The sequence below is a fragment of the Hasllibacter halocynthiae genome, assembly GCF_003003095.1.
In the GTDB taxonomy this organism is placed as follows: Bacteria; Pseudomonadota; Alphaproteobacteria; order Rhodobacterales; family Rhodobacteraceae; genus Hasllibacter; species Hasllibacter halocynthiae.
In genome coordinates, this window is the sequence record NZ_PVTT01000001.1 from 1,263,847 (window position 1) to 1,318,701 (window position 54,855).

The window sequence follows — 54,855 nt, forward strand, 5'->3', positions numbered from 1 at the left end:
GCCGAACGCCTGCAGCTCCTCGTCGCCGGGGGCGGGGTCCAGCATCAGGCCCCAGCGCCGCGGCGGGGCGGACGCCAGGTGCGCGAGCAGCACCTCGCGGCTGGTGACCACCTCGCCCGGGTCGAAGTCGAAGCCGAGCCGGGCGTAGCGGTCCATCATCCGGCGCTTGGGGTAGCCGGCCGAGTTCGAGACCACCATCGACGGCTTGCCGCGCGCGCGCAGGTCCGCGACGCGGCCCGCCGCGCCCGGGATCGGCGTCTCGCCCACGTTGAGCACGCCGTAGGCGTCGAGGAGGATCAGGTCGAACCCTTCCGCGATGTCGCGAAGGTCGCCCGCGGCCTGCCAGGCCGCCGGGAAGGTCGCGTCGGGCAGGCGCGCGCGCACCCCGAGATAGGCGTCGAGGGCGCCGGCCGGGTCCGTCGCCCCGGCGGCGTTCACAGGATGCGGCGCCGCAGGAAGGCCGAGATCACCTCGCCCAGGATCACGAGCGCGAGGATGGCAAGGAGGACAGTCGCCGCCTCGGGCCAGTCGAACGTGTCGATGGCGCCCTGCAGCACGATCCCGATGCCGCCCGCGCCGACGAGGCCCAGCACGGTGGACTCGCGCAGGTTGATGTCCCAGCGCAGGATGGCGATCGCCCAGAAGGTCGGCATGACCTGCGGCACGATGGCGTAGGCGATGACCTTGGCGCGCGACGCGCCGGTCGCCTCCAGCGCCTCGACCGGGCGCTTGTCGATCTCCTCGATGGCCTCGCCGAGGAGCTTTCCGATGAAGCCGATGGAGCGGAACATGATCGCGACGATGCCCGCCACGACGCCCGGGCCGAAGATGGCCACGAAGAGAAGCGCCCAGATGATGGTGTTGACCGACCGCGAGGTGACGAGGATCAGCCGCCCGAGCCAGAGCGTCGCCCGGTTGGGGGTGGTGTTCTGCGCCGCGAGATAGGCGACGGGCAGCGACATCAGGACGGCGAAGGCGGTCGCGAAGGTGGCGATGTTCACCGTCTCCCAGAGCACCAGCAGGATGGTCGCGAGGTTGGTGGCGTCGGGCGGGTACATCCGCCCGAACAGGTCGCCCATCTGGCCGGGCGCGTCCCAGACCCAGGGCCAGACGACCTCGATGGAGGTGATCGACCAGGCGACGGCCAGCGCGCAGAGCGCGAAGATGCCGTAGCGCTGCCAGCGCTGCTTGGGGGAGAAGCGGCTCCAGTCCTCGCGGCCGAGCTGCTCGGAGATGGTCGTCATGCGAGCCGCTTCCTGATCTGGCCGCTGACGCCTTCGGACACGAGGATGGCGCCGACGATCACGATGGTGATCGCGAGGGCGAAGTCGTAGTCGTATCGCCCGAACGCGTTGGCGAGGGTGGCGCCGATCCCGCCGGCGCCGACGATGCCCACGACCGCCGAGGCGCGCAGGTTGCTGTCGAGCTGGTAGATCGCCAGCCCGATCTGGCGCGGCATGATCTGCGGCACGATCGCGTAGAACATGGTCGGCAGGAACGGGGCGCCGGCCGCGCGCATCGCCTCGACCTGGCCGAAGTCGATCTCCTCGATGCGCTCGGCCAGCATCTTGGCCACGAAGCCGATGGAGTAGACGACGAGGGTCAGGACGCCCGCGAAGGGCCCGAAGCCGACCGCCTTGACGAAGACGATCGCCACGATGACCGGGTGGAAGCTGCGCGCGAGGACGATGATCGCACGGCCGAGGTAGAAGATCGGCAGGGGGGCCACGTTGCGCGCGGCCATGAAGGCGATCGGGATCGAGAGGGCGACGCCCCCCGCGGTCGCCAGCACGGCGATCTTCAGGCTCTCCAGGAAGCCGTCGATCAGAAGTTCGCTACGCTCGAAGCTGGGGGGGAAGGCACCCCCGAAGATGCGACCGGCGCGCCCCAGGCCGTCGGCCACCCGGTCCCAGTCGACGGGCATGGTCAGACCCACCCAGAGGAAGTAGGCGGCGGCGCCCAGACCGGCCGCCCAACGGACCGCCGGGTTGGCGATGAAGGGCGGCTTGCGCCAGGTGTCGGGCACCTCCCTCACGACGCCGCCCTCAGGCCTTCGCTGCGGTCGGCATGGGGGCTGCCGGAGTAGATCCGGTCCATCGCGTCGCGGTCGAGGCGTGCGGGCGCGTCGTCGAAGATGATCCGGCCATAGCGCATCCCGACGATCCGGTCGGTGTATTCCTTGGCCTCGGTCACGTTGTGGATGTTGATCAGCACGGGAAGCTTCAGCTCGCCCGCCAGGTCGCGCAGGAGGCCCATGATCTGCTCGGAGGTCTTGGGGTCGAGCGAGGCCGTGGGCTCGTCGGCGAGCAGGATCTCGGGGTCCTGCATCAGCGCGCGGACCACGCCGACGCGCTGCCGCTCGCCCCCCGAGAGCTGGTCGGCGCGGGTGTCGGCGTATTGCGCGATGCCCACGCGCTCCATCAGCTCGAAGGCGCGGCGGACGTCCGCCTTGGGATAGCGCCGCATGATGGCCGCCCAGGTCGAGATGTAGCCCAGCCGCCCGGACTGGACGTTCTCCATGACCGTGAGCCGGTCCACGAGGTTGAAGCCCTGGAACACCATGCCGATCTTGCGCCGCGCCGCGCGCAGCTGGCGGCCGCGCAGGCGCGTCAGTTCGGTGCCGTTCAGCTCGATCGAGCCCGAGGTCGGCTCCACCAGGCGGTTGATGCAGCGCAGGAGCGTCGACTTGCCCGCGCCGGACGAGCCGATGATCGACACCACGCTCTCGCCCGCGATGGTCAGGTCGAGGTTCTTCAGGACGGGGTCGCCGTCGCCGTAGCGTTTGACGAGGTCGGTGATCTTCAGCATGGGCCGGCTCCGCTGCCGGACCGGCGCGCCGCGGCGCCGGTCCCGGACGTCAGGTCTACTCCGCCGCGAGGTCCTCGGGCGTGTACTCGACCCCGTTCGCCGCCTGGATCTGGCGGATGACGGCCCACTGATCCTCGTAGGTGATCGGGATGAACTTCGACACGCCGGCGAACTCCTCGCCGAGGGCGGTGCCCTCGAAGTCGAAGGTGAAGAACGCCTCCTCGATGCTGTCCTTCAGCTCGGGCGCGAGGTCGTGCGCGTAGGCGTAGGAGGTGGTCGGGAAGGGCTCGCTCTCCCAGACGATGCGGACCTCCTCGGGGTCGTAGAGGCCGCGCTCTGCCATCCGCTCGACCACCTCGGAGGCCACCGGCGCCGCGTCGTAGTCGCCCGCGACGACGCCGAGCATCGACTGGTCGTGGCTGCCCGAATAGCTGACCTCGTAGTCCTCGTCCGGCACGACGCCCAGATCGGGGAAGAGCGCGCGCGGCGCCTGGTTGCCCGAGTTCGACGTGGGCGAGGTGTGCGCGACGCGCTTGCCCGCGAGGTCGGGCATCCCCTCGATGTCGCTGTCCGCCTGGGTGTAGACCTGCAGCGTGTAGCCGAAGCGGCCGTCGTCGGCGCCCATGATCGCGAAGGGCACGGCGCCCGCCAGGTTCACCGCGAACGGCGTCGGGCCGGTCGAGAAGCCGGCGAGGTGCAGCCGGCCCGAGCGCATCGCCTCGACCTGGGCCGAGTTCGACTGGACGGCGAAGAACTGCACGTTCTTGCCGGTCGTCTCCTCCAGATGCTCGATGAACGGCGTCCAGATGTCCTCGTAGATCGCGGGATCCTCGACGGGCGTGTAGGCGAAGACGAGGGTGCCGGGATCGCGAAGCTCGCCCTCGTCCCCGGGGGCGTCGGCCACGAGGTCGCCGTCGGCGTCGCAGTACTGCGCGTCGAGCTGGCCGCGGCTCGCGCAGTCTTCCTGGGCGAGTGCGGCGGTGGCCGAGAAGGCCAGCACGGCGGCGAGCGCCGTCGTTCCGGTGAGCGTGTCCTTGGGCATGTCGGGTCTCCTCCCTCTACGGCGCTTGCGCCAGATGACAGCACCGAAACCTGGGACATGCAACGACCCGCATTCCGAGATGCCCGGTTTCGCGATGGTCCGGCCGAGCCGGACCGACGTGGAGCGGAGGCCCATGGTCGAAGGCACGGGAGCCGGGGCTGCTGAAGAAGAAGGCGGATCGGCGGCGTCAGATCCTGCTGGAGCTGCGGCTCGACCCCCGCGGCCGGGCGAGTGGCCGGCCGACCGGATCGGCGTGACGGTGACGCCGTCCGCCGCGACATGGAGGGCCTGAGCAGGCAAGGGCCGCCGAGGCGCGCCCATGGCGGCGCCTCGGCCGCCGCCCCCTGCATGATGCGCCGCGCCATGGACGGGCGCCGGCTGCGACGCGTCGTGCGGCGGCGGAGGCTGGATCGCGGCGGGTCGGATCGTCGCGACGGGTCGATGGAGGTCCCGCCCCGCCGCGCGCCCTTCAGGCTTCGGTGAGCTTCACGACGCGCTTGCCGAACGCCTCGCCCCGCAGGAGGCCGCGGAACGCCTCGGACGCGCGCTCGAGGCCGTCGATCACCTCCTCGCGGTAGCGCACGCGCCCCTCGCGCACCCAAGCGCCCATCTGGGCGGCGAACTCGGGGTAGAGATGGCCGAAATCGTCGAAGACGATGAAGCCGCGCATGGTCATCCGCTTCCGCAGGATCGTGCCCAGCAGGAGGTTCAGCCGGTCCGGCCCCTCGGGCAGGGAGGTCGCGTTGTACTGCGAGATCAGGCCGCAGACGGGGACCCGCGCGCGAGGGTTCAGCAAGGGCATCACCGCGTCGAACACGGCGCCTCCGACGTTCTCCCAGTAGATGTCGACGCCGTCCGGGCAGGCGTCCTTCAGGGCCTGCGGGAACCCGTCCGCCTTGTAGTCGACGCAGGCGTCGAAGCCGAGCGTCCCAGTCACGTGGGCGTTCTTCTCGGGGCCGCCGGCGATGCCGACCACGCGGCAGCCGAGGATCTTGCCGATCTGCCCCACGGTCCCGCCCACCGGCCCGCTCGCGGCCGAGACGACGAGCGTCTCGCCCTCCTGCGGCTCGCCGATCTGCGTCAGGCCCGCCCAGGCCGTCAGCCCCGGCATCCCCAGCACGCCCAGCGCCCAGGACGGGTTCTCCGGCGACTTGCCCATGTTGATCGCGCCCGTCCCGTCCGACAGCGCGTAGTCCTGCCAGCCGCCGAAGGCCGAGACCCAGTCGCCCTCCTCGAACCCGTCGAGATTCGAGGCGACCACGCGCGAGACCGTGCCGCCGATCATCGTCTCGCCGATCTCGACCGGCGCGGCGTAGGAGGGCGCGTCGCTCATCCGGCCGCGCATGTAGGGGTCGAGCGAGAGATAGACGTTGCGCAGGAGCATCTGGCCCTCGCCGGGCTCGGGCACGGCCTCCTCCTCGAGGCGAAGCGTATCGTCGTCGGGCTCGCCCACGGGCCGCTCGGCCAGGACGAACCGGCGGTTTCGGGTCTGGGATGGGTTCATGGGGTGCCTCGTCTCGCTGGGGATGCTGACCCGCGCGCCGCCCGGGTCGGCCGGCGGAGGCGCGCCTTCGATCCGCACAACGCGGCCGCGGCGCATGGGTTCGACCTCCCCGCGCGTCATCGGCCCGGTGAGGGGCCGGGTGCCGGGCCGGGGCGCCGCGACGGGGGCACGGCGACGGAGGTACGGCGACGGAGGTACGGCGACGGGGGCACGGCGACGGGGCGAAGCGCGATCCGGGCCTACCCATCGCCTGCGCGATCCGGCATGAGGACGGCATGTCGATCCGTCTCAAGGCCCTCTGCGTCCACCTGCTGACCGGAACCGGGGCGGTGTTCGCCATGCTGGCGATGCTCGCCGCCGTTCAGCACGAATGGGACGTCATGTACCTCTGGCTGGTCGTGGCCTTCTTCGTCGACGGCATAGACGGGCCCCTGGCGCGCAAGTACCGCGTGGACCGCAACGCGCCCGAGTTCGACGGCGTGCTCCTCGACCTGATCATCGACTACCTCACCTACGTGTTCATCCCGGCCTTCGCCCTCTACGCGTCGGGCCTGATGGACGGCTGGTCGGGCTGGGTGGCGATCATCGTCATCACCTTCGCGAGCGCGCTCTACTTCGCGGACACCCGGATGAAGACGCTGGACAAGTCGTTCTCGGGCTTTCCGGGGGCGTGGAACATGGTGATCCTGGTCTTCTTCGCGGTCCAGCCGCCCTGGTGGGCCTGCCTCGCCATCGTTACGGTCCTGGCGGTGCTGCTCTTCGTGCCGGTGAAGTTCGTCCACCCGGTGCGCACGAAGCGGTGGCGCGCGGTGACGCTGCCGGCCGCCGCGCTGTGGGTCGCCTTCGCGCTGTGGGCGGCCTGGGGGAACTTCGACGTGCCGGTGGTCGCCGAGGCCGGGCTGATCGTGCTGTCGCTCTACCTCGTGCTGGCGGGGGCGGCGCAGCAGGCGATCTACCGCGAGCGGCTGCGCTAGGCGAACGGGTCGCGCGGGTAGCGCACCGCCGCGAGGACGAGGCCCCCGGGCGGGGCGACGGGGCCGCAGCGGGCGCGGTCCGCCGCCAGGAGGGCGTCGCGCAGCTCGCCCGGGGTCCAGGCGCCGGCGCCGACGCGTTCCAAGCTGCCGACCATGGAGCGGACCTGGGAATGGAGGAACGAGCGCGCGCGCACGCGGAAGACGATGCGCTCGCCCGTTCGGGTCACGGTCGCCTCGTCCACGGTGCGCAGCGGCCCGTCGGCCTGGCACTGGGCGGCGCGGAAGGTCGTCCAGTCGTGCCGGCCGCGGAAGTGCGCGGCGGCGCGGGCCATGGCGTCCGCGTCGAGGGCGTGGCGCACGTGCCAAGTGGCGTTCCGGGTCAGGGTGTCGGGCGCGCGGCGGTTGAGGATCGTGTAGAGGTATTCGCGCGCGACGGCGTCGAAGCGCGGGTGCCAGCCCTCCGCCGCGGGGGCGGCGGCGGTCACCGCGACGGGCAGGGGCCGCAGGTGGTGGTTCAGCGCCTCGGAGAGGCGGAAGGGGTCCCAGGGGCGCGCGAGGGTCGCGGCGGCGACCTGGCCCGCGGCGTGGACGCCCGCGTCCGTGCGGCCCGCCGCGGCGACGGCGTGCGGGCCGGGATCGATCTGGGCGAGCGCGTCCTCCAGCGCGCCCTGGACCGACGGCGCGTGGTCCTGACGCTGCCAGCCGGAGAAGGGGGCGCCGTCGTATTCGACGCGGAGGGCGAAGCGATGCATCCGGCCGCCTTAGCCCGCCGCGGGCGCGGACGGGAAGAGCCGGGTCGGGCGGCCGGCCCCGGAAACCGGTTCCGCCCCGCGCGCCGCCGCCCTAACTAGGTCCTAGACCCACCGGAGGCCCCTGCCCTGTCCATCCTCGACGACATCGCCCGCAGGGCCCTCTCGCTGCCCGGCGACGCTGCGGAGGCCGTGGGCCTCGCCGAGCCGACCGTGCGCCTCGGGGTCACGGGGCTCGCGCGCGCGGGCAAGACCGTGTTCATCACCTCGCTGGTCGCCAACCTGCTGGAGCGGGGCCGGATGCCGCAGCTCCTGGCCGCGGCGGAGGGGCGCATCGAGGCGGCCTACCTGCGCCCGCAGCCCGACGACACGGTGCCCCGCTTCCCCTTCGAGGAGGCCCTGGCCGCCCTGACCGGCCCCGAGCCGCGCTGGCCCGAGCCGACGGAGAGCGTCTCGGCCATCCGCGTCGCCCTGCGGGTGCGGCCCGCGGGGCCGCTGGCGGGGATGCGGGGCGCGCGGACCCTGAACCTCGACCTCGTGGACTACCCCGGCGAGTGGATCCTCGATCTCTCGCTGCTGGGCAAGGCTTTCGACGAATGGTCGGCAAGCGCCCTGATCCGGGTCGCGGAGCGGCCGGGGGGCGAGGCTTTCGCGGCCGCCCTGGGCGAGGTCGACGCGGCTGCGAGGCATGACGAGGGGACGGCGAAGCGGCTGGCGGGGGCCTATGCCGAAGCTTTGCAGGCGGCGCGGGCGGCGGGGTTCAGCGACTGCACGCCGGGGCGGTTCCTGATGCCGGGCGAGATGGCTGGCAGCCCCGCGCTGACCTTCGCGCCCCTGCCCCCGGGCCCCGGCGGGCGCGGCACCCTCCGGCGGGAGTTCGAGCGCCGGTTCGGGGCCTACAAGTCGCGCGTGGTGCGGCCCTTCTTCCGGGACCATTTCGCACGGTTGGACCGGCAGGTGGTCCTGGTCGACGCTTTGGAGGCGATCCATCACGGACCGGAGGCCGTCGCGGACATGCGGGGCGCGATGGCGGACCTTCTCTCCGCGTTCCGGCCCGGCGGGAGCGGCTTCCTCGAGCGGCTCTGGCGGGGGCGGCGGATCGACCGGATCCTCTTCGCGGCGACGAAGGCGGACCATCTGCACCACTCGCAGCACGCGCGGCTGACGGCGGCGATGGAGGCCCTGGTCGCGGACGCCCGCCGGCGGGCGGACTTCGCGGGCGCGCGGACGAACGCGATGGCGATCGCCGCCCTGCGCGCCACCGTCGAGGGCGAGGTCGAGCACGGGGGCGAGGCCCTGCCCGTCGTGAAGGGGATCGACGCGGCGACGGGGCGCGAGGTCGCCTTCCACCCCGGCGACCTGCCCGAGGAGCCTGCCGCCCTCCTGTCGGGCGGCGGCGGGGGCTGGCTGGCGGAGGACTACGAGAACATGCGCTTCCGCCCCGCGCCCCTGACGTTGAGAGCGGGGGAAGGGCCGCCGCACATCCGGCTGGACCGGGCGGCGGAGTTCCTGTTCGGTGACCGGCTGTGAGGGGGGCGATGGCGCCGAAGGACCCGCGAGGCGGCCCGCCCCCTGGCGGCGGCGCGCGCGAGGGGCCGGCGATCCGCGCCGCGCGGGCCCGTGACGCGGGGGCGATGGCGGGCGTTCTCCATGCGTGGATCGCGCGAACGCCGTGGATGCCGAAGCTTCATATGCTTGGGGAGACGGAAGGGTTCTGCCGTTCGCTCGTCCCCGGCGCGCTGGTGGCCGAGCGGGACGGGGTGGCCGGGTTCCTCGCGCTGGAGGGTGAGGAGATCGTCGCGCTCTACTGCCGGGACAGGGGCACGGGCGTGGGCCGGGCGCTGCTGGAGAGGGCAAAGGTGGGACGCGAGCGGCTGGCGCTGCGCGCGTTCGAGGCCAACGGGCGCGCCCGGCGCTTCTATGCGCGAGAAGGCTTCGCGGAGGTCGGCGGCACGGATGGCGAGAACGAAGAGGGGCTGCCCGACGTCCTGATGGAGTGGCGGCGATGAGCGAGGGCAAGCGCCGCGGCCCCGTTCGGCTGGACCTGGGACGGGGTGCGCCGAAAGAACATGGGGAGGCCGCCGCGCCGCCGGGGCGCGAGGGTGCCGCCGCGCCGCCGGGGCGCGAGGACCCTTCGGCGGGAGACCCCATCGCCGCGCCCCCTGCGGACACCGCGTCCCGTGCAGGCGCCGCGCCGCCGGTCGGGGGGACGGCGAAGGACGGGCCGGCGGCGCGCCGGCGCGGACCGCTCGCCACGTCGGTGGAGAGCTCGCTTCCCTCGCCCGCGGACGCGCCGGCGATCGAGGACGCGCCCGCCCCCGCGCCCGAGGGGGCGGCGATGCGGACCCTCGCGGCGATGGCGGCGCGGCGCGGGGGGCGCCCCGGTCTGGGCGTCTGGGCGCTGCGGCTGGGGCTGGGGCTCGTCCTTCTCTGGGCGGGGGTGGCCTTCTGGGACTTCGCGGACCGGCTGGTGGCCCGCAACGAGGTCCTGGGGTGGACGGCGCTGGGGCTGCTGGTCGCGTTCCTCGCCGTGCTCGGCGCGATGGCCTGGCGGGAGTGGCGCGGCTTTCGGCGCCTGGCTCGGCTGGACCGCCTGCAGCACGCCGCTCTGCGGGCCGCCGCGGATGGCGAGGCGGGCGAGGCGCGGGCGGTCTCCGAAGGGGTCCTCGCGCTCTACCGGGGGCGGCCGGAGCTGGCCGAGGGCCTGCGGCGGGCGGAGGCGCGGCTGAGCGAGGTGCTGGACGCGGACGCGGCCCTCGCGATCGCGGGGCGGGTGCTGGAGCCCCTGGACGAGGCCGCCAAGCGCGAGGTCGAGGCCGCCGCGCGGCAGGTGGCCACGGTGACGGCGGTGGTGCCGCTGGCGCTGGCGGACGTGGCGGCGGCCCTCTTCGGAAACCTGCGGATGATCCGGCGCGTGGCGGAGATCTACGGCGGACGCTCGGGCGGGCTGTCGGCCTGGCGGCTGACGCGGACGGTGCTGGGGCACCTCGTCGCGACGGGCGCGGTGGCGGTGGGGGACGACCTGATCCATTCGGTCGCGGGCGGCGGGCTTCTCTCCCGCGTGTCGCGGCGGTTCGGCGAGGGGGTCGTGAACGGCGCGCTGACCGCGCGGGTGGGCGTCGCGGCGATGGAGGTCTGCCGCCCCCTGCCCTTCGCGCGCCGGCCTTCCGTGACGGGCCTCGTCCAGCGGGCGCTGCGGGGCCTCTTCGCAGGGCGGGGCAGCGATCGCACGGGGGGCGAGGCGCCCTAGTTCGCGGCGCGGGAGGGGCGGAGGCCCGCCCGCGGGCGGGCCGGCGCTTCGCCCGGTGGCCCTGGCGGGCTAGGGTCCGCCACGGAACCCCCGGGAGGGCCTTCGATGGAATCGCTTGCCGCCGATCTGACGACCATGGTCCGCACGCCGCTGGAGAAGGGCCATGTCGCCGCCATGCGCCGCATCGGCCGCGAGGAGGACGCCCCCGCCGGCACGATGGTCCAGAAGGTCGGCGAGCCCATGGACCGGTTCGTCTACCTCCTCGACGGCGAGATGGAGGCCCTCGATCCGGTCACGAACGCGCGCTACGGCGACGCGACGCTGGGCCCGGGGCAGTTCTTCGGCGAGGTCGCCTTCCTCCAGGGCGGCCGGGCGCAGATGGGCGGTCGGACGGTGGCGGACTCGCGCCTTCTCGTGGTGCCGCGGGCGGCGATGCTGCGGCTGATGTCGCAGATCCCCGAGATGTCGGACGTGATCATCACCGTCTTCGCCGCGCGCCGCCGCAGGCAGATCGAGACCGGGGTCGGCAGCCTCACGCTGATCGGCGCGGAGGAGGACCGGAACATCCGGCGCATCGCCGCCTTCGCCGGGCGCAACCGCATCCCCGTGCGCAGCCTCACCCTGGGCGAGCGCGAGGCCGAGGCCGTCGCCCACGAATGCGAGATCGGCGAGGCGCGTCCGGCGGTGATCTTCGGCAAGCACGACGTGATCGACGATCCGACCCCGCGCGCGGTCGCCCGGCGGCTGGGCATCGACCAGGACCTCGGCACGGGCGAGGTGCACGACGTCCTGATCGTGGGCGGCGGGCCGGCGGGCGTCTCGGCGGCGGTCTACGCGGGCGCGGAGGGGCTGTCGGCCCTGGTGATCGAGGATGCCGCCATCGGCGGCCAGGCGGGCACGTCGAGCCGGATCGAGAACTACATGGGCTTTCCCACGGGCATCTCGGGGGCGGACCTCTGCTGGCGCGGCGAGGTGCAGGCGATGAAGTTCGGCGCCCGCTTCGCCTTCCCGCGCCGGGCCGCGGCCATCGAGCGGCAGGAGGGCGGCCTGTTCGAGGTGACGCTGGAGGATGGCGACGCGACCTGCGCGCGCGCCGTCGTCGTGGCCACGGGGGTCGAGTACCGCAAGCTGCCCGTCGATCGGCTGGAGGAGTTCGAGGGCGCGGGCATCTACTACGCCGCGACGGAGGTCGAGGCGCGCTTCTGCGGCGGCGAGGAGGTCGCGGTGATCGGGGGCGGCAACAGCGCGGGTCAGGCCGCGATGTTCCTGTCGCGCACGGCCCGGCACGTGCACGTGCTGGTGCGGGGGGCGGGACTGGCCGATTCGATGTCCGACTACCTTCTCTCGCGGCTGGAGAAGGACCCGGGGATCACCATCCACTACCGCACGGAGATGACCGCCCTGCACGGCGAGGACGCGCTGAAGGGGATCACCATCCGCGACCGCGCGGCCGGAGAGGACTGGCGCCTGCCGGCGCGGGCGGTCTTCGTGATGGTGGGCGCGGCACCCAACACGGACTGGCTGGGCGGATGCGTCGACCTGGATGCGAAGGGCTTCGTGCTGACCGGCGAGGCGGCGGGCGCGCGGCGGTCCTTCGAGACGTCGACGCCGGGCGTCTTCGCGGTGGGCGACCTGCGCGCGGGATCGGTGAAGCGGGTCGCCTCCTCGGTGGGGGAGGGGTCGGTCGTGATCTCGCAGGTCTGGGAGTGGCTCGGGGAAGACGAGGCGGCGGCCGCCCCGGCGGAGGCGGCCGAGTAGCGCGGCCGTGGACCCGGAGCGGCGGGGCGGGCGTTCCGCCCCCGCACACTAGCAAGGGAGAGACATCATGTTCCGCAACACCCTGGCCGCCTCGGCCGCGCTTCTCGCACTTGCCGGAGCGGCGCTGGCCGACGACGACATGGAGCAGAAGTACATGGACATCCTGTCCGAGTGGGACGGCGGCGGCGTCGACACCGCCTCCTGGTCGGAGAGCCCCCTGCCCGCCGACCTCTTCGCGTCGTTCGACGCGGACGGCGACGGCATGATCTCGCAGGAGGAGTTCTCCGAAGGGCTGTTCCGGGGCTACGACGTCGACATGTCCGGCGTGATCGACGCCGCCGAGCTGGACGCGATCGACGCCGACTTCCGCACGGACGGCCGCTACGGCGCCTCCGGCGACATGGATGACATGGACGGCGGGGACGACATGGACGACGCGTCCGGCGACATGGACGACGGCGGGGACGGCGACGACGGGGACGACTCCTCCGACTGACCGGAGTAAAGGGGGCGGCCCGGCCGCCCCCCGCGCGAGGGCCTTCGCCCGAGGGCATGGACGAGCCGCCCGTCCGGGGCGTAGGCCGGCCGGATGACGACCGCACCCGACACCGCCGCGCCGCCCGACCGGTCCTTCATGGGCCACGCGCGGGCCGTGCTGTGGCTGGGCGTGCCGCTTGCCGGCAGCCAGATGGCGCAGTTCGGGCTGCAGCTGACGGACACGCTGATGCTGGGCCGCTACGGCGTGCCCGAACTGGCGGCCGCTACCGTCGCCGGGTCGGTGTTCTTCTCGGTCTACATCCTGGCGTCGGGCTTCGGGATCGCGGTCACGCCCCTCGTCAGCGCGGCGCGGGCGCGGGGCGACGTCGTGGCGATCCGGCGCGCGACGCGGATGGGTCTCTGGGTCTCGGCGGTGGCGGGCCTGGTCGTCGGGCCGCTCTTCCTCTTCGGCGAGGCGATCCTGCTGGCGATCGGGCAGACGCCGGAGGTGGCAGCGCTGGGCGGGCGCTACCTTCTGCTCGCAGGGGCGCCGAACCTCGTCTTCGCCCTGGTGTTCATGGCGCTGCGCGGCCATCTGACGGGGATGGAGCAGGCGCGCGCGATCCTCGTGGTGGTCTGCGCGCTGCTGCCGCTGAACGCCGCGATCAACTGGGTGCTGATCTGGGGCCGGTTCGGGCTGCCCGAGCTGGGGATCATGGGCGCGGCCACCGCGACCCTCTCGGTGAACGTGTGCGCGGCGCTGGCGCTTCTTGTGATCGCCGCCCGGACGATGCCGGGGGACGAGGGGCTTCTGGTCCGCTTCTGGCGGGTCGACGGCGAGGCGCTGCGCCGGATCGTGGTCCTGGGCGCGCCGATCGGGATCACGATCTTCGCCGAGTCGGGCCTTTTCGCCGGGTCCGCGATCATGATGGGCTGGCTGGGGACGGTGCCGCTGGCGGCGCACGGGGCGGCGATCCAGATGGCCGGGATGACATTCATGATCCATCTGGGTCTGAGCCAGGCCGCGACGGTGCGCGCGGGCGCGGCGCTGGGGCGGGACGATCCCGAGGGGCTGGCCCGGGGCGCGACGGCGGCGCTGGCCGTGTCGATGGTCTTCGTGGCGCTGGCGGCGGCGGCGTTCCTCCTCGTGCCGGAGGCGCTGATCGGCCTCTTCGTCTCGGAGGTCGAGCCGGCGCGGGACGCGGTCCTGGCGCTGGGGGCGATGCTGCTGGGGCTGGCGGCGGTGTTCCAGCTGGTCGACGCGGGCCAGGTCATGCTGCTGGGGGTGCTGCGCGGCCTGCAGGACACCCGGATCCCCGCGGTCATGGCCGCGGTGGGCTATTGGGGGATCGGCATCCCGGCGGGCTGGGCGCTGGCCTTCCCGCTGGGCTGGGGTCCGGCGGGGATCTGGTGGGGCCTCGTGATCGGGCTGACGGCGGTGGCGGTCATGCTGGCCTGGCGCCTCTGGGGAAACGCCTTGCCCGCCTTCCGCCGCACCGCCGCCTCAGCCCCCTAGCCGCTCGGCCTTCTTGCGGACGAGGACGGTGCGAAGGTCGTGCATCGCAAGGAGGAGGCGGTCGGTCACGGCCTCGAGCTGCTCGGGCGTGGCGCGCCGCTGCGCCCATTCGGCCACGAGGTTCAGGTGATCCGCCGCCCGCGCGATGTCGTCCAGGTCCCGCGCGGCCAGCTCCTCCCGACGGGCGGCGAGCCAGCCGTCGATGGCGGCCCGGTCGGCCTCCGAGAGGGTGCGGTCGCCCTGGGGCCTGACCTCGCCGTTGCGGACGTTGGCGACGGCGATCGGGTCCATCTCGATCCGGCGGTTCCGGTTCTCCGCGTCCACGCGGAACACGAGCGCGCCGTTCTCGCGCACGCGGAAGAAGTAGGGAGGCAGGTCCATGGGCCTTCCTTCGCGCATTGGGCCGGGCCGGGAAAGCCCTCGCGGCGGCGCCCTACCGCAGGGCGCCGCAGAAGCGCGTCATGCGGGCGAGCGCCTCGCCCAGCGCTTCGTCGGCGAGGGCGTAGGAGATGCGGAACGCCGGCGAGAGTCCGAAGGCCGCGCCGTGGACGACCGCTACCCCTTCCTCGTCCAGAAGGGCGGTCGCGAATGCCTCGTCGTCCGTGATCGCGGCGCCGGCGGGCGAGGTGCGCCCGATCAGGCCGTGGATCGTCGGATAGACGTAGAACGCCCCGTCGGGCACCGGGCAGGCGACGCCGGGGATCGCGTTCAGCGCCCGGACGGCCATGTCCCGGCGGCGCACGAAGGCGCGGTTGTGCTCGGCCAGGAAGTCCTGCGGCCCCTCCAGCGCGGCGAGCGCGGCCCATTGCGAGACGCTGCAGGGGTTCGAGGTGGACTGCGACTGCAGCTTGCGCATGGCGGCGACCAGCGTCTCGGGACCGCCGGCGTAGCCGATCCGCCAACCGGTCATGCAATAGGCCTTGGACACCCCGTTCACCGTCAGCGTCCGGTCCCTCAGCGCGGGCGCGACCGCGGCGGGGGTGCGGAAGGCGAAGCCGTCGTAGACGAGATGCTCGTACATGTCGTCGGAGAGGGTCCAGACATGCGGGTGCCGCTCGACCACCGCCGTGAGGGCGCGCAGGGACGCCTCGTCGTAGCCCGCCCCCGTGGGGTTCGAGGGAGAGTTGAAGATCCACCATTTCGTCCGGGGCGTGATCGCGGCCTCGAGCGCCTCGGGGGTGATGCGCCAGCCGTCCTCCGCACGGGCCGGGACGATGACGGGCGTGCCGCCCGCGAGGCGCACCATGTCGGGGTAGGATACCCAGTAGGGCGCGGGGATCACCACCTCGTCGCCGGGGTTCAACGTGGCCACGAGTGCGTTGTAGAGGACCTGCTTGCCGCCCGTGCCGACCGTGACCTCCGAGGGGGCGTACCGGAGGCCGTTCTCGCGCGCGAACTTCCGCGCGATCGCCTCCTTCAGCTCTGGGATGCCGTCCACGGGGGTGTAGCGCGTGCGCCCGGCGTCGATGGCGTCCTTCGCGGCCTCGCGCACATGGAGGGGCGTGTCGAAGTCGGGCTCGCCCGCGGCGAGGCCGATGACGTCGCGCCCCTCGGCGCGCAGCCGCTGGGCGAGGCCGGTGATCGCCACCGTGGCGGACGGGGCGACACGGTCGAGGCTCGCCGATAGGAAGGGCATGGTCGTCCCCCGGGGTGGAATGTCGGGTGTGGGCCGTCCTATCACGGTGCCGACCCCCCGCAAGAAGAGCCGTACGCATGACCGAAACCCCAGCCCCGGAAGCCGACCCGACCGACTGGTACGCCGAGGATCGCGCCACCTTCGGCGACCGCCTCGCCCTCGCGCGGGAGGCGGCGGGCCTCTCCCAGCGCGAGCTGGCGACGCGGCTGGGCGTCAGGCCCTCGGCGCTGGCGAAATGGGAGGACGACCTCGACGAGCCGCGGGCGAACCGGCTGACGTTCCTGTCGGGGATGCTGGGCGTATCGATCCGCTGGCTGCTGACCGGCACGGGCGAGGGCCCGGCGGCGGACGACGCGATCCCCGCGAACATGGCGGGCGCACTGGGCGAGCTGCGCGCGCTGAGGGCGCAGTGCCTCGCGCAGGCCGAGCGGATCGCGCGGGTCGAGAAGCGGCTGCGCGCGGGGCTGGCCGATGACTGAGGCGGCCCGGCTGAAGCGCCTGCGGATGCGGTCCTGGCGGCGTGGCACGAAAGAGATGGACCTGATCCTGGGGCCCTGGGCCGATGTTCATCTGGAACGCCTCGCGCCCGAGGCGCTGGACGCCTACGAGGCGCTGCTGGAGGAGAACGACCAGGACCTCTACCGCTGGGCCTCGGGCGCCGCGCCCGCGCCCGCCCCGCATGCCGCCCTCGTGGCCGAGATCGCCCGCGCCGCCCGGGCGCGGCACCGGAAGGACGGAACTTAACGGTTTTTCAAGCTATGGGCGTCATCAGGGGACGGACCCGCAACGCCACCGGACCCCTGACATGAGCCACCATTCCATGATCCCACGGCCTGCCAAGGCTGACTACGTCTCCGGCTACAAGGAGGTGCTGGCCCTGCTGGAGCGGCTGCACCGCCTCCTCCTCGACGTGCTGAAGGACGAGTTCGAGCGGACCGGCACGCTGGAGGTGAACCCCGTCCAGGCGCTGCTGCTGTTCAACGTCGGCGACCACGAGGTCACCGCGGGCGAGCTGAAGAGCCGCGGCTACTACCAAGGCTCGAACGTGTCCTACAACCTCAAGAAGCTGGTGGATTGCGGCTACATGCACCACCAGCGCTGCGAGATCGACCGTCGCGCGGTGCGCGTGCGCCTGACCGCCAAGGGCCAGGAGGTGCGCTGCAGGGTCGAGGACCTCCTCGTCGCGCAGGCCGGCACGCTCGAGGGGCGCGGCATCATCGACCGCAGCGCGCTGGAGGACGTGAACGTCCTCTTCCGCCGGCTGGAGCGGTTCTGGTCCGAGCAGATCCGCTACATCTACTAGCGCAGCCGCCCCCGTCGCAGGCGCTGGCCGCGCCCGTGGAACGTTGCTAGTCTTCCGCGCGGGAAGGGGCGCAGCGCGGGAGAAGCGGATGAGCCTCGTCAGGACGCTCGCCAAGGTCGCCATCGGGGTGGCCGTGGCCAAGGGAATCAATTCGATGCGCGGGAAGGCCCCGCGCGGCGCCGGGACCCTGCCCGGGGGACGCTCTCTCGGCTCGCTTCTCGGCAGCGGGGGCCTCGGCTCGCTGGCGTCGTCGCTGATGGGCGGGGGCACGGCGGGCGCCGGCATGGGCGCGCCGGCCGCCGGGACCGGGACGCCCATGCGTGGCGGGCCTGGGACGGGCACCCGGATCGGCGCCGCCGCGCAGCAGCCGGCGGCCGGGCTGGACCTCGCGGGCCTCGGCGGCCGGCTCGGCGGGATGCTGGGCGGGCAGGCGTCCCCCGGCAGCGCCCGGGGCGGGTCCCAGGGCGGCTTGGGCGGTCTGCTCGCCGGACTCGGCGGCGGCGCTGCGGCAGGCGGACTGGGAAGCCTGCTGAACCAAGCGCTCGCCGGGCAGCCGCCCGAGCGCGAGCCCACCGTGGAGGAGGAGGACGCCGCCCGCGCCATGATGGTCGCGATGGTCCATGCCATGAAGGCGGACGGCCGTATCGACAGCGCCGAGCGGGCGCGCCTGCTCGACCATCTCGGCGAGCTCGCTCCGGAGGAGCGCGCAGCCATCGAGGCCGAGCTGGAGGGGCCGGCCGACGCGTCGGCAGTGGCCCGGAAGACCCCCCGCGGGACCGAGGCGCAGGTCTATGCCGCGGCCCTCATGGCGATCGATATCGACGAGGAGAGCGAGCGCCGCTGGCTCGCCGAGCTGGCGGCCGCGCTTGGCCTGTCGCAGAACCGCCAGGACGACGTGCGCGGCGCCATGGACGCGCTGGACTGAGCGCGCGCCGCGCAGCCTCGGCGCGTGCGCGCCGGGCCGTGTCCCGCCCGCCGCGGCGATCGCCGGTCATCGGGCCGGGGAAGGCGAAGCCTAGCGGAGCGCGGACGGTCCGGGCCGGGGGGCAGGACCCGCGGCGCCGGGATCGGCGCGACCCGCGCACCGTCCGCAAGGACGCCCGTGGCGAGCGTGCGAGCATTCGGGCTGGTCGGGACACATCGGAGCCGAAGGGCCGCAGCCGTCGTCCGCGGTGAGGCCACGCGCGATTTCTGCGCAGGCTGCGGGAAACTAGTAAAGGCGACGCGGGTCCGGGGAAGGCCCACCCGATGTCTGCCCCAGCCCGCCCCCGCCCTTCGCCGCGCCGCAACGGCCGTGCTTCCGGTGGGCGCCCGCCGTTGTGCCCACACCCGGCCGCTGCCATATTCGACCGATACATAACGAGAACATGCGGGGGCAGGCATGGACGATCTCCTGACGGGCGGGGCGCAGTACGACGCCTCATCGATCGAGGTGCTCGAGGGGCTCGAGCCCGTTCGAAAGCGCCCCGGCATGTATATCGGCGGCACGGACGAGCGGGCGCTTCACCATCTCGTCGCCGAGGTGCTGGACAACGCGATGGACGAGGCCGTTGCGGGCCACGCCTCCCGCATCGAGGTGACGCTGCACGCGGACGGGTCCTGCACCGTGGCCGACAACGGCCGCGGCATCCCCGTCGACCCGCACCCGAAGTTCCCCGAGAAGTCCGCGCTGGAGGTGATCCTCTGCACGCTCCATGCGGGGGGCAAGTTCTCGGGCAAGGCCTACGAGACGTCGGGCGGGCTGCACGGCGTCGGGGTCTCGGTCGTCAACGCCCTGTCGGACCGCCTGCGGGTCGAGGTGGCGCGCGACCGCGAGCTCTGGGCGCAGGAGTTCTCGCGCGGTGTGCCGCAGGGCCCCGTCGCCAAAGTGGGCGCAGCGCCGAACCGGAGGGGGACGACGGTGACGTTCCACCCCGACGCGGAGATCTTCGGCGCGCTGGCCCTGAAGCCCGCGCGCCTCTTCAAGGCGGCGCGATCCAAGGCCTACCTCTTCTCGGGTGTGGAGATCCGCTGGCGTTCCGAGCAGGACGACGGCGAGACCCCCGTCGAGGCGCGGTTCCACTTTCCCGGCGGCCTCGCCGACTATCTCGGCGAGACGCTGGGCAAGGCGGCGACCTATGCCGACGCCCCCTTCGCCGGGCGCGTCGACTTCCGCGAGAAGTTCGGCGCGCCGGGCAGCGTCGAATGGGCCGTGAACTGGACCCCCGCGCGCGACGGCTTCGTGCAGAGCTACTGCAACACGGTCCCCACGCCCGAGGGCGGCACCCACGAGCAGGGGTTCTGGGCCGCCATCCTGAAGGGCATCCGCGCCTATGGCGAGCTGGCGAACCAGAAGAAGGCGGCCCAGATCACGCGCGAGGACCTGACGGCCGGCGGCTGCGCCTTGGTGTCCTGCTTCATCCGCGAGCCGGAGTTCGTCGGCCAGACCAAGGACCGGCTGGCCACGACGGAAGCGGCGAAGATGGTCGAGGGGGCCGTGCGCGACCGCTTCGACACCTGGCTGGCAAGCGACACGAAGGCGGCGGGCGCGATCCTGGACTTCCTGATCCTGCGCGCTGAGGAGCGGCTGCGCCGCCGGCAGGAGAAGGAGACCGCGCGCAAGTCCGCGACCAAGCGGCTGCGCCTGCCGGGCAAGCTGGTCGACTGCTCGGACGGCGCGCGGGAGGGGACGGAGCTGTTCCTCGTGGAGGGCGACAGCGCGGGCGGATCGGCCAAGATGGCGCGGGACCGGCGCACCCAGGCGCTGCTGCCGCTTCGGGGGAAGATCCTGAACGTGCTGGGGGCGGCGTCCTCGAAGCTGGGCTCGAACCAGGAGATCGCGGATCTGACCCAGGCGCTGGGGACCGGGATGGGGACGCGCTTCCGCCTCGACGACCTGCGCTACGACAAGGTCGTCATCATGACGGACGCGGACGTGGACGGCGCGCATATCGCGGCGCTGCTGATGACGTTCTTCTTCACCCAGATGCGCCCGCTGATCGACGCGGGGCACCTGTATCTGGCCTGCCCGCCCCTCTACCGGCTGACGCAGGGGGCGAAGCGCCTCTACGTCGCCACCGACCTCGAGAAGGAGCGGGCGCTGGCGAAGGGCCTCGGCGGCAAGGGCAAGGTGGACGTGCAGCGCTTCAAGGGCCTGGGCGAGATGGACGCCAAGGACCTGAAGGAGACGACGATGGACCCTGCGACCCGCACCCTGATCCGCGTGACCGCCCAGGAGGACGAGCCCGGAGAGACCAGCGGCCTGGTCGAGCGCCTGATGGGCAAGAAGCCGGAGGCGAGGTTCGAGTACATCCAGCAGAACGCGCGGTTCGTGGGGGAGATCGATATATGATGTGGAACAGTTTTGGCTTTTACGCTGATCTTTATGACACTAATCCGATTACAGGCAACGACCAGGGGGAGCGACTATTGGTCGGTCGCGCGGCAGAACTTCGAAAGGTGAAGACGAGGATCTCGAACCGCAGTAGCGTTACCTCAATTGAAGGAAATAACGGAGTCGGAAAAACTTCCGTGGTCCTAGTCGCGGCTCATCAACTGGACAGAGAGACATCGCAAAGCGGCAAAGATTCCCTTCTATGCTTACCCAAGCTCTTCCAGATTGCTTCTGATGAAGATGCAACGGAGTTCAAGAGAAAGGTGTATGCGTCGGTAGCGACGCTCTTCATAGATCGTGAGAAGGAATTGCTGCGGCGCATGGACTTACAGTTCGCGCTCGGGCCTCTGCGGGCATGGTTAGAGAATCCAGTTTTTCGACAGGGCGGTGCTTCCATGGCCAGTTTCGGTGGAAATCTGGGCTCTCAACCAAACAGTGCTAGCGGCTTCGACCTACAGGGGTTCTTCAATATAATTGATCGTTTACTCGACGCGGCATTCTCTGACAAAGGCGCAGTAATCTGTGTTTTGGATAATCTAGAAATCTTGAATACTTCAGCAACTGCGAGAGACAAACTAGAGGCTCTTCGCGACGACGTTTTCGCGGCGAAAGGTATAAGATGGGTGGTTTGTGGAGCTCGAGGCATAGTTCGCAGCGTCGCGACAAGCCCTCGTCTGCAAGGCAGGATTATTGAACCGCTTGAGATTGAACCCCTTGATGATGATTGCATCGCGGACCTTATTTCCGCGAGGGTCGAAGAATATCGGGCCGGTCCACAAAGCATTCCACCCGTCGGGGTTCGCAGTTTTGAGTATATATATAGTATACTCAATAGCAATCTCCGTGACGCACTAAAATATGCCGGAGACTTTTCATTGTGGCTCGAGGACGAAGGCAACTACGTTCCTAATGGTGACGAACTGCACGGCCTCTTCGAGGCGTGGGTCGCAGACCTAAGCGATCGCTATGAAAGCGCATTAAATGTACCGCCGCGAGCATGGCAACTCTTTGATGACTTCTGCGGTCGAGGTGGTTCCATAAGTCCATCAGCGTTTGAGGAGTTTGGCTTCAATTCCTCTCAGAGTATGAGAGGCGCGGTCAGCAGGCTGGAGAATGGAGACCTTGTGGTTTCTGAGATTGATGAGACCGATAATCGAAGGAAAACAATTAATGTGACAGCGAAGGGCTGGCTAATCCACCATCGGCGAGCAGGTTACGTCGACCGCGGAGGCTAGCTACCTGCCGTCCGTCAACACCCCCTCCTCCAGCCGCACCACCCGGTCCATCCGCGCCGCCAGCTCCGGGTTGTGGGTGGCCACCAGGGCCGCCATGCCGGTCTCGCGGACCACGGCCATCATCGCCGCGAACACACGGTCCGCCGTGGCGGGGTCTAGGTTGCCCGTGGGCTCGTCGGCCAGGAGGACGGCGGGGGCGTTGGCCAGGGCGCGGCAGAAGGCGGCGCGTTGCTGCTCGCCGCCGGAGAGGGCGGCGGGGCGGTGGTTCGCGCGCTCCGAGAGGCCGACGGACGCGAGGAGATCGGCGGCGCGGGCGCGGGCCTCCCCCCTGCCCTTCCCGTCGGCGAGCTGGGGCAGGACGACGTTCTCCAGGGCCGTGAACTCGGGCAGGAGGTGGTGGAACTGGTAGACGAAGCCCAGGGCCTGGCGGCGCAGGCGGGTGCGGGCGCGGTCGGCGCGGCGCGCCTCCTCCCCCGCCACCACGACGCGGCCCGTGTCGGGCACGTCGAGAAGACCCGCGATGTGCAGGAGGGTCGACTTGCCCGCGCCCGAGGGGGCGACGAGGGCCACCGCCTCGCCCGGGTTCAGCACGAGGTCCACGCCGCGCAGGACCTCGATGTCCCTCGCGCCTCGGTAGGTCCGGGAGACGCCGTCGAGGACGAGGGCGGGATCACTCATAGCGCAGCGCCTCGACCGGGCTCATGCGGGCGGCGCGGCGGGCCGGGAAGATGGTGACGAGGAAGGACAGCACGAGCGAGAGGCCCACCGCCGCCAGCACGTCCCCCACCTCGAGACGGGCGGGCAGCGTGTAGATGCCGCGCACCGCCGGATCCCAGGCCTGCCCCCCCGTCGCGGCCATCACCGCGCCGAAGATGGATTCGGCGTTCAGGGCGAACAGCACGCCGAGGACCAGGCCGATCGACGTGCCGAGCGTGCCCACGGCCGCGCCGCAGAGGAAGAAGATCCGCAGGATCGCCCCTTCGGTCAGTCCCATGGTTCGCAGGATCCCGATGTCGCGGCCCTTGTTCTTCACCAGCATGATGAGGCCCGAGACGATGTTCATCGCCGCGATCAGCACGAGGATGCCGAGGATCACGAACATCACGTTGTCCTCGATCTCGAGCGCGCGGAGGAAGGCGCCCGCGCTGTCGCGCCAGGTCCAGAGAAGGGTCCTGGGCCCGCCCGCCTCGAGGAGGCGGAGGGCCGTCTCGTCCACGGCCTCGGGATCGCGGACCATGACCTCCAGCTCGTCGACCACGCCGTCGCGGTTGAAGAAGCTCTGCGCCTCGGCGAGCGGCATGTAGAGGCGCGCGCGGTCGATGTCGTAGCGCCCGGCGGTGAAGACGTAGCCTACCGTGTAGGTGCCCACGCGGGGCGAGGTGCCGAAGGCCGTGCGCGCCCCGTCGGGCGAGAGGATGCGGATCCGGTCGCCGGGCAATAGGTCCAGCTCGCGCGCGAGCTCGGAGCCCAGGGCGACGCGGGCGTCGGCGCCGGCGCCCCCGAAGGTGGCGATGTCGCCCTGACTCTCGATCGGGTCGGCGATGCGGGGCAGGGTCAGGAGGTCGCCCCGCGCGATGCCGTAGACCTGCACGGGCGCGGTGAGCTGGCCGTTCTGGCCAAGGACGTTGCCACGCACGAGCGGGGCGACCCGCGTGACCTCAGGCAGGGCGCGGATGGCCGCGGCCCGGCTCTCGTAGTCCGGGATCACGCGCGACGTGCGACCCGCGGCGTCCACGCCGACGGTGTTGTACACGGTGACGTGCGCGTTCGCCCCGAGGATCGTGTCCACGAACTCGGCCCGGAAGCCGGCGCGAACGGCGAGCGTGGCGATGAGGGCGAAGACCGCGAGGGCGATGCCGATGAGGCTGATCCAGGTCATGACCGAGACGCCGCCCTCGGCGCGGCGGGCACGCAGGTAGCGCCAGGCGATAAGGAACTCGTGGGCCTTGAACATGGCGCGCGTCGTGCGGCCCCAGTGGGCCGGGGTCAACAGGGTGGCTTCAGGCGACGTCGAGCTGCAGGCGGCCGAAGCCCGCAGGCGGAAGCGCCGCCCGGCGGGCGGCGGCGGCCTCGGCGTAGAGCGCCTCGCACGCATCGAGCATCGCCGAGAGCGAGAACTTCGCCTCGACGCGGTCGCGGGAGGCGCGGCGCGGGAGGCCGGTCGCACAGCGCAGGGCGCGGGCCAGCGCGGGCACGTCCCCCGGCGGGGCGAAGGCGCCGCACCCCCCCACGACCTCGCGGACGGCGCCGTTGTCGAAGGCGGCCACGGGCAACCCGGTGGCCATGGCCTCGATCGCGGCGAGGCCGAAGGGCTCGTCCCACATGGGCGTGAAGAGAAGCACCGAGGCCCGGCCCAGCGCGTCCGCCAGCAGGTCGCCGGGCAGGTGACCTTCGTAGCGCACCGTGGCGGAGAGGCGGGGCGCGACCTCGACGTCGAAGTAGTCGCGCTCCTCGATGGGACCGAGGATCGTCAGGGGCATGCCCGCCAGCGTCGCGGCCTCGGCCGCGAGGGCGGTGCCCTTGTTGCGGGCGATGCGGCCGGCCCAGACCGCCGTGCCGTCGCCCCGCGGCCGGAAGGGCCAAGCGGCGAGGTCGATGCCATTATGCAGCACCCGGGCGGTCGCGGGCGGCCGGTCCCACCAGCGCCCCATCTGCGAGCGGGACGTGACGGTGGTGAGGTGCCAGGGCGCCGCGGAATCCTCCACGGCGCGCCGCAGGGGGCCGAAGGGGGGCACGTGCATGGACGAGATCATCGGGACGCGGCGCGCGCGGGAGAGGCGCGGCGGGAAGCGGTGGAGGCTGTTGTTGTGCACGACGTCGAACCGGCCGCGCAGGACCGTGCCGCAGGTGCGGGAGAAGAGATGATCCAGATGCTCGTTCAGCACATCGGTGCCGTGGTACTCGTGCCAGGGGAAGCGTTGGTCGTAGTGCTCCTCGCAGGCGGGGGCGAGGGGCAGGGCGGGGTCGCTGTCGCCGCTGGCGAAGAGCGTCACGTCGTGCCCACGGGCCGAGAGGCCCCGAACGAGGTGCCAGGCGTGCGCCTCCATCCCGCCGGAGAAGGGCGGCCGGATCGGATGGCGCAGATGGGCGAGGACCGCTATGCGCATCAGGCGGCCCTGGGGTTCGGGAACCAGCTCTGGTCGAGATCCGAGAATCGGTCGACGAAGCCGATCTTCGCCTCGAGTCCCGCGCGGTCCAGAAGCCGCATGTAGGGCTTCTCGACCCGGATGAGGCCCTGCTCGGACAGCTTGCGCAGCAGCTTGTTGACGTAGACCGAGGTCATGCCGACCGCCTCGCCGATCTCGGCCTGGTTAAAAGGCAGGTGGAAGCGGTCGCCCGATACCGAATCCGCCAGGGCTAGGCGCAGGCGCAGCTGGAGGAGGAACCGGACCAGCCGGTCCTCGGCCGTCATCAGCCCAAGTGCGGCGCAGTGGTCACGCATCGCGATCTGATCGAGCGATGCGAGGCCGACGAGAAGCGCCGAGAGGCGCGGCAGATCGCGCAGTAATTCGCCCAGGGAGTCGCGGGAGAAGGGGCAGACGACGCCGTCGGTCTGCATGTGGATCGTGTGCGGCGCGGCGGAAGGGGCCATGTCGCCCAGTCCAATCACCTCGCCCGGCAAATGGATCCACAGGATCGAGGACCGCCCTCGCACCGGCTCGGAGCGGATGATTGCCCAACCTTCCTTCAGCACGAAGACGCGGTGGGCGTTCGATCCCCGCCTGACGACCGTCTGCCCGTTTCCCAGCGGTTTCTCCTGCACCTCGATCCTGCCGAGGAACGACTTCTCGGCGTCGGTCAATGCAGCATAGCACCCCAAGCGGCCGACCAGGCGGCTTTCAGTCATTCAAGCATCCCTCCGCACGCCCCGCGTGCCTTCCTGCGAGGGCAACGAGGGCATCCGGAACGCGGTTCCGACACCGCCGCCGCATGTCCGTGCTGGCCCGGCCCGGAGTGCGGCGAACGCACGGTCCCGCGTTCCCGAGGGAGCCGTCAGATGGAAGGAGCGATGGTGGAGCCGATCGGGATCGAACCGACGACCTCGTCATTGCGAACGACGCGCTCTCCCAACTGAGCTACGGCCCCACTGGCGGCGGCATGTGCCCCGCATGAACGGGCTTGTCAACGGGGCCGGGACCGGGTTTGCGACCCCCATGGATGGCGGCATGGCAGCGACGGGAACGGCGCGGATCTTCGGCTACGGCAGCCTCGTGAACGGGCTGACGCACCGGCATGGCGACCTCGTGCCGGCGGGCGTCCGGGGGTGGCGGCGCGGCTGGTGCGCGACCGGGCGGCGCGGCGTGGCGTTCCTTTCGGTGCAGCCCGACGGGGCGGCCGAATGCCTCGGCGCGACGATCGGCTGGCCGCTCGCGGACCTCTCCGCGCTCGACGCGCGCGAGGCAGCCTACGAGCGGCGGGAGGTCGACGCGGGCGGCGGGGCGATCCTCTATGCCGTGCCGGATGCGGACCGCCTGCCCGCAGGGCACGGACGGCCGATCCTCTTGAGCTATCTCGACGCGGTGATCCAAGGCTTCGCCCGCCTCCACGGGCCGGCGGACGCGTGGGGGTTCTTCGAGACGACCGACGGCTGGGGGCCGGTACGGGACGACCGGGCCGCCCCGCTCTACCCGCGTGCCTGCGTCCTGACGGCGGAAGAGACGGCGCTGGTGGACGAGGGGCTGGCGCGGCTGGGCCTGCGCTAGCCGCCGCCCGGCCGGACCTTCAGCAGCGGCATCAGCGCGGCCATGTCCGGCCCCTTCTCGCGCCCCGTGACCGCGTGGCGCAGCGGCATGAAGAGGTCCCTGCCCTTCCGCCCCGTCCGCGCCTTCACCGCCGCGGTCCATTCGCCCCACGTCTCGGGCCCGTAGGGCGGGTCGCCCAGCATCGGCAGCGCCTCGGCCACGAAGTCCGCGTCCTCTGGCGCGACCAGCGGGGACGCGCCTTCCGTCACGAGCCGCCACCAGGCGGCGAGGTCGCCGCGCGTCTCGACGTTCTCGCGCATCGCCGCCCAGAACCTCTCTCGCTCCCCCTCCGGCACGCCGAGCGCCGCGAGGTCGGCGTCCACGGCGGAGGCCGGCAGCCCTTGGAGGTACCGCGCGGAGAGCGGGCCGAGGTCGTCCGGGTCGAGCTTGGTCGGCGCCGCGCCGAAGCGCGAGAGGTCGAAGCCCTCCGCCACCTCCTCGGGGGTGCTCCGCAGCTCGACCGGGTCGGCGCTGCCAAGGCGGGCCATCAACGAGAGGATCGCCATCGGCTCGACCCCGGCGGCGCGCAGGTCGCGCAGGGCGAGGGTGCCGAGGCGCTTGGACAGCGCCTCGCCCCCCGGCCCGGTCAGCAGCGAATGATGCGCGAAGCGCGGCGGCTCGGCCCCGAGGGCGCGGATCATCTGGATCTGGGTGGCGGTGTTGGTCACGTGGTCGGACCCGCGCACGACGTCCGTGATCCCCATCTCGACGTCGTCCACGACGGATGCCAGCGTGTAGAGCACCTGCCCGTCCCCGCGGATCAGGACGGGGTCCGAGACGCTCGCCGCGTCGATGGAGACGTCGCCGAGGATGCCGTCGGCCCACTCGATCCGCTCGCGGTCGAGCTTGAAGCGCCAATGGGCCGGCCGTTCGGCCCGCAGGGCGTCCTTCTCGGCGTCGGAGAGGTCGAGGGCGGCGCGGTCGTAGACCGGCGGCCGGCCCATGTTCAGCTGCTTCCTGCGCTTGAGGTCCAGCTCGGTAGGGGTCTCGAACGCCTCGTAGAGGCGGCCGTCCGCGCGAAGGCGGTCGGCGGCCTCGGCGTAGCGGTCCAGGCGGTCCGACTGCCGCTCGAGCCGGTCCCAGAGCAGGCCCAGCCATTCGAGATCCTCGCGGATGGCGTCGGCGTATTCGGGCTTCGACCGCTCGGGGTCGGTGTCGTCGAGGCGCAGCACGAAGGTGCCGCCCGCCTTGCGCGCGATGGCCCAGTTGAAGAGCGCGGCGCGCAGGTTGCCGACATGGAGGAAGCCGGTGGGGCTGGGGGCGAAGCGGGTCGTGACCATGGGCGCGGACATGGCCCCCCCGCCCGGCCTTGTCCACCGCCCCCCGTCCGGCCAGAAGGCGTCGCATGGACATCGACGCCCAGGCCCCGGACGCGGATGACTTCCTGGAGGTGGCCGAGGCAACCCGCGCCGCCTTCCCCGCCCCTTTCGCCGACCTCGCCAGAGAGGTGCGGCTGATGGTCGAGGAATGGCCGTCCGGCGCGCTGCTGGACGATCTGGAGATGGACGATCCCTACGAGTTGACGGGCGTCTACGAGGGCGAGGCGCTGACGCAGCGCAGCGTGGAGGCGCCGGCCATGCCCTCGACCGTGACCCTCTTCCGCCGCCCGATCCTGGACGAGTGGGCAGGCCGGGGCGACGTGGCGCTGCGCGCGCTGATCGCCCATGTGACGGTGCACGAGTTCGCCCATCACTTCGGCTGGTCCGACGGCGACATCGCCGCGATCGACCGCTGGTGGGAGTGATCGGCCGCGTCCCCCGGGGCCGGTCAGGCCCCGCCCGTCGGGTCGCGCCAGCCGTTCACGATCGGATAGCGGCGGTCGAGCCAGAAGGCCCGGCCCGTGAGGCGGGGGCCGGGGGCGGACTGGAAGCGCTTGTACTCCGAAAGGTAGACGAGGCGCTCGACCTTGCGGACCGTCTCGGCGTCGAACCCGTCCGCCACGCAGTCGGCGACGGAGCGGTCGCCATCCACCAGACGCTCGAGGATGGCGTCGAGCACGGGATAGGGCGGCAGGGAATCCTCGTCCCTCTGATCGGCCGCCAGCTCGGCTGACGGGGCCTTCGAGATGACGCGCGGGGGCACCACCTCGCCCGGGGGGGCGAGCATCCAGTCCCGATGCTCGCGGTTCCGCCAGCGGCAGGTCTCGAAGACCCGCATCTTGTAGAGGTCCTTGATCGGGTTCCAGCCGCCCGACATGTCGCCGTAGATCGTGGCGTAGCCTACCGCAACCTCGGACTTGTTGCCCGTGGTCAGCAGCATCTCGCCCGTCTTGTTAGACAGCGCCATGAGGAGGAGGCCTCGCAGGCGGGACTGGAGGTTCTCTTCGGCGATGCCGGGCTCGGTGCCGCTGAACTGCTCGGCCAGCACGTCGTGGACGGCCTCGACCGGTCCGCCGATCGGCAGCGTGTCGAGCGCGATCCCGAGGCGGCGCGCGCAATCCGCCGCATCCTCGAGCGAATGCGCGGAGGTGTAGCGCGAAGGCAGCATGACGCCGCGCACGTTCCCCGGCCCCAGGGCATCGGCGGCGATGGTCGCGACAAGCGCGCTGTCGATCCCCCCAGAGAGGCCCAGCAGCGCCTTCGAAAAACCCGTCTTGCGGAAGTACCCGCGCGTCGCCTCGACCATGACGCGGTAGTCGGCCTCCCATTCGCCGGGCTGGGGCGTCACCTCTCCGGGCTCGGCGCGCCAGCCGTCCGGGGTCCGGGCGAGGTCGACATGACGGACCGCCTCCTCGCCGAAGGGCAGCAGATGGGCGATCGCGCCGCCGGGGTTCAGCACGAAGGACGCGCCGTCGAAGAACTGGTCGTCCTGCCCACCCGCCATGTTGAGGTAGATCAGCGGGAGCCCCGTCTCGACCGTGCGGGCGACCATGTGCGCGAGGCGCACGTCGTGCTTGTCGCGGAAATAGGGGCTGCCGTTGGGCACCAGCAGCATCTCGGCGCCGGTCTCGGCGAGGGTCTCGGCGACGTCGGGGTGCCAGGCGTCCTCGCAGACGGGAAAGCCGACGCGGACGCCCTTCACCGACGCGGGGCCGCGCAAGGGGCCCGGCGCGAAGAGGCGCTTCTCGTCGAAGACTTTGAAGTTGGGCAGCTCGTGCTTGAGGACGACGTCCCGCACCCGCCCGCCCGCGAGGATCCAGTAGCCGTTGTGCAGCAGCGCTCCCTCCCGGCGCGGCCCCCCGATCGCCAGCGCCGGGCCGTCCGCGCAATCGGTCGCCAGGCGCTCGATCGTGGTTTGGGCGTGGGCCTGGAAGGCGGGCCGCAGGACGAGGTCCTGGGTCTGGTAGCCCGCGACGAACATCTCCGGCAGCGCGACGAGGTCGGCGCCGGCCGCGCGCCCTTCCTCCCAGGCGGCGCGGGCCTTGGCCGCGTTGCCCTCCAGGTCCCCCACCACGGGGTCGAGCTGCGCCAGCGTCACGCGGATGCGGTCTTTCATCGTCCCCCCCAAGGGTCGGCCACGTCGCCCCATAGCCGCACGGCCGCATCGGGGAAACCGTTCCCGCCCGCGGCCCGTTGCGCCCCCAGCCCGCGCGCCGTAGTTTCGGGCGCGGACCGCGTGGGACAGGCGCGGCGCGGACCGAGGGCAGTTCGATGATCCATCCCATCCGGGGCGCGATGCTCGCCCTCGCCCTGCCGGGGCTGGCGTTCGCGCAGGCCGACGGCGAGGTGTTCACCAAGCAGTACGACGACGGAGGCGTCTACGAAGGCACCTTCCGCGGCGGGCTGCAGCACGGCACCGGCACCTACCGGCTGCCGAACGGCTACGAGTACACGGGCGAGTGGTTTGAGGGCCAGATCCAGGGCGAGGGCCGCGCGACCTTCGCCTCGGGCAGCGTCTACGAAGGCGACTTCGTGGCCGGCAAGCCCGAAGGGATGGGCCGGATCACCTTTCCCGACGGCTCGACCTACGAGGGGCAGTGGCGCGACGGGCAGATCGCGGGCGAGGGGCGCGCCGTCTATGCCGGCGGCATCGTCCACGAGGGCACGTTCCGCGACGGCCGGCTGAACGGCCGGGGCCGGATGGAGAGCCCGTCGGGCTACGCCTACGTCGGCGAGTGGGTGGACGGGCAGCGCCAGGGACGAGGCACGATCACGGACCCCGACGGCGCGGTCTACGAGGGCGGCGTCGCCAGGGGCGTGCGGGAGGGTAGCGGCACGCTGACCTTCCCCGACGGCACGATCTACGAGGGCGAGTGGGCCGACAACCAGCTCGACGGCGAAGGCGTGCTGACCACGCCGAACGGCGACGTCTACACCGGCCGGTTCCAGCGCGGCGTCCGGCAAGGCCCGGGCCGGATCGAGTACGCGTCCGGCGACCTCTACGAAGGGGGGTTCGCGAACGACCTGCGCGAGGGGCAAGGCACCTTCGTCGCCGCGGACGGCTACCGCTACGAGGGATCCTGGGTCGCCGGCCATATCGAGGGCGAAGGCACGGTCACCTACGCCTCGGGCGACGTGTACACCGGCTCCCTGCGGGACGGCGTGCCCGAGGGCGCCGGACGGATGGAGTACGCCGATGGGCGCATCTACGAGGGCGAGTGGACCGCGGGCGTCATCGAGGGCGAGGGCCGTTTCGTCTACGCCAACGGACAGGTCTACGAAGGCGAGATGTCGGGCGGCGCGCCGGACGGGAACGGCACCATGACCTATCCCGATGGCTACGTGTACACCGGCGAATGGTCGGACGGCCGGCGGGAGGGCCAGGGCCGGGCCGAGTTCGCCGAAGGCTGGGTCTACGAAGGCGAGTTCGCGGACAACCAGCGACACGGGACCGGCCGCCTCGAGACGCCGGAGGGTTTCGTCTACGAAGGCGAGTGGCTGGAAGGCGAGATCCACGGCACGGGCGTCGCCACCTACGCGACGGGCGACGTCTACGAAGGCGAGTTCCGCGCCGGCAAGCGCCAGGGCGACGGGGTGATCCGCTACGCGACGGGCGAGGTCCGCGCGGGCAGCTGGCGCAACGGTGCGCTTGTCGAGGTGACGCCGGCGGCGGGCGAGGACGGCTGAAGCCGCGTTCAGCGGCAGCAGGCCCGCAACGCGGGCGAGCCGGCGCAGCAATCGTCGACGATATGAGATATGACCGCGCCCAGCGCATCCATCCGCGCGGCGTAGATCATGCTGCGCCCGTCGCGACGGCAGGTGACGAGGCCCGCGCGCTCCAGCGCCTTCAGGTGGAAGCTCGCCCGCGAGGGGGTCGCGCCGACGGCCTCTGCGCTCGTCCCTGCGGCGGCGCCCTCCGGCCCGGCCCGAACGAGATGGCGCAGCATCGCTAGGCGCGTCGGATCCGCCAGAGCGCCCAGAACAGCCGCGGCTTGACCATCCGTCATATTTCAACTTTCCTTGTATTGTTGATTCGATCCTACGGAGGAACAACCGTGCCCGAAACCCTCCTCGACCTCGTTCAGGCCCTTCGAGGCGGGCCGGAGGTGCACCTGGTCGTCTCCGCCCCATCAGGCGTTCTCGGCCCCGGCTGGCACGTGACCGAGCTTCGCCGCCACCGGACCGCCACGCTCGGCTGCGACGGGATCCAAGGCGCCCGTCAAACCGCCGAGATCGAGCTGATGGCCGGCGGCGGGCGTCCCCTCACGCCGGCGCGCCTCCTTGCGATACTCGAGCGGGGCGCCGAAGCGATGCCTTCCCTCGGCGATCTGCCCCTGCGCGTCGCCGCCGCGCCCGATGGCGCGCTGCAATCCTACCGGGTCGCGGGAATTGAGGGCGCGACGCTCCGCCTCGAGCCGCTCGGGCCGGCCTGCCCGGGCCGCGTTCGCACCGGCTGCTGCGCGGCCTGAACCCGTGCTAGACCCGCTCGCCCCTGTCGAGACGGGCGAGCCACTCGTCCGCCTCGCGGATCACGGTCTCGCGCCGGGCGTCGTCCATCCGGTCCCAGGTGCGGTACATGTTGCCCATCCGCGGGTTGTTCCCGAACCGCTCGCGGTGGCGGTCGAGGAAATGCCAGTAGAGCAGGTTGAACGGGCAGGCCCCCTCGCCCGTCTTCGCCTTCACGCTGTACTCGCAGGACGCGCAGTAATCCGACATCCGGTCGATATAGGCCCCCGAGGACACGTAGGGCTTGGACGCCATGAGCCCGCCGTCGGCGTGCTGGCTCATCCCGATGACGTTGGCGGACATCACCCATTCGTAGGCATCGGCATAGGCCCCCATGAACCAGTCCTGCAGCCCTTGGGGCGAAACCCCCGCGAGGAGGGCGAAGTTGCCCAGGACCATCAACCGCTGGATGTGGTGGGCATAGGCCGTCTGCATCGTCTGGCCGACGCATTCCGACATGCAGCGCATCGCCGTGTCTGCGGACCAGTAGAAGGCCGGAACGTCCCGCTCGTGCCCGAGGGCGTTGCGCAGCGCGTAGCCCGGTCCCTGCATGTAGTAGATGCCGCGCACGTATTCGCGCCAACCGATGATCTGCCGGATGAACCCTTCGGCCGCGTTGATGGGCACCTCGCCGGCCTTCCAGGCCTCCTCGGCCGCACGGCAGACCTCCAGGGGGCCGAGAAGGCCGGCGTTGAGGTAGAGGCCGACGATGGCGTGGTTCAGGAAATGCTCGCCCCGCATCATCGCGTCCTGATAGTCGCCGAACTCCGGCAGGGACTTCGCCACGAAGTGCGAGAGCGCCCGGCGCGCTTCGCCGCGCGAGGTGGCGAACCAGAAGTCGCCATGCGCGTAATGGTTCGAGGGAAACCTCTCGTGCACGAGGTGCAGGACGTCATCCGTCGTCCCGTCGGGGGCGAAGTGCATCGGCCGGGCGCCCCGGAACGTCTTGGGCGGCCTCCTCCGGTTGTCGTGGTCGAAGTTCCACTTGCCGCCCGCAGGCTCGCCATCCTCCATGAGAAGGCCCGTCTTGCGGCGCATGTCACGGTAGAACCACTCCATCCGCAGCTCCTTGCGGCCCTCGGCCCAACGCTCGAACTCGGCGTGGGTGGCGACGAAGCGGTCGTCCTCGAACTGATGGACGGGGATCGGACAATCCTCCAGCGCCTCGATCAACCGGAACTCGCCAGGCTCGGTCGCCAGCACCTCCCGGGCGCCCGTCTCGGCAGCCCGCCGCAGCAGCTCGGCCGGGATGGTTCCGGCGTTCTCCGGATCGTCGAGGGTGGTGTAGCGCACATCCCAGCCATCCCGGCGCAGCTCTTCCGCGAAGTGGCGCATGGCGGAGAAGAGGAAGGCGATCTTCTTGGGATGGTGGTCGACATAGGTGGCCTCCGCCCCGACCTCGGCCATGACGACGACGTCGGTCTCGCGGTTCCCTTCGCGCAGGGCGCGCACGTCCGGGGTCAGCTGGTCGCCCAGCACCAGGATCAGGCGCTTCACCATGGGATCCCCTCTCCGGCGTAGTCGTAGAAGCCCCCGGACATGGACGGCGCGGCGTCCTCGATCACGCCTAGAATATTCGCCGCCGCCTTCTCCGCCGGGACGGTGCGGTGCCGGCCAGCGTACTTCGCGGTGAACGGCGTCTCAACCGTGCCGGGGTGCAGCGCGAGGCAGACGGCCCGCTCGTGGGTCCGCCGCATCTCGATCGCCGCCCCATGGAGGAGCTGGTTCAGCGCCGCCTTCGATGCGCGGTAGGAATGCCAGCCGCCGATCCCGTTGTCCCCGATGCTGCCCACCCGCGCCGAGAGCGCGGCGAATACCGACCGCCGGTCCTTCGGCAGAAGGCGCAGGGCATGCTTGAGGCACAGCATCGGCCCCACGGCATTCACGTCGAAGGCCGCGCGCAGCGCCTCGCCGGTGACGGCCGCGATCGCCTTCTCAGGCTCGCCCAAGGGCGCAAGGGCGCCCGTGGCCACGAAGACCAAGTCGTATCCCGGCTCCAGCGATCCCAGCGCCCGTTCGACGGACGCCTCGGCCGTCACGTCCAGCCCGTCCGCCGTGCGTGAGAGCCGCGTCACCGCGGCCCCCCGCCCCTCCAGCGTCCCAGCCATCGCCGCGCCGATCCCGCCCGACGCGCCGATCACTAGCGCCCTCTCGATCCCCCTGCCCATGGGGGGCGCATCTAGTGCCCGCCCCGCGCGTGGGAACATCCCGGGGCGGCGCCGGCTGCCGGAGCGCGCTCTTGCCTCCCGGGCCTCCTGCGGGCTACGCTCCCGGCATGACCGCTTCGGACCTCCTTCTTAGCCTCGGCTGAGCGTGCCCTCACCGGCGCGACACGCTCCGTCGGGACCAGCGCCGGGAAGGGCAGACAGGACCCACGGCCATGACATCCGATCCGAACCGCGTCATCATCTTCGACACCACCCTGCGTGACGGCGAGCAGTCGCCCGGCGCCACCATGACCCATGACGAGAAGCTCCAGATCGCGGAGATGCTCGACGAGATGGGAGTCGACGTCATCGAGGCCGGCTTCCCCATCGCCAGCCAAGGCGACTTCGAGGCCGTCTCCGAGATCGCCGGCCGCGCCAAAGACGCCCGCATCTGCGGCCTCGCCCGGGCGCAGGTCGGCGACATCGACCGCTGCTGGGAGGCGGTGAGGCACGCCGCGCGCCCCCGCATCCACACCTTCATCGGCACCTCGCGCCTGCACCGCGCGATCCCGAACCTCTCCATGGACGAGATGGCCGAGCGGATCCACGAATGCGTGACCCATGCCCGGAACCTCTGCGACGACGTGCAGTGGTCGTCGATGGACGCGACCCGGACCGAGTTCGACTTCCTCTGTAGGACCGTGGAGATCGCCATCAAGGCGGGCGCGGCCACGATCAACATCCCCGACACGGTTGGCTACACCGCGCCCCGAGAGAGCGCGGACCTCATCCGCCGCCTGATCGAGACCGTGCCCGGCGCGGACGAGGTCACCTTCGCCACCCACTGCCACGACGACCTCGGGATGGCGACGGCGAACTCTCTGGCGGCCGTCGAGGCGGGCGCGCGGCAGATCGAGTGCACGATCAACGGCCTGGGCGAGCGGGCGGGCAACACCGCACTCGAGGAGGTCGTGATGGCCATGAAGGTCCGCCACGACATCATGCCCTTCGAGACCGGGATCGACGCGACGAAGATCATGGGCGTCTCGCGCGTGGTCAGCGCAGTCTCGGGCTTCGTCGTCCAGCCCAACAAGGCCGTCACCGGCAAGAACGCCTTCGCCCACGAGAGCGGCATCCACCAGGACGGGATGCTGAAGAACCGCGACACGTTCGAGATCATGCGCCCCGAGGACGTCGGCCTGTCCGAGACCAGCATCGTGCTGGGCAAGCACTCGGGCCGGGCCGCCCTGCGCTCGAAGCTCGAGGCGCTGGGATACGAGCTGGGCGACAACCAGCTCCGCGACGTGTTCGTGCGGTTCAAGGACCTCGCCGACCGCAAGAAGGAGGTGATGGACGACGACCTCGTGGCCCTGATGCAGTCGGGCGAGCGGGCCGCCGAGGACCGGGTGACGGTCGATTCGCTTCGCGTCGTCTGCGGCACCGGCGGGCAGGCCGAGGCGGAGCTGCGCCTTTCGGTCGAGGGCGAGGCCAGGGAGGCGGCGGCCAGGGGCGACGGCCCCGTGGACGCGGCGTTCAACGCCGTGAAAGCGCTGATCGCGCACAAGGCGCGGCTGCAGCTCTATCAGGTGTCCGCCGTGACGGAGGGCACGGACGCCCAAGCCACCGTCACGGTCCGGCTGGAGGAGGACGGCCGCATCGTCACGGGCGCCTCGGCCGACACGGACACGGTGGTCGCCAGCACGAAGGCCTACGTGAACGCGCTGAACCGCCTGATGCTGCGCCGCGAGAGGGCCGGCACAGACGCGCGCGAGGTGTCCTACAAGGACAGCGCCTGATCCGTGCGGCGGGGACGGCGAAGCGTTGCCGCCGCCGCCGCGCGCAGGCCTTTCACTTTCGCCGCACCTCCCTTAGTTGCCGCCGGAACGCCCGCCCGGCCCGCCGGCGCGGCCGATATGCCGCGCATGAAGGGGACCTGCGCCGATGTCATTCCTTTCCGGCCTCTTTTCCAACGACATGGCCATCGACCTGGGGACCGCGAACACGCTGGTCTACGTCAAGGGCCGCGGGGTCGTCCTGAACGAGCCCTCCGTCGTCGCCTATCAGCAGAAGGAAGGGACGAAGAAGGTTCTCGCCGTCGGCGAGGACGCGAAGATGATGCTGGGCCGCACCCCCGGCTCGATCACCGCGATACGCCCGATGCGCGAGGGGGTCATCGCCGACTTCGCCAGCGCGGAGGAGATGATCAAGTACTTCATCCGCAAGGTCCACAAGCGCACGACCTTCTCGAAGCCTAAGATCATCGTCTGCGTCCCCCACGGCGCCACGCCCGTCGAGAAGCGGGCGATCCGCAACAGCGTTCTCCAGGCAGGGGCCCGCAAGGCCGGCCTCATCGCCGAGCCCATCGCGGCCGCCATCGGGGCGGGGATGCCGATCACCGACCCGACGGGCTCCATGGTCGTGGACATCGGCGGCGGCACCACGGAGGTCGCGGTCCTCTCCCTGGGCGACATCGTCTACGCCCGCTCGGTCCGGGTCGGGGGCGACCGCATGGACGAGGCGATCGTCAGCTACCTGCGCCGCCAGCAGAACCTCCTGATCGGCGAGGCGACGGCCGAACGGATCAAGACCTCGATCGGCACGGCGCGGATGCCCGACGACGGGCGCGGCGCCTCCATGCCGATCCGGGGGCGCGACCTCCTGAACGGCGTCCCGAAGGAGACCGAGATAAACCAGGCCCAGGTCGCCGAGGCCCTCTCCGAGCCCGTGCAGCAGATCTGCGAGGCGGTCATGACCGCGCTCGAGGCGACGCCGCCGGACCTGGCCGCCGACATCGTGGACCGGGGCGTGATGCTGACGGGCGGCGGCGCGCTCCTCGGCGAGCTGGACCTCGCGCTGCGCGAGCAGACGGGCCTCGGCGTGTCGATCGCGGACGAGAGCCTGAACTGCGTCGCCCTCGGCACCGGCAAGGCGCTGGAGTACGAGCACAAGCTGCGTCACGTGATCGACTACGAAAGCTGACGAGGGGGGCCGATGGCCCGCAAGCCCGAGAAGCAGAGCTATGCCCGCCCCATCGGCCGCATCTTCGCGGTCGGCGCGATCGGGCTGTGCCTGCTGATCTTCGTAATCTGGCGCATAGACTCGCCCCGGGTCGAGCGGCTGCGCGCGCAGATCGTCGACCGGGTGGTGCCGAACATGGACTGGGCCATGGCGCCCATGACGGCGGCGGCGAGGATGGTCGGCGACTTCCAGTCCTACGCCCGCATCTATGAGCAGAACCGCGAGCTTCGGCGCGAGCTGCAGCAGATGCAGGCATGGCGCGAGGCCGCTCTGCAGCTCGAGCAGCAGAACGCCCGGCTTCTCGACCTGAACAACGTCCGGCTCGACCCGCGCTTCACCTGGATCACGGGGCGCGTGCTAGCCGACAGCGGAAGCCCCTTCCGGCAGTCGGTGCTCCTGAACGTCGGCGCGCGCGACGGGATCGGCGACGGATGGGCCGCGATGGACGGCTTGGGCCTCGTGGGGCGCATCTCGGGCACCGGGCAACGCACGGCGCGGGCCATCCTGCTGACCGACGCGACCAGCCGCGTGCCGGTCACGATCCAGCCGTCGGGCCAGAACGCCATCATTCAGGGGGACAACACCTCCGCCCCCGTCATTGGCTTTCTGGAGGACGACGCCGTCGTCCGCCCGGGCGATCGGATCGTGACCTCCGGCGACGGAGACGTGTTCCCGTCGGGCGTCCTCGTCGGGCAGGTGGCGGTAGGGCGCGACGGGTTGCGGCGGGCGCGCCTGTCCGCGGACATGGACCGGCTCGAGTTCCTGCGGGTCCTCCGAGCGCGGCCCGCGGAGGGCATCGAAGGCGCCGGCCGCCTCGTGCTCCCCGCCGGCCTGCCCCAGACGCGCGATGAGGTCGACGCCGAGATAGCCGGCGAGGCGCCGGAGGATGACGTCGATGGGTGATCTCGCGGCGTGGACCGGCCGGATTGCCTTCGCCTGCGTCGCCGTCCTGATCCTGACGCTCGCGGCGCTGCCCCTCGGGACGAATCCGTCCGCGGTGCCGTCCGAGGCCTCGCCGATCACGCTCGTGCGCGCGGTGGCGGGCCGGCTTCCGGGCCCCGACCTCCTCCTTCTCGTCGCGCTGGCATGGGTCGTCCGGCGCCCCGCGCAGGCGCCGGCGCCCCTCGCCGCGATCGCCTTCCTCCTGCGGGACCTGTTGAACGGGGGCCCTCCGGGCCTCGGGGCGGCACTCGACCTCCTTGCGACCGAGCGGATGCGCGGCAAGCGCTTCGACGCTGGGGTCCCGGGGTTCCTGTCCGAATGGGGGCGGGTCGCGCTGCTTCTCGTCCTCCTCGCGCTGGCCGAGCAGGTGATCCTCTCCCTCCTTCTCGTGCAGGCGCCGCCATTGGGGCCCGCGCTCGCTCGCGCACTCGGCGGCGCGGTGCTATATCCGGTGGTGGTGGCCGTGCTGCGGGTCCTGCTGGGCCTGCGCAGTCCTCGGCCGGAGGAGGCACGGACATGAAGCGCAGCGCCCGCGACGACGAGATCTCGCGCATCCGCATCGGTCGGCGCGGCCTGATCCTGGGCGGCGTGCAGCTGGCCGTGGCCGGGGTGCTGGCCGCGCGCATGCGCCAGCTTCAGGTCGAGCAGGCCGACGAGTTCCGGCTTCTCGCGGAGGAGAACCGCGTCAACATGCGCCTGATCGCGCCCGCGCGCGGCCGCATCATCGGCCGCAACGGGCGGCTGATCGCCGACAACGGCCAGAACTATCGCGTCACCATCGTCCGCGAGGAAGCCGGTGACGTCGAGGCGGTCTTCGACGCCCTGCAGCGGATCGTGTCCATCGACCCGCTCGACCTGGAGGCCGCCCGCCGCGAGATCGAGCGTCGCTCGCGCTTCGTGCCCGTCACCGTTGCCGAACGCCTCACCTGGGAGGAGCTCTCCCGCGTCGCCGTGAACGCCCCCGCCCTGCCGGGCATCACCCCGGAGGTCGGCCTGAGCCGCGAGTACCCCCTGGAATCCGACTTCGCCCACATCGCCGGCTACGTGGGCCCAGTCTCGGACTACGATCTGACGGAAGGCTACCTCGCCGAGGACGAGGACCCGCTTCTCCAGATCCCCCGCTTCCAGGTCGGCAAGACCGGTGTCGAGGCCAAACGCGAGCACGCGCTGAGGGGGCGCGCCGGGGCAAAACGCATCGAGGTGAACGCGAGCGGGCGCGTCATCCGCGAGCTGGGCCGCGACGTCCCGGTGCCCGGGGCGGACGTGCAGCTGACGGTGGACGAGGACCTGCAGCACTTCGCCACCGTCCGCATGCGCGACGAGAGCGCCGCCGCCGTGGTGCTGGACGTCCGCACGGGCGACGTCCTCGCCTGCGCCTCGGCGCCCTCGTTCGACCCCAACCTCTTCACGCGCGGCATTTCGGTCGCCAACTACAACGCGCTGACCGGGAACGAGTACCGCCCCCTCGCGACGAAGACCGTGCAGGGCCAGTATCCGCCCGGCTCGACGTTCAAGATGCTCGTGGCGCTGGCCGCGCAGCAGGATGGCCTCGCCAGCCCCGGCGAGACCGTCTACTGCCGCGGTTTCACCGAGCTGGGCAATCGTCGCTTCCACTGCTGGAAACGCGGCGGGCACGGCTACATGGACCTGCAGGAATCCATCGAGCAGTCCTGCGACGTCTACTATTACGAGATGGCCCAGCGCGTCGGGATCGACCGGATCGCGGAGGTCGCGCGCCTCTTCGGGATGGGCGAGCATTTCGACCTGCCCCTCTCGGCGGTCCGAGATGGGATCATGCCGGACAAGGCGTGGAAGCGTGCCCGGCACGGCCAATCCTGGCGGGTGGGCGACACGTACAACGCCTCGATCGGACAGGGCTACGTGCTGTCGACGCCCATGCAGCTCGCTGTGATGGCGGCCCGCCTCGCGTCCGGCCGCATGGTCGCCCCCCGCCTCGTGCGCGCCGTCGGCGACGAGCAGCTGCCCGTGCCGGAGTCGGCACCCATCCCCTTGGGCTCCGAGCACCTCCAGCGCCAGCGCGAGGCCATGTACGCGGTATGCTACGGCGCGCGCGGCACGGCACGGCGAAGCCGGATCGTCGGCGACTACAGGATGGCGGGCAAGACCGGCACCAGCCAGGTGCGGAACATCACCGCCGAGGAGCGGGCGCGCGGCGTCACGCGCAACGACCAGCTTCCCTGGAACCGCCGGGACCATGCCCTGTTCGTCGGCTACGCGCCCTATGACGATCCGCGCTACGCGATCTCGGTGATCGTCGAGCACGGGGGCGGCGGGTCGACCGCGGCCGCGCCCGTCGCGCGCGACATCATGCTCAACGCGCTCTACGGAGGCATCCCGCCGATCGAGGCCTATCCGTCCGACCAGCACGGCCGCATCCAGGCCATGTACGACGAGCTGCCGCTTCGCGGCACGGCCGCCGCCGCGGCACTGGCGGCCGGGATCGAGGTGTCCGAGGCGTGAGCTATCTCGAGGCCAACTATCGTGCGGTCCCCTCGGGATGGCGCAAGATCCTCTATCTGAACTGGCCGCTCGTCGTCCTGCTGACGGCCGTGGCCTCGGTCGGCTTCCTCGTCCTCTACTCGGTCGCGGACGGGTCCTGGGCCCCCTGGGCCGAGCAGCAGTCCGAGCGGTTCGTGATCGGCCTCGTCGCGATGGTCCTGATCGCCATGGTCCCGACATGGTTCTGGCGGAACATGTCGCTGCTGGCCTATCTCCTCGGGATCGCGCTCCTTCTCGGGGTGGAGTTCTTTGGTGTGGTCCGAGGCGGCGCGCAGCGCTGGCTGAACCTGGGCGGCCTAGTGATACAGCCTTCCGAGCTGATGAAGATCGCCCTCGTCATGATGCTGGCGGCCTATTACGACTGGCTGGACGTGAAGAAGGTCTCGCGGCCGCACTGGGTGCTGATCCCCGTCGTCCTGATCCTCGTGCCGGCCTTCCTCGTCCTCGAGCAGCCCGACCTCGGCACCGCGATGCTCCTCGTGGCGGGGGGCGGCCTTGTGATGTTCGTCGCCGGTGTCTCGTGGTGGTACTTCATCGCCGTCGGCGCGGGCGCCGGAGGGTTGGTCTACGCGGTGCTGGAGAGCCGCGGCAAGGACTGGCAGCTCCTGCAGGACTACCAGTATCAGCGGATCGACACCTTCCTGGACCCGTCGACCGATCCGCTCGGGGCGGGCTACAACATCACCCAGGCGCAGATCGCCCTGGGCTCGGGCGGCTGGTCAGGCAAGGGGTTCATGCAGGGCACGCAGACCCGCCTCGACTTCCTGCCCGAGGCGCACACGGACTTCATCATCACCACCCTGGCCGAGCAGTTCGGCTTCATAGGGGCGCTGACGCTACTCGTCCTCTACATGGGGATCGTGTTCTTCTGCGTGCTGACGGCGCTGCGCTCGCGCGACCGGTTCGCGGCGCTGCTGGTGATCGGCATCGCGGCGAGCTTCTTTCTCTACTTCGCGATCAACATCGCGATGGTGACGGGCCTGGCGCCCGTGGTCGGGGTGCCGCTCCCGATGGTCTCCTACGGGGGCACGGTCATGGTGATCCTGATGGCGGCGTTCGGCCTCGTGCAGTCCGCGCACGTCCACCGGCCGAGGGGCGTGCGATGACCTTCCACCTCGCGCTCAACGTGGACGACCTGGGTGCGGCGCGCGCCTTCTACGGGTGCGTCCTCGGCTGCGCCGAGGGGCGGTCCGCGGCCAGCTGGGTCGACTTCGACTTCTTCGGCCACCAGATCAGCCTGCATCTCGGCCCGGTGGCCGAGACGCGCGAGACCGGCCGCGTGGGCGAGCACATGGTCCCCATGCCCCATTTCGGCGCCATCCTCGACGCGGCGACCTTCGCCGCGGCCGAGGCGCGCCTGCACGAGGCGGATACGCCCTTCGTGATCGAGCCGGTGACCCGCTTCCCCGGCGAGCCGGGCGAGCAGCGGATCATGTTCCTGCGAGACCCGGCCGGCAACGCGCTGGAGTTCAAGTGCTTTCCCGACGGGGCGGGGGTCTTCGCCGCGTGACCACGGTGCTTCTGCACGGCCCCCCGAAGGTCTGGGAGACGTTCGGCCGCCCCATCGAGGAGGCGATCGCCCGCGCCGTCCCCGACGCCACCGTCAGCCGCGACGCCCCTCCGGAGGCTGCGGACTGGGTCGTGCTGGGGGACGTCTCCGAGGTCACCGACTTCGCCGTGTTCCGCAGCGCCCGCGCGATCCTCTGCCTCTGGGCCGGCGTGGAGGAGGTGCTGGCCCAGGACCCGCCGCAGCCCGTCGCGCGCATGGTCGATCCAGGGCTGACGCAGGGCATGGTGGAATGGGTCGTGGGTCATGTCATGCGGCACCACCTGGACCTCGACCGGTGGATCGGGGCGGACCGTCCGGGATGGAACCACCCGCCACCGCCCCTCGCCTTCCGGCGCCGGGTCGGGGTGCTGGGGCTCGGCGCGCTGGGCGGGGCGGCGGCGACGGCCCTCGCCGGGCTCGGCTTCGACGTGGCCGGCTGGGCGCGCGGCGCCAAGAGCATCCCGGGCGTGCGCGCGCTGACCGGCGAGGCGGGGCTGCGGGCCGTCCTCGGGCGGTCGGAGATCCTGGTCCTCCTGGTGCCGCACACCTCGGAGACCGAGGGCCTGATGGGCGCCGCCAACCTCGCCCGGATGCCCGAGGGGTCGGTCCTCCTGAACCCCGGCCGGGGCGCGCTGGTGGACGAGGACGCGCTCCTGCAGGCGCTGGCGCGGGGACGCCCCGGCCATGCAACGCTGGATACGTTCCGCACCGAGCCGTTGCCGGAGGGGCATCCGTTCTGGTCCCATCCGAAGGTCACCGTCACGCCCCACATCGCCAGCGCGACCCGGCCGGACACCGCCGCCGAAGTGATCGCCGAGAACGTCCGAAGGGGCGAGGCGGGCGAGCCGCTCCTCCACCTCGTGGACCGCGCCAGGGGTTACTAGCGCAGCTTGGGCGGGCCGTTCGATCCGGGCGCCGCCGGCGGCGCGGCGCGGGGCGGCTCGGGAAGGTCGACACGCAGCGCCACGGTCGCGAGGCGTGCCGCCAGAGGATCGGACGGGCGCAGGAAGGCCACGTCCACCTCGCCCGCGTCGAGACCGGAGAAGACCAGCGCCTCGCCCACCGCGCGGGCCAGCCCTTCCTCCGCCCCCGGCGCGACGTCGACGAAGGCGAGGAGATGCCCGCGCCGCCCGCCCTTCCACGTCACCCCGGCGAGGTAGGCCAGGCGAGCCAGCCCCGCCATTGCGGGCGCCTTGCCGTCCAGACCGTTCAGCAGGTCCTCCGGCACCCCGGCGGGCGGGTACACCTCCTCGGGTACCCCTTCGGCCTCCGCCGGAACCTGGCCGAGCGTCCCGTGCAGCCAGTCCACCGCCTCCGCGGGCAGGAGGATCGCGGAAGGCGCGCCGAGGTTCACCCCGAGGCCGATCCCCCTGCCCTGCAGGAGGTCCACCGCCACGCGGCCCGAGAGCGCGGCGAAGGGCGCCGCGCCCCCCGTGAAATCCGCCAGCCGCCGCTCGCGGTCGAAGACGAGGGCGAACATCCCCTCCTCAAGGTCGAAGAGCCGCGGCTCGATCCGGTCGGCCTCGATCTCCCGTTCGAGGAGGAGGAACAGCTCGCCGTCGGCGAGGCGCTCGTAGAAGCGCAGGCGGGGTGCATCCTCACCGTCGAGGGCTTCGGCCATGGCGAGGTAGGCATCGTCGAGAACGGTCATATCACCTCCCTGACGCGCCGGCGCAGGACGGGCAACAGGTCCGTCTCGAACCAGGGGTTCCGCTTCAGCCATGCGGTGTTGCGCCAGGACGGATGAGGCAGCGGGAACACCGCCGGCGCGTGGTCGCGCCAAGCCGCGACCGTCGCGGTCACCCCGGCCTTCGCTGGCGCGCCGAGATGCCAGCGCTGCGCATAGCCGCCGATGAGCAGGGTCAGGCGAACCGTCGACAGGCGGTCCAGGATGACCGTGCGCCAGGTCTTCCAGCACACGGGCGGGGGCGGCAGGTCGCCGCCCTTCGCGTCGTAGCCCGGAAAGCAGAACCCCATGGGGACGATGGCCACGCGCGAGCGGTCGTAGAACTCCTCGTCGGTCACGCCCATCCACTGCCGCAGGCGCTGGCCGGACCGGTCCCAGAACGGCGTCATCGCCTCGTGCACCCGCATGCCGGGCGCCTGCGAGGCGACGAGCACGGACGCACCCTCGTCGAACCAGACCACCGGGCGCGGACTGTGCGACGTGGCCGTCGCGGCGAACCGGTCGGCGCAGATGCGGCAGGCAGCGAGGCGTTCCTTCACGGATCGGAGGTCTTCCATCGGCCGCAGCTAGGGTTCGGGCCAGCAGGGCGCAAGCGGGCGGGGCGGGGCGCCACGGTCCCTCCGCCGCCCGCGAGGAAGGAGGCCGGCGAGGCAGGGGCATCGCCTCCCGCCCCGCGCCGTGTTGCCCGTGCCGCGCCGCTCGCCTAGAGGCGGTTCCGGGTCAGGAGAGGGCAGCGGATGTATCGCGTCTGGAACTTCGTCACGAACTATTCGCTCCTTCTCATCGCGGGCGCGCTGATCGCCCTCGTCTGGGCGAACGTGGACGCGGACGGCTATCACCATTTCGTCGAATGGGTCGTCTGGGACCACGCGCCGATCGGTCACCCGCACTACGACGCGGCCGGCGCGGTCGAGTACCGGACCCTGACGCTGCACTATCTCGTCAACGACGTGCTCATGGCCTTCTTCTTCGCCATCGCCGCCAAGGAAGTCTGGGAGGCGGTGATCCTGAAGAACGGCTCGCTGCGGGGGAAGAAGGCGGCGACGCCCCTCTTCGCGACCTTCGGCGGGATGGCCGGGCCCATCGCGATCTACCTCGGGCTGGCCTACTTCCTCTTCGGATCCGAGACCTACGACGCCGTGCAGCGCGGCTGGGCCATACCGACGGCGACCGACATCGCCTTCTCCTACCTCGTTGGGCGGATCGTCTTCGGGGCCGGCCATCCCGCGGTCCGGTTCCTGCTGCTCCTCGCTATCGCGGACGACGCGGCGGGCCTCATCATCCTCGCGGTGTTCTATCCGCAGGGCGACCTCGCGCCCGAATGGCTGCTGCTGTCGGTCGGCGCGGCGTCGGGGGTGTTCCTCCTCTTCAACTGGCTGCCGCGCCGCCTCGACCGCGGGGACGAGGTGCGACGCCGATCGACATGGGTGCGCAACCGGCTGTCCTTCTGGCCCTATCTCTTCGCAGGCGCGCTATCCTGGTACGGCTTCGCGGAAGCGGGCCTGCACCCCGCGCTCGGCCTTCTGCCCATCGTCCCGACGATCCCGCACGCGGACCGGGCCTTCGGGGTGTTCTCGCAGGCGGAGGTCTACCTGACGGATCTGCTGAACCACTCGGAGCATCTCCTGAAGCATCCGGTCGAGGTGGTCCTCTTCTTCTTCGGCCTGCTCAACGCGGGTGTGGAGTTCGGCGCCATCGGCGATCCCACCTGGCTCGTGCTCGCGGGGCTGCTGATCGGCAAGCCGCTGGGGGTGCTCCTCTTCGGGTGGATCGGGGCGAACGTGCTGAGGCTGGGCCTGCCCGCCGGGATGCGGATAGTCGACCTCTTCGTAATCGGCTGCGTGGCGGCGATCGGCTTCACCGTGTCGCTCTTCATCGCGGCCGTCGCCTTCGAGCCCGGCGCGGTGCAGGACGCGGCCAAGATGGGCGCGCTCCTCTCCTTCGCTGCGGCGGTGCTCTCGCTCGTCGCGGGGCGGGTCACGGGCGTCGTGAAGCAGCCGGCTTAACCTGGCGTTCACCTCGGCCTGTCATGATGGGCGCGGGGGCACGGAATCATTGCGCCGCGGCGTCCGCCATTGCGGGCGCCGCGCGGGACGGCCACATTGGGGCCCGTTCTCCCCGATACAAGGAGGCAGGCCCGCGCTGCGGGCCCGGAGCGGAGCGCGATGCTGGAATTCGTCAACGTCAGCAAGTCCTTCTGGACCGGCACGCAGCGCAAGGTGATCCTCGATCGGGCCTCATTCCGCGTGGAGCTGGGGAGGTCCTTCGGCATCCTCGCCCCCAACGGAACGGGCAAGACGACCCTCATCAACATGATGGCCGGCCTCGAGAAGCCTGACGAGGGACAGGTCCTGCGCCGGAGCCGCGTCAGCTTTCCGATGGGCTTCACCGGCGCCCTGGTGCCGCGCCACACCGCGCGCGAGAACTGCCGCCATGTCGCCCGCCTCTACGGGCTCGAGCCCGACTACGTGGAGGCCTACTGCCGCTGGGTCTGCAACCTGAAGGAATACTTCGACCAGCCCATCGGGGTCTATTCCTCCGGGATGCGGGCGCGCCTGTCCTTCGCGCTCATGCTGGCGCTGGACTTCGACATCTACCTGATCGACGAGGGCATGCCCGCCAACGCGGACGCCGAGTTCAACCGCAAGGCCGGCAGCATCCTGGCGGAGCGACTGCAGACCACGACCCTCGTCATGGTCTCCCACTCGCCCGAGCTGCTGGAGAAGTACTGCCATCATGCCGCGGTGCTGCGCGACGGGCGGCTGCATCTCTTCGATTCGCTGGAGGAGGCGCGTCAGCTCTATGAATACGACGCCTAGGGCGCAGAAGTTCCGCATCCGCCGCACGGGCGGGCCCGGCGCACCCAGGCCGGCCGGCACGCCCGGGGGCGCGCGGCAGGCCTTCGATCCGGGCCTCGCGCATGCCGCGAGGAAGGCGGATAGCATGGCGGGCGAGGTCGCGTCCCCTACGGAGGTCGCCGGCGAGACGGAGATCGAGGCCATCCGCCGCGAGGGGCTGACGGGCCGGCAGCTGGCCCTGGCGCGGCGTGTCGCGGCCAGGCACCGCATCGCCGTCTCTTCCGACTTGGACGCGGTGCGCCAGCTGCGCGCGCGCGGGATCGATCCGTTCGCGCCGGGCGGGGCGCTCGCGCTGGCGAAGGCGCCGAAGGCCGACGCGGACGAAGGGCCCCTGCCCGGCCTGCCGACCGCCGTCCCGCAGGGCGAGCCGCAGGTCCCGGCCACGAGGAAGTCCGACAATGCGCCCGTCCCGGCGATGTTCTCGCCCGAGGAGCGCGACGCGCAGATCGCGCGCATGCAGCGCGACATCGCCCGCCGGCGGCGGCGCGCGCTGGCGCTGCTCGCCACCCGCCTGACCTTCTTCCTGCTCGTGCCGACGTTGATCGTGGGCTGGTACTTCTACCGGATCGCGACGCCGATGTACGCGACCCACACGCAGATGCAGATAAAGCAGGCCGAGGCCGGCACCGGCACCGGCGGCGGGGGGCTGGGGGGGCTGTTCTCGGGCACGTCGTTCGGATCGAGCGAGGATTCGATCGCCGTGCAGGGCTACCTCACCTCGCGCGATGCGATGATCCGTCTGGACGCCGAGCAGGGGTTCACGGACCACTTCCAGCAGCCGGGCATCGACCCCCTGAACCGCCTTCCCCCCGATGCCGGCCTGGAGGAGGCGTACGCCCTCTACGACCGTATGGTCCGCATCGGGTACGACCCGACGGAGGGCGTCATCCGGATGGAGGTGATCGCCGCCGATCCACAGGTCTCGCAACGCTGGAGCGAGGCGTTGATCTCCTACGCGGAGGAACGGGTCGACAACCTGACCCTGCGCCTGCGCGAAGGGCAGCTGGAAGGCGCGGAGGACTCGTTCCGGGAGGCGGAGGAGGCCATGAACGGCGCCCGCGCCAACGTCCTGCGCCTGCAGGAGCTGAACGGCATCGCCGACGGCGAGGCGGTCGTCCAGGCCCGCCTCGCCCAGGTGGCCGAGCTGGAGGGCCAGCTCGTCCTCAAGCGCCTCCAGCTCGAGGCGCTGCTCGACAACGCGCGGCCCAACCAGGCCCGCGTCGACGGGCTTCGCGCCGACATCGGCCGGCTCGAGGAGGCGGTCGCCGCGCTCAACGCCGAGGTGCTGGAGAGCGGCGACGACGAGCGCAGCCTCGCGCGCGTGGCCTCGGAGCTGGCGGTCGCCGAAGCCGAGCTGATGACGCGCCAGCTGATGCTGACCCAGGCCATGGAGCAGCTGACCACCGCCCGGATCGAGGCCGGACGCCAGACGCGCTACCTCTCCCTCGGGGTGGAGCCGGTGCCGCCCGACGTGCCGACCTATCCGCGCGCGTTCGAGAACACGATCCTCGCCTTCCTCATCTTTGCCGGCGTGTACCTCCTGATCTCCTTGACCGGGGCCATCCTGCGCGAGCAGGTGGGGGCATGACGCAAGCATCCCAAAGAACCGTCGAGGTCGGCGCCGGCCAGGGCATGGTCGGGTTCGGCAACGACGCCCCGCTCACGGTCATCGCCGGGCCCTGCCAACTGGAATCCCGGACCCATGCCGAGGCCATCGCAGGCGCCATGAAGGAGGCCTGCGAGGCCGCCGGCGCGGGCTACGTGTTCAAGGCCAGCTACGACAAGGCGAACCGGACCTCGCTTGGCGGCAGACGCGGCCTCGGGATGGACGAGGGGCTTTCGATCCTCTCCCACGTCCGCGAGACGTTCGGGGTCCCCGTCCTCACGGACGTGCACGGTCCCGACCAGTGCGCCCCCGTGGCCGAGGCGGTCGACATCCTGCAGATCCCCGCGTTCCTCTGCCGCCAGACCGATCTTCTGCTGGCCGCCGGCGCGACGGGGGCGGCGGTGAACGTGAAGAAGGGGCAGTTCCTGGCCCCCTGGGACATGGCGAACGTCGCAGAGAAGATCGCCTCCACCGGGAACGAGCGCATCCTGCTGACCGAGCGGGGCGTCTCGTTCGGCTACAACGCCCTCGTGGCCGACATGCGCGCGCTGCCGACGATGGCGCGCACGGGGTACCCGGTCGTGATGGACGCGACGCACGCCGTCGCGCAGCCCGGCGGCCTCGGCGCGTCCTCCGGCGGGCAGCGCGAATTCGCACCCGTCCTCGCGCGGGCGGCCGTGTCGCTCGGGATCGCCGGGGTGTTCATCGAGACCCACGAGGACCCCGACAACGCCCCGTCCGACGGCCCGAACATGGTCCGCCTGGCCGACATGCCAGCCCTCGTCGCGTCGCTGATGGCGTTCGACCGGCTGGCCAAGTCCGACCCGCTCAGGCCGTGACCCTCGTCCCGACGGGCTTTCGCGAATGCGACGGCCGCTGGCGCACCCCGGAGGAGATCGACGCCGAGGGGATGGAGAGGGTCGGCATGGCCTTCGCGGCCATGGCGCGGCGGCGGCACGGCGACCGGCCCGGGATCGTCACGGGGCACGACTTCCGGCGCGAGGCGGCGGACATGCACCGGGCGCTGCTCCGTGGCCTGGTCGCGGGCGGGGTCGAAGTCCTCGACTGCGGGCTCGCCCTGTCGCCGATGGTGTACCACCACTGGCTCGCCCAGGGGACCGGCGCGGGGGCGGCCGGATGCGCGATGGTCACGGCCTCGCACAACCCGGACGGATGGACCGGCGTGAAGCTGGGTCTCGGCGAGGCGCCTTCGACCTTCGGGCCCGAGGACATGTCCGAGCTTCGCGGGCTCGCCCTCGGCGGGGCGCCTGCGGCGCGACCTGGCCTGGTCCGGCAGGTGCCGGACGCCGCGCGAAGCTGGTTGCAAGGGTGGCCCCTCTCCGGCCTCGCGCGGCCGCTCCGCGCCGTCGTCGCCTGCGGCAACGGCACCGCGGCGGCCTTCGTCCCCGATCATCTCGAGACGCTTGGGGTGGAGGTCGTGCCGCTCGGCTGCGAGCTGGACTGGACCTTCCCGCTGCATCATCCCGACCCGGACGCGACACCGATGCAGCGGGCCATGGCCGACGCCATCCGCAAGAGCGGCGCCGAAATCGCCGTGGGCTTCGACGGCGACGGCGACCGGCTCGGCGCGGTCGACGGGCGGGGGCGCGTCATCCCGGGCGACCGGCTCGGGCTGATCCTGGCCCGGGGGATCGCGGCGCAGAGGCCGGGGAGCCGCTTCCTCGTCGATATCAAGTCCACCGGTCTCTGGGCGCGGGACCCGGTCCTCGCGGAGCACGGCGCGCGGGTCGAGTTCGGCCCGACCGGTCACAGCCATATGAAGCGCCGGCTGCGCGAGATGCGCGGCGGCGCCGCGACGGCGGGGGCGGTCGCCGGTTTCGAGCGGTCGGGCCACATGTTCCTCGGGCACCCTTGCGGGCAGGGCTTCGACGACGCCCCGGCCGCCGCCGCCCGCCTGCTGGAGCAGGTCGCGCGCGACGGGCCGCTCGCCGACCTCGCCGACGCCCTGCCCCGCACCTGGGCCACGCCCCCGCACGCCCCCGCCTGCCCCGACGCCGCCAAGCCCGCCGTCGCCGCACGTCTTCGCGCGGCCCTTCGGACGCGGAGCGCGCTGGGCGGCACGCCCGTCGCCGGCGCCGTCGAGGCGGGCGGCACGCGGCTGAACCTCCAGGACGGCTCCTGGGGGCTGATCCGCGCCTCGCAGAACACCCCGAACCTCGTCGTCATGGCCGAGAGCACGGAAGGCCCGGCCCACCGCGATGCCATCCTCGCCGATCTCGCCGCCCTCCTCGGTGCCGAGCCCGAGGTTGGCGCGCTCGGCCGATCCCGCCGGCCCCGGCGATAGGCGCAGGCCCGCGCGGCGCGCCCTGGCCCCGGACGGTGGCCGCGGGGGCGCCGCGGCAAGGGATGCCTCGACAGCGGGCGGGTGGCCCGGCATCACCACCCCCATGCGCATCATCCTTCTGTCGATCCTTCTGCTGGTGCCGCTCGCCTCCGCGGCGCAGGAGGAGCAGCCGAGCGAGCCCATCGCCGTCGGGGCGGACGAGACCCAGGACGGGGCGATCGCCGACCGGATCAGGAGCATCCTGCGCGAGCTGGACTACGACTCCGTCGCCGTCCGCGTCTCGAGCGGCATCGTCACGTTGACCGGGGAGGCCCCGGACGCCGCGGCCGTCACCCGCCTCGACGAGATCGTCACCCGCGTCGAAGGCGTCGTCGCGATCCAGAACGAGGTCGCGGAAAGCACCGACGTCGCCCGTCGCGGCGCGGACGCGGCCGAGCGCATCGAGAACCGGGTCGCGGCCTTCGCTGCCTATCTGCCCCTTCTGGCGCTGGCGGGCGCGGTGCTGGGGGGCGTCGTCCTCCTCGGCCTCTTCGTGGCCCGCAGGCGCTGGCCCTGGGACCGCCTCGCGCCCAACTCCTTCGTTGCCGACATTTACCGGCAGATCGTGCGCATCGTCTTCGCCATCGCCGGCCTCGTGATCGCGCTCGACATCCTGAACGCGGTCGCCCTCCTCTCGACGATCCTGGGGGCGGCGGGGATCATCGGCCTCGCGATCGGCTTCGCGGTCCGCGACACGGTCGAGAACTTCATCGCCTCGGTGATGCTGTCCTTCCGCCAGCCCTTCCGGCCCAACGACCTCGTCGAGATCGAGGGCGACATGGGCAAGGTGATCCGCTTGACCAGCCGGGCGACGATCCTGCTGTCGCTGGAGGGCAACCAGATCCGCATACCCAACGCGACCGTGTTCAAGGCGCGGATCGTGAACTATTCCGCCAACCCCGAGCGGCGCTGGCAATTCGAGATCGGCGTCGCCTCGGACGCCGACCTCGCCGCCGTGCGCGCCCTGATCCGCCGGACCGTCGAGGGGCTGGACTACACGCTCGCCGAGCCCGCGCCGCAGGTCTGGATCGACCGCATCGGGGACGGGGCGATCTTCCTGCAGGTCACCGGCTGGATCGACAACGAGGCGACGGGCTTCCTGCGCGCGCGGGGCGAGGCGCTGCGCATCGTGAAGGACGCCGTCGAGGCGGCCGGCGTGGAGGTCCCCGACACGACCTACCGCATCGCGCTCACCGGGGGCGGCACGGGCATCGTGACCGCGACCGATGGCGACACGGCCGAGGACCTTCCTTCCGCACCGCGCCCCGCGGCCGGCCTGCCCGCCGAGACGGCCGCCGACGCACATGCGGAGCTTCGCGCGGATGCGGCGCTCGACCGGCTGGCCGACGCCGAACGGGGGGCGAAGGAGAACGAGGATCTCCTCAGCCCGGTGGCGCCGACCGAATGAGCCCCCGAGGGCTTGCGTGGCCCATCGCGCGGCGCTAGGTCGCGCGGGCGTTGGGGTGTAGCCAAGTGGTAAGGCAGCGGTTTTTGGTACCGTGTATCGTAGGTTCGAATCCTACCACCCCAGCCACCTCCCACCGGAAATCCAGCAAGAACAAGGCCCTGAAGTCCGCCCGGGCGCGCCGTCGCGTCCGCCGGGCCAAGGGTGCGATACAGCCTGTGATACAGGCCGCGACACGGCGCCCGGCGCCCGCGCCGCCCGGGGCCTGCCCGAGAGACTCGCGCTGCGCATGCTCGGACCCGGTCCGTCATCCACGGGGCCGTACACCCGCCGGCGCGGCCGGATCTTCCACTACGCCCGCCGCTTGCCCGCCCCGATCGCGGATGCACTCGGGAAAAGATTCTTGCGGCTCTCGCTTCGATCCGACCTCCGCGATGTGGCGATGCAGCGGGCCATGACGGTCCACTCCTACGCCGTCCGCGTAGAGGACGAATCCGGGCGGCGACTGCTGAACGAGAACCAGACGAAGGCGCTGCTGACCGAGGGCGTGCGGGCCGAGCTGGCCCGGATGATCGAGAGGAACGGGCCGTCAGCGCTCGGAACGATGCGGAGATCGACGACCGCATCGCCGCGCTTGAGGAAGAGAACGGGCGCCTGCGCAGGGCTACCCGGCGCAACGAGTTCGCCCCGCTCCAGGGGTGGGTCGGCGCCGCGAAGCGAGGCGGCATCGAAAGGCCCGCGATCGAGAAGCCTGCGATCGACCCAGAACTGACATGCTGCTCGATCTGTTCGGTTCGGTCATTCGGCTGCCCCGCAATCACGGCAAGAAGACGAACGGGGCCGCAGGACGAAGCAAGAAGGGATCGGTGCGGCGGACGCCCGAGATGCCGCCATCACGGAGGAAGTCCGCGCGGTCGAGAGCATCTCGGATGCCGAGCGCTGGGCCATCTTGGGGGAACGCCTGGTGCCGCGCCTGACGCTCCAGACGATCAAGCGCTACCGCGACAGCGTGAACAGGGTCTGGAAGGCGGCCGAGGCCCTCGGCGCGAAGGGACTGGCGAAGGTGCCCGGCTACAAGGCGGTGGAACGGCATTTGGAGACGAAACGCCCGGCTGACCCGCTCCACATCCACCGCACGAAGCCCAAGACCAGAGAGGCCTGGAGCGAGGAGCGGCTGACGAGGCTCTTCGCGTCCCCGATCTACCGGGGCTGCGCCTCCGCCGACCGCCGCTGGATGCCCGGCAAGCTCATTCTCCGCGACGCGCTCTACTGGGTTCCTCTCATTGTCGAAACGCTCGGCACCCGGATCCGCGAGGTCCTGGAGCTTCGCCGCTCGGACCTCGAGTTGCGCAACGGGATCCTGTGCCTGCGGATCGACCTGTCGGCAGAGAAGCGCGTGAAGACCGAGGACAGGGGCCGCGTCGTGCCGATCCCGCAACTGCTCCTCGATCTCGGCTTCGCGGAATGGATCGGGGACCTGCCCGAAAAGCACGGCGGGATGCTCTTTCCCGAGATCGCGGACCGCGCCGGAACGCGCCCGCTGTCCGACACCTTCTGCAAAGTCCGGACCAAGGTCTGGAAGCATCTGGGCCTGACGGATCGGGAAGAGGACTGCTACGCGCTGCGCAAGACCTTCCAATCCATGCTCGAGGCCAACGACGTGTCCGAGGGGCGCCGTGAACCGCCCCGGGTTTCCCGGGGGCTTCCGGCCGTGGGAGGACGGAGCCATGGAATGGCATCGAAAAGGGATGCGGCCGAGGCGCGCGAGCGGGCGGCTCGGATGGTGGGCGATCACGCCTCCGGTCGTGCAAGCCGATGGGCGGCGATCCGACCGGTCGCGCCGAAGATCGGGTGCACGGCGTCGGCCTCGGGTCCCGGACCGATGAAGGCTAGGAGGCTCACCGCCGCGGCGGTGGGCCCGACAAGCCAGGAGGGCATCCGTGCCCGGGGCCTTCGCGCGGGCCGAGGAGGTGGCGCGCATTTGAACCGAGGCTCGCGATACCCGGCCATCCGCCACGCCGGGCGCCTCGGCGTGGCGGGGGTCGAGCCGTCGGTCGGGTCGGTCGGCGACAGCTACGGACAACGCCTGGTCCGAGATGGCGATCGGGCTGTTCAGGAGAAGGTCGAAGGGGCGTTCGCCATCCAGTCGCTCGCTACCTTGCAGGAGCGCCAGCAAGCCCCGGACGAGGCGCAGACTACATCAGGCCGATGCGGCCGAGGATACGGTCGAGGGCGATGCGGTCGTCCGCGTCCACATGTCCGAAGAGGGCGTCGTCCCGGGCGAGCGCAGCGGGCGCGATGCGATCGACGATCCCCCACCCGGCCCGCGTCAGGCGCCATCGGTCGCGCTTGCGGTTGGCCGGATCGGCGCGCCGCCCGATGAGGGCGCGCACCTCCAGGGCGCGGAGGGTCCGGCTCGCCGTCATCGGTTCCAGGCCGAGCCGCTCGGCGACGTCCCGGCCCGAGAGGTCCGGCGCGATCGCGAGCGCCAGGAGACACCGCCACTGGGTCAGCGTGACCCCTGCCGCGCGGCCGAGCTCCTCGCGGAAAGGGCGGGCGAGATGGTTGGCGGCGGCCAGAAGGCGGA

General features: G+C 71.6%; 53 protein-coding genes and 2 tRNA genes (2 of these 55 cut by a window edge). 32 read left to right on the top strand and 23 right to left on the bottom strand.

Translation table 11 applies throughout. The annotated features are described in order from the left end of the window. From BCF33_RS06320 to BCF33_RS06345, 6 genes are all read right to left on the bottom strand, one after another. Positions 1-438, bottom strand: partial view of an HAD-IIA family hydrolase gene (locus BCF33_RS06320; protein WP_211292358.1) — the start only. 471 nt of this gene lie to the left of the window's left edge; 438 of the gene's 909 nt are visible here — the first part of the coding sequence; the start codon lies at positions 436-438; the stop codon falls past the left edge of the window. Then, on the bottom strand, positions 435-1,244 hold the full coding sequence (gene phnE / locus BCF33_RS06325) for a phosphonate ABC transporter, permease protein PhnE (RefSeq protein ID WP_106160020.1): 810 nt from the start codon (positions 1,242-1,244) through the stop codon (positions 435-437). The genes BCF33_RS06320 and phnE (BCF33_RS06325) overlap by 4 nt, the downstream gene beginning before the upstream one ends. After that, positions 1,241-2,035, bottom strand: coding sequence for a phosphonate ABC transporter, permease protein PhnE (phnE, locus tag BCF33_RS06330; RefSeq protein WP_106160021.1), 795 nt, complete (start codon positions 2,033-2,035; stop codon positions 1,241-1,243). The genes phnE (BCF33_RS06325) and phnE (BCF33_RS06330) overlap by 4 nt, the downstream gene beginning before the upstream one ends. Beyond that, the gene (gene phnC / locus BCF33_RS06335; RefSeq protein WP_106160022.1) at positions 2,032-2,808 is read right to left on the bottom strand and encodes a phosphonate ABC transporter ATP-binding protein; all 777 of its coding nucleotides are present in this window, start codon (positions 2,806-2,808) and stop codon (positions 2,032-2,034) included. Before phnC ends, phnE (BCF33_RS06330) begins: the two co-directional genes overlap by 4 nt. A gap of 55 nt (positions 2,809-2,863) precedes the next feature. Next, positions 2,864-3,850 carry a phosphate/phosphite/phosphonate ABC transporter substrate-binding protein gene (gene phnD, locus BCF33_RS06340; RefSeq protein WP_106160023.1) on the bottom strand — a complete coding sequence of 329 codons (987 nt, stop codon included), beginning with the start codon at positions 3,848-3,850 and terminating at the stop codon, positions 2,864-2,866. A gap of 469 nt (positions 3,851-4,319) precedes the next feature. Continuing rightward, positions 4,320-5,354: an NADP-dependent oxidoreductase gene (locus BCF33_RS06345; protein WP_106160241.1), complete on the bottom strand. Its 1,035-nt coding sequence runs from the start codon at positions 5,352-5,354 to the stop codon at positions 4,320-4,322. Between the two features lie 275 nt (positions 5,355-5,629). Between BCF33_RS06345 and BCF33_RS06350 the strand changes: the two genes are divergently transcribed. Then, complete coding sequence (locus BCF33_RS06350) at positions 5,630-6,328, top strand: CDP-alcohol phosphatidyltransferase family protein (protein WP_106160024.1); 699 nt, start codon at positions 5,630-5,632, stop codon at positions 6,326-6,328. Here the strand turns inward: BCF33_RS06350 and truA are convergent. Next, positions 6,325-7,080 (bottom strand): tRNA pseudouridine(38-40) synthase TruA, encoded by a 756-nt coding sequence (truA, locus tag BCF33_RS06355; protein WP_106160025.1) that lies wholly within the window; start codon positions 7,078-7,080, stop codon positions 6,325-6,327. The two genes, BCF33_RS06350 and truA, sit on opposite strands and share 4 nt — an antisense overlap. Positions 7,081-7,206: 126 nt before the next feature. On the opposite strand from truA, the gene BCF33_RS06360 reads away from it, so the two are divergent. From BCF33_RS06360 to BCF33_RS06385, 6 genes are all read left to right on the top strand, one after another. Further along, positions 7,207-8,607 (top strand): YcjX family GTP-binding protein, encoded by a 1,401-nt coding sequence (locus tag BCF33_RS06360; protein WP_106160026.1) that lies wholly within the window; start codon positions 7,207-7,209, stop codon positions 8,605-8,607. Between the two features lie 146 nt (positions 8,608-8,753). Next, positions 8,754-9,086, top strand: coding sequence for a GNAT family N-acetyltransferase (locus BCF33_RS06365; RefSeq protein ID WP_211292359.1), 333 nt, complete (start codon positions 8,754-8,756; stop codon positions 9,084-9,086). Further along, positions 9,083-10,327, top strand: coding sequence for a YcjF family protein (locus BCF33_RS06370; RefSeq protein WP_106160243.1), 1,245 nt, complete (start codon positions 9,083-9,085; stop codon positions 10,325-10,327). The genes BCF33_RS06365 and BCF33_RS06370 overlap by 4 nt, the downstream gene beginning before the upstream one ends. 105 nt (positions 10,328-10,432) lie before the next feature. Next, on the top strand, positions 10,433-12,085 hold the full coding sequence (locus BCF33_RS06375) for an FAD-dependent oxidoreductase (protein ID WP_106160027.1): 1,653 nt from the start codon (positions 10,433-10,435) through the stop codon (positions 12,083-12,085). Between the two features lie 67 nt (positions 12,086-12,152). Further along, complete coding sequence (locus tag BCF33_RS14225; RefSeq protein WP_146132789.1) at positions 12,153-12,581, top strand: penta-EF hand family protein; 429 nt, start codon at positions 12,153-12,155, stop codon at positions 12,579-12,581. A 93-nt stretch (positions 12,582-12,674) separates the two neighbouring features. Next, on the top strand, positions 12,675-14,078 hold the full coding sequence (locus tag BCF33_RS06385) for an MATE family efflux transporter (protein ID WP_106160028.1): 1,404 nt from the start codon (positions 12,675-12,677) through the stop codon (positions 14,076-14,078). Here BCF33_RS06385 and BCF33_RS06390 read toward each other — a convergent pair. Continuing rightward, positions 14,067-14,459, bottom strand: coding sequence for a hypothetical protein (locus BCF33_RS06390; RefSeq protein WP_106160029.1), 393 nt, complete (start codon positions 14,457-14,459; stop codon positions 14,067-14,069). The two genes, BCF33_RS06385 and BCF33_RS06390, sit on opposite strands and share 12 nt — an antisense overlap. A 52-nt stretch (positions 14,460-14,511) precedes the next feature. Next, a complete protein-coding gene (locus tag BCF33_RS06395) occupies positions 14,512-15,714 on the bottom strand; it encodes a pyridoxal phosphate-dependent aminotransferase (protein WP_106160030.1) in 1,203 nt (400 codons plus the stop codon). A 77-nt stretch (positions 15,715-15,791) separates the two neighbouring features. On the opposite strand from BCF33_RS06395, the gene BCF33_RS06400 reads away from it, so the two are divergent. From BCF33_RS06400 to BCF33_RS13900, 6 genes are all read left to right on the top strand, one after another. Beyond that, positions 15,792-16,193, top strand: coding sequence for a helix-turn-helix domain-containing protein (locus BCF33_RS06400; RefSeq protein ID WP_106160031.1), 402 nt, complete (start codon positions 15,792-15,794; stop codon positions 16,191-16,193). Further along, positions 16,186-16,458 (top strand): FAD assembly factor SdhE, encoded by a 273-nt coding sequence (locus BCF33_RS06405; protein ID WP_106160032.1) that lies wholly within the window; start codon positions 16,186-16,188, stop codon positions 16,456-16,458. The genes BCF33_RS06400 and BCF33_RS06405 overlap by 8 nt, the downstream gene beginning before the upstream one ends. Positions 16,459-16,519: 61 nt before the next feature. After that, positions 16,520-17,017, top strand: coding sequence for a MarR family winged helix-turn-helix transcriptional regulator (locus BCF33_RS06410; protein ID WP_106160033.1), 498 nt, complete (start codon positions 16,520-16,522; stop codon positions 17,015-17,017). Between the two features lie 88 nt (positions 17,018-17,105). Next, positions 17,106-17,942 carry a DUF533 domain-containing protein gene (locus BCF33_RS06415; protein WP_106160034.1) on the top strand — a complete coding sequence of 279 codons (837 nt, stop codon included), beginning with the start codon at positions 17,106-17,108 and terminating at the stop codon, positions 17,940-17,942. A gap of 456 nt (positions 17,943-18,398) precedes the next feature. Further along, the gene (gene parE, locus BCF33_RS06420) at positions 18,399-20,348 is read left to right on the top strand and encodes a DNA topoisomerase IV subunit B (RefSeq protein ID WP_106160035.1); all 1,950 of its coding nucleotides are present in this window, start codon (positions 18,399-18,401) and stop codon (positions 20,346-20,348) included. Beyond that, positions 20,345-21,625, top strand: coding sequence for a MarR family winged helix-turn-helix transcriptional regulator (locus BCF33_RS13900; RefSeq protein WP_146132790.1), 1,281 nt, complete (start codon positions 20,345-20,347; stop codon positions 21,623-21,625). Before parE ends, BCF33_RS13900 begins: the two co-directional genes overlap by 4 nt. On the opposite strand, the gene BCF33_RS06425 is transcribed toward BCF33_RS13900, so the two are convergent. From BCF33_RS06425 to BCF33_RS06445, 5 genes are all read right to left on the bottom strand, one after another. Beyond that, entirely contained in the window at positions 21,626-22,303 is a 678-nt protein-coding gene (locus BCF33_RS06425; RefSeq protein ID WP_106160036.1) for an ABC transporter ATP-binding protein, read from the bottom strand. Continuing rightward, positions 22,296-23,579, bottom strand: a complete 1,284-nt coding sequence (locus BCF33_RS06430; protein WP_106160037.1) for an ABC transporter permease — start codon at positions 23,577-23,579, stop codon at positions 22,296-22,298. Before BCF33_RS06430 ends, BCF33_RS06425 begins: the two co-directional genes overlap by 8 nt. A gap of 46 nt (positions 23,580-23,625) precedes the next feature. Further along, a complete protein-coding gene (locus tag BCF33_RS06435; protein WP_106160038.1) occupies positions 23,626-24,732 on the bottom strand; it encodes a glycosyltransferase in 1,107 nt (368 codons plus the stop codon). After that, positions 24,732-25,472 (bottom strand): Crp/Fnr family transcriptional regulator, encoded by a 741-nt coding sequence (locus tag BCF33_RS06440; RefSeq protein ID WP_106160039.1) that lies wholly within the window; start codon positions 25,470-25,472, stop codon positions 24,732-24,734. Before BCF33_RS06440 ends, BCF33_RS06435 begins: the two co-directional genes overlap by 1 nt. Positions 25,473-25,635: 163 nt before the next feature. Further along, positions 25,636-25,711: transfer RNA gene (locus tag BCF33_RS06445), tRNA-Ala, on the bottom strand. Positions 25,712-25,791: 80 nt separating this feature from the next. Between BCF33_RS06445 and BCF33_RS06450 the strand changes: the two genes are divergently transcribed. Continuing rightward, positions 25,792-26,328 (top strand): gamma-glutamylcyclotransferase family protein, encoded by a 537-nt coding sequence (locus tag BCF33_RS06450; protein WP_106160040.1) that lies wholly within the window; start codon positions 25,792-25,794, stop codon positions 26,326-26,328. Here BCF33_RS06450 and gltX read toward each other — a convergent pair. Next, the gene (gene gltX, locus BCF33_RS06455) at positions 26,325-27,647 is read right to left on the bottom strand and encodes a glutamate--tRNA ligase (protein ID WP_106160244.1); all 1,323 of its coding nucleotides are present in this window, start codon (positions 27,645-27,647) and stop codon (positions 26,325-26,327) included. The two genes, BCF33_RS06450 and gltX, sit on opposite strands and share 4 nt — an antisense overlap. Before the next feature lie 65 nt (positions 27,648-27,712). On the opposite strand from gltX, the gene BCF33_RS06460 reads away from it, so the two are divergent. Beyond that, positions 27,713-28,111: a metallopeptidase family protein gene (locus tag BCF33_RS06460; RefSeq protein ID WP_106160041.1), complete on the top strand. Its 399-nt coding sequence runs from the start codon at positions 27,713-27,715 to the stop codon at positions 28,109-28,111. Between the two features lie 23 nt (positions 28,112-28,134). On the opposite strand, the gene BCF33_RS06465 is transcribed toward BCF33_RS06460, so the two are convergent. Next, the gene (locus BCF33_RS06465; RefSeq protein ID WP_106160042.1) at positions 28,135-29,802 is read right to left on the bottom strand and encodes an NAD+ synthase; all 1,668 of its coding nucleotides are present in this window, start codon (positions 29,800-29,802) and stop codon (positions 28,135-28,137) included. A 155-nt stretch (positions 29,803-29,957) separates the two neighbouring features. Here BCF33_RS06465 and BCF33_RS06470 point away from each other — a divergent pair, with 155 nt between their 5' ends. Continuing rightward, a complete protein-coding gene (locus tag BCF33_RS06470) occupies positions 29,958-31,373 on the top strand; it encodes an MORN repeat-containing protein (RefSeq protein ID WP_245883734.1) in 1,416 nt (471 codons plus the stop codon). 8 nt (positions 31,374-31,381) lie between these two features. Here BCF33_RS06470 and BCF33_RS06475 read toward each other — a convergent pair whose 3' ends face one another. Next, positions 31,382-31,693, bottom strand: coding sequence for an ArsR/SmtB family transcription factor (locus BCF33_RS06475; protein WP_106160043.1), 312 nt, complete (start codon positions 31,691-31,693; stop codon positions 31,382-31,384). A 48-nt stretch (positions 31,694-31,741) separates the two neighbouring features. On the opposite strand from BCF33_RS06475, the gene BCF33_RS06480 reads away from it, so the two are divergent. Further along, the gene (locus BCF33_RS06480; RefSeq protein ID WP_106160044.1) at positions 31,742-32,155 is read left to right on the top strand and encodes a hypothetical protein; all 414 of its coding nucleotides are present in this window, start codon (positions 31,742-31,744) and stop codon (positions 32,153-32,155) included. A 7-nt stretch (positions 32,156-32,162) separates the two neighbouring features. On the opposite strand, the gene BCF33_RS06485 is transcribed toward BCF33_RS06480, so the two are convergent. Both BCF33_RS06485 and BCF33_RS06490 read right to left on the bottom strand, forming a co-directional pair. After that, the gene (locus tag BCF33_RS06485; RefSeq protein ID WP_106160045.1) at positions 32,163-33,692 is read right to left on the bottom strand and encodes a cryptochrome/photolyase family protein; all 1,530 of its coding nucleotides are present in this window, start codon (positions 33,690-33,692) and stop codon (positions 32,163-32,165) included. Then, positions 33,686-34,360, bottom strand: coding sequence for an SDR family NAD(P)-dependent oxidoreductase (locus BCF33_RS06490; protein WP_245883736.1), 675 nt, complete (start codon positions 34,358-34,360; stop codon positions 33,686-33,688). The genes BCF33_RS06485 and BCF33_RS06490 overlap by 7 nt, the downstream gene beginning before the upstream one ends. Before the next feature lie 212 nt (positions 34,361-34,572). Here BCF33_RS06490 and BCF33_RS06495 point away from each other — a divergent pair, with 212 nt between their 5' ends. From BCF33_RS06495 to BCF33_RS06530, 8 genes are all read left to right on the top strand, one after another. Continuing rightward, the gene (locus BCF33_RS06495) at positions 34,573-36,135 is read left to right on the top strand and encodes a 2-isopropylmalate synthase (protein ID WP_106160046.1); all 1,563 of its coding nucleotides are present in this window, start codon (positions 34,573-34,575) and stop codon (positions 36,133-36,135) included. Positions 36,136-36,280: 145 nt separating this feature from the next. After that, the gene (locus BCF33_RS06500) at positions 36,281-37,318 is read left to right on the top strand and encodes a rod shape-determining protein (RefSeq protein WP_106160047.1); all 1,038 of its coding nucleotides are present in this window, start codon (positions 36,281-36,283) and stop codon (positions 37,316-37,318) included. A gap of 12 nt (positions 37,319-37,330) precedes the next feature. After that, on the top strand, positions 37,331-38,260 hold the full coding sequence (gene mreC, locus BCF33_RS06505) for a rod shape-determining protein MreC (protein WP_106160048.1): 930 nt from the start codon (positions 37,331-37,333) through the stop codon (positions 38,258-38,260). Then, positions 38,253-38,819 (top strand): hypothetical protein, encoded by a 567-nt coding sequence (locus BCF33_RS06510; protein ID WP_106160049.1) that lies wholly within the window; start codon positions 38,253-38,255, stop codon positions 38,817-38,819. Before mreC ends, BCF33_RS06510 begins: the two co-directional genes overlap by 8 nt. Beyond that, on the top strand, positions 38,816-40,780 hold the full coding sequence (gene mrdA, locus BCF33_RS06515) for a penicillin-binding protein 2 (RefSeq protein WP_106160050.1): 1,965 nt from the start codon (positions 38,816-38,818) through the stop codon (positions 40,778-40,780). The genes BCF33_RS06510 and mrdA overlap by 4 nt, the downstream gene beginning before the upstream one ends. After that, entirely contained in the window at positions 40,777-41,925 is a 1,149-nt protein-coding gene (gene rodA / locus BCF33_RS06520) for a rod shape-determining protein RodA (protein ID WP_106160051.1), read from the top strand. Before mrdA ends, rodA begins: the two co-directional genes overlap by 4 nt. Next, positions 41,922-42,329: a VOC family protein gene (locus BCF33_RS06525; protein ID WP_106160052.1), complete on the top strand. Its 408-nt coding sequence runs from the start codon at positions 41,922-41,924 to the stop codon at positions 42,327-42,329. The genes rodA and BCF33_RS06525 overlap by 4 nt, the downstream gene beginning before the upstream one ends. Next, positions 42,326-43,252: an NAD(P)-dependent oxidoreductase gene (locus BCF33_RS06530; RefSeq protein WP_342747428.1), complete on the top strand. Its 927-nt coding sequence runs from the start codon at positions 42,326-42,328 to the stop codon at positions 43,250-43,252. The genes BCF33_RS06525 and BCF33_RS06530 overlap by 4 nt, the downstream gene beginning before the upstream one ends. Here BCF33_RS06530 and BCF33_RS06535 read toward each other — a convergent pair. Together BCF33_RS06535 and BCF33_RS06540 are read right to left on the bottom strand one after the other, a co-directional pair. Then, positions 43,249-44,019: an SseB family protein gene (locus tag BCF33_RS06535; protein WP_106160053.1), complete on the bottom strand. Its 771-nt coding sequence runs from the start codon at positions 44,017-44,019 to the stop codon at positions 43,249-43,251. The genes BCF33_RS06530 and BCF33_RS06535 overlap by 4 nt on opposite strands. Next, on the bottom strand, positions 44,016-44,612 hold the full coding sequence (locus BCF33_RS06540; protein ID WP_106160054.1) for a uracil-DNA glycosylase family protein: 597 nt from the start codon (positions 44,610-44,612) through the stop codon (positions 44,016-44,018). Before BCF33_RS06540 ends, BCF33_RS06535 begins: the two co-directional genes overlap by 4 nt. Before the next feature lie 180 nt (positions 44,613-44,792). Here BCF33_RS06540 and BCF33_RS06545 point away from each other — a divergent pair, with 180 nt between their 5' ends. The 7 genes from BCF33_RS06545 to BCF33_RS06575 all read left to right on the top strand — a co-directional run bounded on the left by BCF33_RS06545 (position 44,793) and on the right by BCF33_RS06575 (position 52,397). Beyond that, positions 44,793-46,061, top strand: a complete 1,269-nt coding sequence (locus tag BCF33_RS06545) for a Na+/H+ antiporter NhaA (RefSeq protein ID WP_106160055.1) — start codon at positions 44,793-44,795, stop codon at positions 46,059-46,061. A 159-nt stretch (positions 46,062-46,220) separates the two neighbouring features. After that, positions 46,221-46,874 carry an ABC transporter ATP-binding protein gene (locus BCF33_RS06550; RefSeq protein WP_106160056.1) on the top strand — a complete coding sequence of 218 codons (654 nt, stop codon included), beginning with the start codon at positions 46,221-46,223 and terminating at the stop codon, positions 46,872-46,874. After that, positions 46,858-48,501 (top strand): KpsE/RkpR family capsule polysaccharide export protein, encoded by a 1,644-nt coding sequence (locus tag BCF33_RS06555; RefSeq protein WP_106160057.1) that lies wholly within the window; start codon positions 46,858-46,860, stop codon positions 48,499-48,501. The genes BCF33_RS06550 and BCF33_RS06555 overlap by 17 nt, the downstream gene beginning before the upstream one ends. Next, on the top strand, positions 48,498-49,358 hold the full coding sequence (kdsA, locus tag BCF33_RS06560; protein WP_106160058.1) for a 3-deoxy-8-phosphooctulonate synthase: 861 nt from the start codon (positions 48,498-48,500) through the stop codon (positions 49,356-49,358). Before BCF33_RS06555 ends, kdsA begins: the two co-directional genes overlap by 4 nt. Next, on the top strand, positions 49,355-50,824 hold the full coding sequence (locus BCF33_RS06565; protein WP_106160059.1) for a phosphohexomutase domain-containing protein: 1,470 nt from the start codon (positions 49,355-49,357) through the stop codon (positions 50,822-50,824). Before kdsA ends, BCF33_RS06565 begins: the two co-directional genes overlap by 4 nt. Before the next feature lie 103 nt (positions 50,825-50,927). Further along, positions 50,928-52,271 (top strand): mechanosensitive ion channel family protein, encoded by a 1,344-nt coding sequence (locus BCF33_RS06570; protein WP_106160060.1) that lies wholly within the window; start codon positions 50,928-50,930, stop codon positions 52,269-52,271. Positions 52,272-52,322: 51 nt separating this feature from the next. After that, positions 52,323-52,397 (top strand) — tRNA-Gln (locus tag BCF33_RS06575). Positions 52,398-53,085: 688 nt separating this feature from the next. Here BCF33_RS06575 and BCF33_RS14195 read toward each other — a convergent pair. Both BCF33_RS14195 and BCF33_RS06580 read right to left on the bottom strand, forming a co-directional pair. Then, a complete protein-coding gene (locus BCF33_RS14195; protein ID WP_170073268.1) occupies positions 53,086-53,853 on the bottom strand; it encodes a hypothetical protein in 768 nt (255 codons plus the stop codon). Between the two features lie 610 nt (positions 53,854-54,463). Then, positions 54,464-54,855, bottom strand: the 3' portion of a protein-coding gene (locus BCF33_RS06580) for a MarR family winged helix-turn-helix transcriptional regulator (RefSeq protein ID WP_158259361.1). Its footprint extends 70 nt past the window's final position; 392 of the gene's 462 nt are visible here — the last part of the coding sequence; its start codon lies off the right edge, out of view; the stop codon is at positions 54,464-54,466.

Bases quoted from the DNA above. Each gene is read 5' to 3' on its own strand.
- phnE (WP_106160020.1), bottom strand. From the start codon at position 1,244: ATGACGACCATCTCCGAGCAGCTCGGCCGCGAGGACTGGAGCCGCTTC.
- phnC (WP_106160022.1), bottom strand. From the start codon at position 2,808: ATGCTGAAGATCACCGACCTCGTCAAACGCTACGGCGACGGCGACCCC.
- phnD (WP_106160023.1), bottom strand. From the start codon at position 3,850: ATGCCCAAGGACACGCTCACCGGAACGACGGCGCTCGCCGCCGTGCTG.
- BCF33_RS06345 (WP_106160241.1), bottom strand. From the start codon at position 5,354: ATGAACCCATCCCAGACCCGAAACCGCCGGTTCGTCCTGGCCGAGCGG.
- BCF33_RS06350 (WP_106160024.1), top strand. From the start codon at position 5,630: ATGTCGATCCGTCTCAAGGCCCTCTGCGTCCACCTGCTGACCGGAACC.
- truA (WP_106160025.1), bottom strand. From the start codon at position 7,080: ATGCATCGCTTCGCCCTCCGCGTCGAATACGACGGCGCCCCCTTCTCC.
- BCF33_RS06365 (WP_211292359.1), top strand. From the start codon at position 8,754: ATGCCGAAGCTTCATATGCTTGGGGAGACGGAAGGGTTCTGCCGTTCG.
- BCF33_RS06370 (WP_106160243.1), top strand. From the start codon at position 9,083: ATGAGCGAGGGCAAGCGCCGCGGCCCCGTTCGGCTGGACCTGGGACGG.
- BCF33_RS06375 (WP_106160027.1), top strand. From the start codon at position 10,433: ATGGAATCGCTTGCCGCCGATCTGACGACCATGGTCCGCACGCCGCTG.
- BCF33_RS14225 (WP_146132789.1), top strand. From the start codon at position 12,153: ATGTTCCGCAACACCCTGGCCGCCTCGGCCGCGCTTCTCGCACTTGCC.
- BCF33_RS06385 (WP_106160028.1), top strand. From the start codon at position 12,675: ATGACGACCGCACCCGACACCGCCGCGCCGCCCGACCGGTCCTTCATG.
- BCF33_RS06390 (WP_106160029.1), bottom strand. From the start codon at position 14,459: ATGGACCTGCCTCCCTACTTCTTCCGCGTGCGCGAGAACGGCGCGCTC.
- BCF33_RS06395 (WP_106160030.1), bottom strand. From the start codon at position 15,714: ATGCCCTTCCTATCGGCGAGCCTCGACCGTGTCGCCCCGTCCGCCACG.
- BCF33_RS06400 (WP_106160031.1), top strand. From the start codon at position 15,792: ATGACCGAAACCCCAGCCCCGGAAGCCGACCCGACCGACTGGTACGCC.
- BCF33_RS06405 (WP_106160032.1), top strand. From the start codon at position 16,186: ATGACTGAGGCGGCCCGGCTGAAGCGCCTGCGGATGCGGTCCTGGCGG.
- BCF33_RS06410 (WP_106160033.1), top strand. From the start codon at position 16,520: ATGAGCCACCATTCCATGATCCCACGGCCTGCCAAGGCTGACTACGTC.
- BCF33_RS06415 (WP_106160034.1), top strand. From the start codon at position 17,106: ATGAGCCTCGTCAGGACGCTCGCCAAGGTCGCCATCGGGGTGGCCGTG.
- parE (WP_106160035.1), top strand. From the start codon at position 18,399: ATGGACGATCTCCTGACGGGCGGGGCGCAGTACGACGCCTCATCGATC.
- BCF33_RS13900 (WP_146132790.1), top strand. From the start codon at position 20,345: ATGATGTGGAACAGTTTTGGCTTTTACGCTGATCTTTATGACACTAAT.
- BCF33_RS06425 (WP_106160036.1), bottom strand. From the start codon at position 22,303: ATGAGTGATCCCGCCCTCGTCCTCGACGGCGTCTCCCGGACCTACCGA.
- BCF33_RS06430 (WP_106160037.1), bottom strand. From the start codon at position 23,579: ATGTTCAAGGCCCACGAGTTCCTTATCGCCTGGCGCTACCTGCGTGCC.
- BCF33_RS06435 (WP_106160038.1), bottom strand. From the start codon at position 24,732: ATGCGCATAGCGGTCCTCGCCCATCTGCGCCATCCGATCCGGCCGCCC.
- BCF33_RS06440 (WP_106160039.1), bottom strand. From the start codon at position 25,472: ATGACTGAAAGCCGCCTGGTCGGCCGCTTGGGGTGCTATGCTGCATTG.
- BCF33_RS06450 (WP_106160040.1), top strand. From the start codon at position 25,792: ATGGCAGCGACGGGAACGGCGCGGATCTTCGGCTACGGCAGCCTCGTG.
- gltX (WP_106160244.1), bottom strand. From the start codon at position 27,647: ATGGTCACGACCCGCTTCGCCCCCAGCCCCACCGGCTTCCTCCATGTC.
- BCF33_RS06460 (WP_106160041.1), top strand. From the start codon at position 27,713: ATGGACATCGACGCCCAGGCCCCGGACGCGGATGACTTCCTGGAGGTG.
- BCF33_RS06465 (WP_106160042.1), bottom strand. From the start codon at position 29,802: ATGAAAGACCGCATCCGCGTGACGCTGGCGCAGCTCGACCCCGTGGTG.
- BCF33_RS06470 (WP_245883734.1), top strand. From the start codon at position 29,958: ATGATCCATCCCATCCGGGGCGCGATGCTCGCCCTCGCCCTGCCGGGG.
- BCF33_RS06475 (WP_106160043.1), bottom strand. From the start codon at position 31,693: ATGACGGATGGTCAAGCCGCGGCTGTTCTGGGCGCTCTGGCGGATCCG.
- BCF33_RS06485 (WP_106160045.1), bottom strand. From the start codon at position 33,692: ATGGTGAAGCGCCTGATCCTGGTGCTGGGCGACCAGCTGACCCCGGAC.
- BCF33_RS06490 (WP_245883736.1), bottom strand. From the start codon at position 34,360: ATGGGCAGGGGGATCGAGAGGGCGCTAGTGATCGGCGCGTCGGGCGGG.
- BCF33_RS06495 (WP_106160046.1), top strand. From the start codon at position 34,573: ATGACATCCGATCCGAACCGCGTCATCATCTTCGACACCACCCTGCGT.
- BCF33_RS06500 (WP_106160047.1), top strand. From the start codon at position 36,281: ATGTCATTCCTTTCCGGCCTCTTTTCCAACGACATGGCCATCGACCTG.
- mreC (WP_106160048.1), top strand. From the start codon at position 37,331: ATGGCCCGCAAGCCCGAGAAGCAGAGCTATGCCCGCCCCATCGGCCGC.
- BCF33_RS06510 (WP_106160049.1), top strand. From the start codon at position 38,253: ATGGGTGATCTCGCGGCGTGGACCGGCCGGATTGCCTTCGCCTGCGTC.
- mrdA (WP_106160050.1), top strand. From the start codon at position 38,816: ATGAAGCGCAGCGCCCGCGACGACGAGATCTCGCGCATCCGCATCGGT.
- BCF33_RS06525 (WP_106160052.1), top strand. From the start codon at position 41,922: ATGACCTTCCACCTCGCGCTCAACGTGGACGACCTGGGTGCGGCGCGC.
- BCF33_RS06535 (WP_106160053.1), bottom strand. From the start codon at position 44,019: ATGACCGTTCTCGACGATGCCTACCTCGCCATGGCCGAAGCCCTCGAC.
- BCF33_RS06540 (WP_106160054.1), bottom strand. From the start codon at position 44,612: ATGGAAGACCTCCGATCCGTGAAGGAACGCCTCGCTGCCTGCCGCATC.
- BCF33_RS06545 (WP_106160055.1), top strand. From the start codon at position 44,793: ATGTATCGCGTCTGGAACTTCGTCACGAACTATTCGCTCCTTCTCATC.
- BCF33_RS06550 (WP_106160056.1), top strand. From the start codon at position 46,221: ATGCTGGAATTCGTCAACGTCAGCAAGTCCTTCTGGACCGGCACGCAG.
- BCF33_RS06555 (WP_106160057.1), top strand. From the start codon at position 46,858: ATGAATACGACGCCTAGGGCGCAGAAGTTCCGCATCCGCCGCACGGGC.
- kdsA (WP_106160058.1), top strand. From the start codon at position 48,498: ATGACGCAAGCATCCCAAAGAACCGTCGAGGTCGGCGCCGGCCAGGGC.
- BCF33_RS06570 (WP_106160060.1), top strand. From the start codon at position 50,928: ATGCGCATCATCCTTCTGTCGATCCTTCTGCTGGTGCCGCTCGCCTCC.
- BCF33_RS14195 (WP_170073268.1), bottom strand. From the start codon at position 53,853: ATGCTTCCAGACCTTGGTCCGGACTTTGCAGAAGGTGTCGGACAGCGG.